Source organism: Eikenella corrodens, from assembly GCF_003990355.1.
Lineage (GTDB): Bacteria > Pseudomonadota > Gammaproteobacteria > Burkholderiales > Neisseriaceae > Eikenella > Eikenella corrodens_B.
The window spans coordinates 746,479-804,149 of sequence record NZ_CP034670.1 but is presented as its reverse complement, the minus strand read 5'-3'; the positions used below and the strand labels follow the sequence as shown (position 1 = coordinate 804,149).

The 57,671-nt window shown below is 55.6% G+C and carries 50 protein-coding genes, 2 tRNA genes, 3 rRNA genes, 1 other RNA gene and 2 pseudogenes (2 of these 58 only partly in view); 25 read left to right on the top strand and 33 right to left on the bottom strand.

Annotated features, from left to right (window positions below; all coding sequences use genetic code 11):
- From ELB75_RS04105 to pta, 4 genes are all read left to right on the top strand, one after another.
- Positions 1 to 827, top strand: partial view of an ABC transporter permease gene (locus tag ELB75_RS04105; protein WP_126982829.1) — the 3' portion only. The gene continues 295 nt to the left of window position 1, outside the view; 827 of the gene's 1,122 nt are visible here — the last part of the coding sequence; its start codon lies off the left edge, out of view; it ends in the stop codon at positions 825 to 827.
- A 142-nt stretch (positions 828 to 969) separates the two neighbouring features.
- Positions 970 to 2,418, top strand: a complete 1,449-nt coding sequence (locus ELB75_RS04100; protein WP_126982828.1) for an efflux transporter outer membrane subunit — start codon at positions 970 to 972, stop codon at positions 2,416 to 2,418.
- A gap of 144 nt (positions 2,419 to 2,562) precedes the next feature.
- Positions 2,563 to 3,099, top strand: coding sequence for an ankyrin repeat domain-containing protein (locus ELB75_RS04095; RefSeq protein WP_126982827.1), 537 nt, complete (start codon positions 2,563 to 2,565; stop codon positions 3,097 to 3,099).
- Between the two features lie 215 nt (positions 3,100 to 3,314).
- Entirely contained in the window at positions 3,315 to 5,393 is a 2,079-nt protein-coding gene (gene pta / locus ELB75_RS04090) for a phosphate acetyltransferase (RefSeq protein ID WP_126982826.1), read from the top strand.
- Between the two features lie 360 nt (positions 5,394 to 5,753).
- Here pta and ELB75_RS04080 read toward each other — a convergent pair whose 3' ends face one another.
- The 13 genes from ELB75_RS04080 to pseG form a co-directional block, all read right to left on the bottom strand.
- Complete coding sequence (locus ELB75_RS04080; RefSeq protein ID WP_126982825.1) at positions 5,754 to 6,557, bottom strand: autotransporter domain-containing protein; 804 nt, start codon at positions 6,555 to 6,557, stop codon at positions 5,754 to 5,756.
- A 300-nt stretch (positions 6,558 to 6,857) separates the two neighbouring features.
- Positions 6,858 to 7,898: a UDP-glucose 4-epimerase GalE gene (galE, locus tag ELB75_RS04075; protein ID WP_126982824.1), complete on the bottom strand. Its 1,041-nt coding sequence runs from the start codon at positions 7,896 to 7,898 to the stop codon at positions 6,858 to 6,860.
- A gap of 35 nt (positions 7,899 to 7,933) precedes the next feature.
- Positions 7,934 to 9,235 carry a DUF4910 domain-containing protein gene (locus ELB75_RS04070; RefSeq protein WP_206501489.1) on the bottom strand — a complete coding sequence of 434 codons (1,302 nt, stop codon included), beginning with the start codon at positions 9,233 to 9,235 and terminating at the stop codon, positions 7,934 to 7,936.
- A complete protein-coding gene (locus ELB75_RS04065; RefSeq protein WP_126982823.1) occupies positions 9,232 to 10,029 on the bottom strand; it encodes an AAC(3) family N-acetyltransferase in 798 nt (265 codons plus the stop codon). Before ELB75_RS04065 ends, ELB75_RS04070 begins: the two co-directional genes overlap by 4 nt.
- 39 nt (positions 10,030 to 10,068) lie before the next feature.
- Positions 10,069 to 11,307, bottom strand: a complete 1,239-nt coding sequence (locus ELB75_RS04060; protein WP_126982822.1) for a sugar transferase — start codon at positions 11,305 to 11,307, stop codon at positions 10,069 to 10,071.
- 10 nt (positions 11,308 to 11,317) lie between these two features.
- Positions 11,318 to 12,121, bottom strand: coding sequence for an FkbM family methyltransferase (locus ELB75_RS04055; protein WP_164726796.1), 804 nt, complete (start codon positions 12,119 to 12,121; stop codon positions 11,318 to 11,320).
- Between the two features lie 2 nt (positions 12,122 to 12,123).
- Complete coding sequence (locus ELB75_RS04050; RefSeq protein ID WP_126982820.1) at positions 12,124 to 12,987, bottom strand: glycosyltransferase family 2 protein; 864 nt, start codon at positions 12,985 to 12,987, stop codon at positions 12,124 to 12,126.
- A complete protein-coding gene (locus ELB75_RS04045) occupies positions 12,984 to 13,808 on the bottom strand; it encodes a beta-1,6-N-acetylglucosaminyltransferase (protein ID WP_126982819.1) in 825 nt (274 codons plus the stop codon). Before ELB75_RS04045 ends, ELB75_RS04050 begins: the two co-directional genes overlap by 4 nt.
- Before the next feature lie 24 nt (positions 13,809 to 13,832).
- Positions 13,833 to 14,768: a glycosyltransferase family 52 gene (locus ELB75_RS04040; protein ID WP_241236124.1), complete on the bottom strand. Its 936-nt coding sequence runs from the start codon at positions 14,766 to 14,768 to the stop codon at positions 13,833 to 13,835.
- 181 nt (positions 14,769 to 14,949) lie between these two features.
- Positions 14,950 to 16,149 (bottom strand): oligosaccharide flippase family protein, encoded by a 1,200-nt coding sequence (locus ELB75_RS04035; RefSeq protein ID WP_126982817.1) that lies wholly within the window; start codon positions 16,147 to 16,149, stop codon positions 14,950 to 14,952.
- A 55-nt stretch (positions 16,150 to 16,204) separates the two neighbouring features.
- Positions 16,205 to 17,257: a pseudaminic acid synthase gene (pseI, locus tag ELB75_RS04030; protein ID WP_126982816.1), complete on the bottom strand. Its 1,053-nt coding sequence runs from the start codon at positions 17,255 to 17,257 to the stop codon at positions 16,205 to 16,207.
- Between the two features lie 61 nt (positions 17,258 to 17,318).
- Entirely contained in the window at positions 17,319 to 17,978 is a 660-nt protein-coding gene (locus ELB75_RS04025; RefSeq protein ID WP_126982815.1) for a UDP-glucuronic acid dehydrogenase, read from the bottom strand.
- A gap of 11 nt (positions 17,979 to 17,989) precedes the next feature.
- Positions 17,990 to 19,180, bottom strand: coding sequence for a UDP-2,4-diacetamido-2,4,6-trideoxy-beta-L-altropyranose hydrolase (gene pseG / locus ELB75_RS04020; RefSeq protein WP_241236103.1), 1,191 nt, complete (start codon positions 19,178 to 19,180; stop codon positions 17,990 to 17,992).
- Positions 19,181 to 19,251: 71 nt separating this feature from the next.
- On the opposite strand from pseG, the gene ELB75_RS04015 reads away from it, so the two are divergent.
- Positions 19,252 to 19,524 (top strand): GNAT family N-acetyltransferase, encoded by a 273-nt coding sequence (locus ELB75_RS04015; protein WP_126982814.1) that lies wholly within the window; start codon positions 19,252 to 19,254, stop codon positions 19,522 to 19,524.
- Positions 19,525 to 19,592: 68 nt separating this feature from the next.
- Here the strand turns inward: ELB75_RS04015 and ELB75_RS04010 are convergent, their stop codons facing one another.
- The 4 genes from ELB75_RS04010 to ELB75_RS03995 form a co-directional block, all read right to left on the bottom strand.
- Positions 19,593 to 20,360 (bottom strand): pseudaminic acid cytidylyltransferase, encoded by a 768-nt coding sequence (locus ELB75_RS04010; protein WP_126982813.1) that lies wholly within the window; start codon positions 20,358 to 20,360, stop codon positions 19,593 to 19,595.
- Between the two features lie 236 nt (positions 20,361 to 20,596).
- On the bottom strand, positions 20,597 to 21,322 hold the full coding sequence (locus tag ELB75_RS04005) for a nitroreductase family protein (protein ID WP_126982812.1): 726 nt from the start codon (positions 21,320 to 21,322) through the stop codon (positions 20,597 to 20,599).
- 92 nt (positions 21,323 to 21,414) lie between these two features.
- Positions 21,415 to 22,140, bottom strand: a complete 726-nt coding sequence (locus ELB75_RS04000) for a leucine-rich repeat domain-containing protein (RefSeq protein ID WP_126982811.1) — start codon at positions 22,138 to 22,140, stop codon at positions 21,415 to 21,417.
- Positions 22,141 to 22,216: 76 nt separating this feature from the next.
- Complete coding sequence (locus tag ELB75_RS03995; RefSeq protein ID WP_126982810.1) at positions 22,217 to 22,642, bottom strand: YqaA family protein; 426 nt, start codon at positions 22,640 to 22,642, stop codon at positions 22,217 to 22,219.
- Between the two features lie 146 nt (positions 22,643 to 22,788).
- Between ELB75_RS03995 and ELB75_RS03990 the strand changes: the two genes are divergently transcribed.
- Positions 22,789 to 23,013, top strand: coding sequence for a DUF1653 domain-containing protein (locus tag ELB75_RS03990; protein ID WP_126982809.1), 225 nt, complete (start codon positions 22,789 to 22,791; stop codon positions 23,011 to 23,013).
- A 329-nt stretch (positions 23,014 to 23,342) separates the two neighbouring features.
- On the opposite strand, the gene dxs is transcribed toward ELB75_RS03990, so the two are convergent.
- Positions 23,343 to 25,223, bottom strand: coding sequence for a 1-deoxy-D-xylulose-5-phosphate synthase (gene dxs / locus ELB75_RS03985; RefSeq protein WP_126982808.1), 1,881 nt, complete (start codon positions 25,221 to 25,223; stop codon positions 23,343 to 23,345).
- A gap of 131 nt (positions 25,224 to 25,354) precedes the next feature.
- Here dxs and rsgA point away from each other — a divergent pair, with 131 nt between their 5' ends.
- Positions 25,355 to 26,230, top strand: a complete 876-nt coding sequence (gene rsgA / locus ELB75_RS03980; protein ID WP_126984193.1) for a ribosome small subunit-dependent GTPase A — start codon at positions 25,355 to 25,357, stop codon at positions 26,228 to 26,230.
- Between the two features lie 448 nt (positions 26,231 to 26,678).
- On the opposite strand, the gene ffs is transcribed toward rsgA, so the two are convergent.
- Positions 26,679 to 26,776: signal recognition particle sRNA small type (ffs, locus tag ELB75_RS03975), an RNA gene on the bottom strand.
- A gap of 35 nt (positions 26,777 to 26,811) precedes the next feature.
- On the opposite strand from ffs, the gene ELB75_RS13010 reads away from it, so the two are divergent.
- Entirely contained in the window at positions 26,812 to 26,943 is a 132-nt protein-coding gene (locus tag ELB75_RS13010) for a hypothetical protein (protein WP_277600829.1), read from the top strand.
- Positions 26,944 to 27,005: 62 nt separating this feature from the next.
- Here the strand turns inward: ELB75_RS13010 and ELB75_RS03970 are convergent, their stop codons facing one another.
- From ELB75_RS03970 to metX, 3 genes are all read right to left on the bottom strand, one after another.
- Positions 27,006 to 27,284, bottom strand: a complete 279-nt coding sequence (locus tag ELB75_RS03970; RefSeq protein WP_126982807.1) for a hypothetical protein — start codon at positions 27,282 to 27,284, stop codon at positions 27,006 to 27,008.
- A 195-nt stretch (positions 27,285 to 27,479) separates the two neighbouring features.
- Positions 27,480 to 28,061, bottom strand: coding sequence for a methionine biosynthesis protein MetW (gene metW, locus ELB75_RS03965; RefSeq protein ID WP_126982806.1), 582 nt, complete (start codon positions 28,059 to 28,061; stop codon positions 27,480 to 27,482).
- The gene (gene metX, locus ELB75_RS03960; protein WP_126982805.1) at positions 28,048 to 29,196 is read right to left on the bottom strand and encodes a homoserine O-succinyltransferase MetX; all 1,149 of its coding nucleotides are present in this window, start codon (positions 29,194 to 29,196) and stop codon (positions 28,048 to 28,050) included. Before metX ends, metW begins: the two co-directional genes overlap by 14 nt.
- A gap of 25 nt (positions 29,197 to 29,221) precedes the next feature.
- Between metX and ELB75_RS13005 the strand changes: the two genes are divergently transcribed.
- Positions 29,222 to 29,350 (top strand): hypothetical protein, encoded by a 129-nt coding sequence (locus tag ELB75_RS13005; RefSeq protein WP_277600828.1) that lies wholly within the window; start codon positions 29,222 to 29,224, stop codon positions 29,348 to 29,350.
- 112 nt (positions 29,351 to 29,462) lie between these two features.
- Here ELB75_RS13005 and fba read toward each other — a convergent pair whose 3' ends face one another.
- Entirely contained in the window at positions 29,463 to 30,530 is a 1,068-nt protein-coding gene (gene fba, locus ELB75_RS03955; RefSeq protein WP_126982804.1) for a class II fructose-bisphosphate aldolase, read from the bottom strand.
- 203 nt (positions 30,531 to 30,733) lie between these two features.
- On the opposite strand from fba, the gene ELB75_RS03950 reads away from it, so the two are divergent.
- The 3 genes from ELB75_RS03950 to ELB75_RS03940 all read left to right on the top strand — a co-directional run bounded on the left by ELB75_RS03950 (position 30,734) and on the right by ELB75_RS03940 (position 34,019).
- Positions 30,734 to 31,384 carry a pyrimidine 5'-nucleotidase gene (locus ELB75_RS03950; protein ID WP_126982803.1) on the top strand — a complete coding sequence of 217 codons (651 nt, stop codon included), beginning with the start codon at positions 30,734 to 30,736 and terminating at the stop codon, positions 31,382 to 31,384.
- A gap of 112 nt (positions 31,385 to 31,496) precedes the next feature.
- On the top strand, positions 31,497 to 32,927 hold the full coding sequence (locus tag ELB75_RS03945) for an MFS transporter (RefSeq protein WP_126982802.1): 1,431 nt from the start codon (positions 31,497 to 31,499) through the stop codon (positions 32,925 to 32,927).
- Between the two features lie 296 nt (positions 32,928 to 33,223).
- A protein-coding gene (locus tag ELB75_RS03940; RefSeq protein WP_126982325.1) for an IS5 family transposase occupies positions 33,224 to 34,019 on the top strand; the annotation gives its coding sequence in 2 pieces (ribosomal slippage) (positions 33,224 to 33,589 and positions 33,591 to 34,019; 795 coding nt in all).
- Between the two features lie 17 nt (positions 34,020 to 34,036).
- Here ELB75_RS03940 and ELB75_RS03935 read toward each other — a convergent pair.
- The 4 genes from ELB75_RS03935 to ELB75_RS03920 all read right to left on the bottom strand — a co-directional run bounded on the left by ELB75_RS03935 (position 34,037) and on the right by ELB75_RS03920 (position 37,908).
- Positions 34,037 to 34,225 carry a zf-HC2 domain-containing protein gene (locus ELB75_RS03935; protein WP_126982801.1) on the bottom strand — a complete coding sequence of 63 codons (189 nt, stop codon included), beginning with the start codon at positions 34,223 to 34,225 and terminating at the stop codon, positions 34,037 to 34,039.
- A gap of 13 nt (positions 34,226 to 34,238) precedes the next feature.
- A complete protein-coding gene (locus tag ELB75_RS03930; RefSeq protein WP_126982800.1) occupies positions 34,239 to 34,841 on the bottom strand; it encodes a sigma-70 family RNA polymerase sigma factor in 603 nt (200 codons plus the stop codon).
- A 339-nt stretch (positions 34,842 to 35,180) separates the two neighbouring features.
- On the bottom strand, positions 35,181 to 35,600 hold the full coding sequence (locus ELB75_RS03925; protein WP_126982799.1) for an HIT domain-containing protein: 420 nt from the start codon (positions 35,598 to 35,600) through the stop codon (positions 35,181 to 35,183).
- Positions 35,601 to 35,706: 106 nt separating this feature from the next.
- Positions 35,707 to 37,908: a UvrD-helicase domain-containing protein gene (locus tag ELB75_RS03920; RefSeq protein ID WP_126982798.1), complete on the bottom strand. Its 2,202-nt coding sequence runs from the start codon at positions 37,906 to 37,908 to the stop codon at positions 35,707 to 35,709.
- Positions 37,909 to 38,050: 142 nt separating this feature from the next.
- Between ELB75_RS03920 and ELB75_RS03915 the strand changes: the two are divergent.
- Positions 38,051 to 38,449: pseudogene (locus ELB75_RS03915) on the top strand (transposase); the annotation flags it as partial.
- A gap of 120 nt (positions 38,450 to 38,569) precedes the next feature.
- Here ELB75_RS03915 and rrf read toward each other — a convergent pair.
- From rrf to ruvC, 6 genes are all read right to left on the bottom strand, one after another.
- Positions 38,570 to 38,683: ribosomal RNA gene (gene rrf, locus ELB75_RS03910) — 5S ribosomal RNA — on the bottom strand.
- 171 nt (positions 38,684 to 38,854) lie between these two features.
- A 23S ribosomal RNA gene (locus ELB75_RS03905) occupies positions 38,855 to 41,827 on the bottom strand.
- A gap of 335 nt (positions 41,828 to 42,162) precedes the next feature.
- A tRNA-Ala gene (locus ELB75_RS03900) sits at positions 42,163 to 42,238 on the bottom strand.
- 35 nt (positions 42,239 to 42,273) lie between these two features.
- A tRNA-Ile gene (locus ELB75_RS03895) sits at positions 42,274 to 42,350 on the bottom strand.
- A 69-nt stretch (positions 42,351 to 42,419) separates the two neighbouring features.
- A 16S ribosomal RNA gene (locus ELB75_RS03890) occupies positions 42,420 to 43,961 on the bottom strand.
- Together the 16S, 23S and 5S rRNA genes with 2 tRNA genes alongside form the textbook arrangement of a ribosomal RNA operon.
- Before the next feature lie 353 nt (positions 43,962 to 44,314).
- The gene (ruvC, locus tag ELB75_RS03885) at positions 44,315 to 44,851 is read right to left on the bottom strand and encodes a crossover junction endodeoxyribonuclease RuvC (RefSeq protein WP_126982797.1); all 537 of its coding nucleotides are present in this window, start codon (positions 44,849 to 44,851) and stop codon (positions 44,315 to 44,317) included.
- Between the two features lie 205 nt (positions 44,852 to 45,056).
- On the opposite strand from ruvC, the gene minC reads away from it, so the two are divergent.
- The 12 genes and pseudogenes from minC to glyS all read left to right on the top strand — a co-directional run.
- Positions 45,057 to 45,776, top strand: coding sequence for a septum site-determining protein MinC (gene minC / locus ELB75_RS03880; protein ID WP_126982796.1), 720 nt, complete (start codon positions 45,057 to 45,059; stop codon positions 45,774 to 45,776).
- A gap of 138 nt (positions 45,777 to 45,914) precedes the next feature.
- Positions 45,915 to 46,724 (top strand): septum site-determining protein MinD, encoded by an 810-nt coding sequence (minD, locus tag ELB75_RS03875; RefSeq protein WP_126982795.1) that lies wholly within the window; start codon positions 45,915 to 45,917, stop codon positions 46,722 to 46,724.
- Positions 46,725 to 46,727: 3 nt separating this feature from the next.
- The gene (minE, locus tag ELB75_RS03870; RefSeq protein ID WP_126982794.1) at positions 46,728 to 47,000 is read left to right on the top strand and encodes a cell division topological specificity factor MinE; all 273 of its coding nucleotides are present in this window, start codon (positions 46,728 to 46,730) and stop codon (positions 46,998 to 47,000) included.
- A gap of 3 nt (positions 47,001 to 47,003) precedes the next feature.
- Positions 47,004 to 47,924 (top strand): hydrogen peroxide-inducible genes activator, encoded by a 921-nt coding sequence (locus tag ELB75_RS03865; protein ID WP_126982793.1) that lies wholly within the window; start codon positions 47,004 to 47,006, stop codon positions 47,922 to 47,924.
- Between the two features lie 239 nt (positions 47,925 to 48,163).
- On the top strand, positions 48,164 to 49,060 hold the full coding sequence (glyQ, locus tag ELB75_RS03860) for a glycine--tRNA ligase subunit alpha (protein WP_126982792.1): 897 nt from the start codon (positions 48,164 to 48,166) through the stop codon (positions 49,058 to 49,060).
- A gap of 55 nt (positions 49,061 to 49,115) precedes the next feature.
- A pseudogene (locus ELB75_RS12835) lies at positions 49,116 to 50,333 on the top strand (DUF3375 domain-containing protein).
- A gap of 84 nt (positions 50,334 to 50,417) precedes the next feature.
- A complete protein-coding gene (locus ELB75_RS03845; RefSeq protein ID WP_126982789.1) occupies positions 50,418 to 50,615 on the top strand; it encodes a hypothetical protein in 198 nt (65 codons plus the stop codon).
- Positions 50,616 to 50,617: 2 nt separating this feature from the next.
- On the top strand, positions 50,618 to 51,298 hold the full coding sequence (locus tag ELB75_RS03840) for a DUF4194 domain-containing protein (RefSeq protein ID WP_126982788.1): 681 nt from the start codon (positions 50,618 to 50,620) through the stop codon (positions 51,296 to 51,298).
- A complete protein-coding gene (locus ELB75_RS03835) occupies positions 51,295 to 53,646 on the top strand; it encodes an ATP-binding protein (protein ID WP_126982787.1) in 2,352 nt (783 codons plus the stop codon). The genes ELB75_RS03840 and ELB75_RS03835 overlap by 4 nt, the downstream gene beginning before the upstream one ends.
- Positions 53,647 to 53,691: 45 nt before the next feature.
- Positions 53,692 to 54,645, top strand: coding sequence for an SbcC/MukB-like Walker B domain-containing protein (locus ELB75_RS03830; protein ID WP_126982786.1), 954 nt, complete (start codon positions 53,692 to 53,694; stop codon positions 54,643 to 54,645).
- Positions 54,642 to 55,844, top strand: coding sequence for a Wadjet anti-phage system protein JetD domain-containing protein (locus tag ELB75_RS03825; RefSeq protein ID WP_126982785.1), 1,203 nt, complete (start codon positions 54,642 to 54,644; stop codon positions 55,842 to 55,844). Before ELB75_RS03830 ends, ELB75_RS03825 begins: the two co-directional genes overlap by 4 nt.
- A gap of 142 nt (positions 55,845 to 55,986) precedes the next feature.
- Positions 55,987 to 57,671, top strand: the 5' portion of a protein-coding gene (gene glyS, locus ELB75_RS03820; RefSeq protein ID WP_126982784.1) for a glycine--tRNA ligase subunit beta. Its footprint extends 379 nt past the window's final position; the window shows 1,685 of its 2,064 coding nt (coding positions 1–1,685); its start codon is at positions 55,987 to 55,989; its stop codon lies off the right edge, out of view.

Genomic DNA, 57,671 nt, shown 5'->3' with positions numbered 1-57,671 from the left:
TGCTGGTTATCCCGCCCGACTACACCGCCGACCTTCTGGCCGGCAAACGCCCCGAGCTGCAATTATTGGTGGACGCCACCGCCATGTCGCAGGCCGGCGTGGGCTCGGTGTACATCGGCCAAATCGTGAACCGCGAAACGGCGGCCTACCTGGGGCGGCACGGCAACGCCGCGCCCTTCGAGCCGGTGGTGAACGTGCTGTTCAACGAAAACCTGCGCAGCGAATGGTTTATGCCGCTCAACCAACTGGTGGGCAACGCCACCCTGCTCACCATCCTGCTGGTGGGCGCGGCCGTGATCCGCGAGCGCGAACACGGCACGATTGAGCATTTGTTGGTGATGCCGGTGGACGCGAACGAAATCGTGATGGCCAAAATTCTGGCCAACGGCCTGATTATCCTGGTTTCCTCCCTGCTCTCGCTGCTGTTGGTGGTGCACCATGCCGTGGGCGTGCCGATTAACGGCTCGCTGGCGCTCTTCGTGTTCTGCGAGGCCGTGTATCTGTTTGCCATGGCCGGGCTCGGCGTGCTGCTCGCCACCCAGGCGCCCACCATGCCGCAGTTCAGCCTGCTGTGCATCATCGTGTATATCGCCGTATTCCTGCTCTCCGGCAGCACCTCGCCCATCGAAAACCTGCCGCCCTGGCTGCGCAGCCTTTCCGAGCTCTCGCCCATGACCCAATTCACCGCCCTCTCCAAAGACATCATCTTCCGGGGCGCCGGCTGGAGCGTAATCCGACACCGCGTAGCCATCACCGCCGTGTCCGGCATCCTCTTCACCGCCCTTGCCGTGATCCGCTTCCGCCGGATGCTGGCGCAGCAGAATTAAAAAAGGCTACCTGAAAAAAGAAGACGGGTTTTCAGGTAGCCAACGGCAGACTGCCCAAGAATCATGCCCGCCACCTAACCGAAAGGCTACCTGAAAACGGCACCTACCTTTTCAGGTAGCCCCACACCAAGGAAACCCCACCATGCCCACCTCCAAACTCCTCCCCATCGCCCTCGCCCTCCTCCTCACTGCCTGCTCCGCCACCCAAATCGACCGCCAATCCAGCATCACGCTACCTGAAAACTTCCAACACACCGGCCAGGCCGATTCCGCCCCCGATTTAACCCGCTGGTGGCAGCAATGGCCCGACCCCCAGCTTGGCCGCCTCATCGAACAAGGCCTGCAGCACAACTACAGCATCGCCATTGCCCGCAGCCGGCTCGAAGAAGCCCGCGCCACCGCCCGCCTGGCCGAAGCCGACCTCCTGCCCAGCGCCGGCCTCGCCGCCGATGCCAAAGGCTACCGCAACCACCGCCGCGACCCCTACCTCGGCAACGGCGGCAACCTCACCTCCGCCAGCTTCCGTGCCGCCTGGGAGCCCGACGTCTTCGGCCAGAAACGCAGCGACGCCGATGCCGCCCGCGCCGCCGCCCTCGGCAGCCAAGAGCAGCTCCACGGCAGCCGACTGCTCGTTTCCGCCCAAATCGCCGAACACTACCTGCGCGCCGCCCACATCCGGCAGCAGCAAGCCCTCGTTTCCCAACAGCTCTCCACCCTGCACGAACTGGCGCGCTATACCGCCGGCCGCTTCAACGCCGGCCACGCCACCGCCCACGACACCACCGCCATTGCCGCCCAAATCCAAGCCCTGCAAGCCCGCCAAAGCACCCTCCAAGCCCAGTTCGACGCCCAACAGCGCAGCATCGCCGTGCTCATCGGCCAAACCCCGCAAAGCTTCCGCCTCGATAGCGACGCCATGCGACAAGCCGCCCTGCTGCAACACCTGCCCAGCCCGCCGCAAGGCATCCGGCCCGGCAGCCTTCTCAACCAACGCCCCGACCTGCGCGCCCGCGCCGCCGAAATCCAAGCCCGCAGCGCCCAGCTCGCCAGCGCCAAAGCCGACCTCCTCCCCCGCTTCGACATCCAATTCCTCTGGCAAACCGGCCGCATCGAGCTCAACAGCGACCTCGCCCCCTTCAACCGCGCCCGCAGCGGCAACGGCGGCCTCTTCAGCATCGGCGTACAGCTCCCCCTCTTCACCGCCGGCCGCATCCGCGCCAACATCCAAGCCGCCGACGCCCGCCTGCAAACCGCCCTGCTGCAATACGACCAAACCCTGCTGCAAGCCCTCGCCGACGTAGACAACGCCTACCAGGCCCAACACGCCCTCAACACCCAGCAGCAAGAATTGCAGCAGGCCGAACGCACCGCGCAGCAGCAAGTGCGCAACGACCGCCAGCTATTCCGCTACGGCCGCAAAACCCTCGACACCGCCCTACAATCCCAACTCAGCGCCCACGGCTTCAGCCAAAATCTGCTCGACAACCAACTCGCCGCCGGCCTCAATCTGCTCAACCTCTACAAAGCCATCGGCAGCGGCTGGCAGGAAGAAGGCACCCAGTCCGAGCCAACTGAAGCGGCAGCTAAATAGTAAAATAGGCTACCTGAAGATTTTAGTTTCGCAGGAACTTCTGCTGCGCTGCGTTTTCAGGTAGCCATCATGGAATATAAATAATAGAAATAACTGCGTTGTATAATTTAAGGCAAGATGAGACCTTTTTGAGAGCAGGAAAAAATGATGACAGATCCGTATGAAAACGATATTGGGATGCAGATAGCCCGTGCGAACTCAGAAGGCGATATAGCTTTTTTGAAAGAGATGAGCGACACGGGGAAATTTGATCCCTGCTGTACTACCGATTCAGCAAAATGGAATTATTTACATATGGCTAATATGAACTCGTATAGCCCTGCTCCGTTATCCACTATGCATTTTTATTTAGACAAAGGGGTAGAGGTAAACGCCCAAGACTGCTACGGCATGACCCCGCTGCATTACGCCATGCAGGCTAAAAACGGCGATGCCGCCCTAGCCCTATTGGAAGCAGGCGCCAACCCCAATATACCCAATCGGGACAATGTGATTCCCTTAGGCATGATGGGCGCTATGCCGCATCGGCTGGACGTATTGAAAAAGATGTTGGAAAACGGCGGGGATGTGCACTACCCCAATGCCAATAGCGGGATGGAGCTATTGGCTTTTACCAAGCACTATCGTTCCGAACGAGAAGACTTTAAAGAAATTATAGAACTGATGGAACAATATGCTTGAATTTCCGTGATAGCCAATTGATCCCAAAATGAAGGCTGCCTGAAACTTTTCAGGTAGCCTTTCTCCCAACACCCCCACTCTGCCGCTTGCCGCTCCCGGTTAATAGTGCAACAATGCGGCCTGCAAAAAACAGCACAGGCAAACGTCTGTCGGCCGCCTTGTCGATTCGGCCGTTTTACGCTGATTGATTAACCCCTTACCAAGAAAGAAGCCCTATGCCGAACTTCCTCCTCGTGCCCATCGGCACCAAAACCGGCCTCACCAGCATCTCGCTCGGCCTGCTGCGCGCCCTGCAACGCAGCGGCCGCCGTCCGGTGTACTACAAACCGGTATCGCACAAACCCACTCCCGCCGGCGACACCGAAGCCGCCATCGTGTTTGCCAACAAACTGTTCCACCTCAACCCGCCGCGCCCGCAGCCGCTCTCCAAAGTAGAAGAGCTGGTGGGCGCCGGGCGTGATGACGATTTGATCGAGCTGATGGTGTCCGACTTCGACCAGGTTACCGCCGCCGAACACGACGTGGCCATCATCGAAGGCGTGGTGCCCGACAGCGAACGCGGCTTCCTCGCCAACAAAAACGCGCAAATCGCCGCCGCGCTCAACGCCAACGTAATCCTGGTGGCCGCCGCCGGCAACCATAGCGCCGAACAGGTGGCCGACCAAATCAACCTGGCCGCGCAGGAATATGCCAACAGCCACACCGATGTGGCCGGCTTCATCATCAACCGCTACCACGGCAACGACAGCAAAGCCTTCGCCGCCGAAGTGGCCGACAAAGTGCGCGGCGGCATCCCCTGCATGGGCGTGCTGCCTTTCGCGCCGGAGAAATCGCTGCGCCGCGTGGCCGACATTGCGGGCTACCTGAACGCCCAAGTGATTGCCGGGAAAGAGCATTTGGGCAACCGCACCAAAGAAATCGTGGTGGCCGCGCAAAACGCCGCCCACATGCACCACCGCATCACTTCCGGCGCACTGGTCATCACCCCCGGCGACCGTGAAGACATCCTGATGGCCGCCTCGCTGAAAATCCTCAGCGGCGTGCCGGTGGCCGGCCTGCTGCTCACCTGTGGCACCGCGCCTTCGCCTGCCGTACAGGGCATCATCAGCCCGGCGCTGAGCCAAAACGTGCCGGTGCTGCTCACCGAACACGACACTTTCGCCACCGCCTACGCGCTGGCGCACCAAGACCAAACCATCCCCGCCGACGACACCGACCGCATGGAAACCATGGTGGAATTCGTGGCCGAACACATTGATGCGGAAGAACTCTGCCGCCACATCGGCCGGCCGCGCCAGCTGCTGATGTCGCCGCCCGCCTTCCGTTTCCGCATGATGGAACAGGCGCGCGCCGCCAACCGCCGCATCGTCCTGCCGGAAGGCGATGAACCGCGCACCGTGGAAGCCGCCGCCATCTGCCAAAGCAAAGGCATCGCCCGCTGCGTGCTCCTGGCCAAACCGGAAGCCGTGCGCGAAGTGGCCGCCAACCGCGGCATCACCCTGCCCGAAGGCTTGGAAATCATCGACCCCGACACCATCCGCGAGCAATACGTCGCCCCGATGGTGGAACTGCGCAAAAACAAAGGCCTCACCCCCGGCTTGGCGCGTCAGGCGCTGGAAGACAGTGTCGTACTCGGCACCATGATGCTGCAGCAAGACGACGTGGACGGCTTGGTATCCGGCGCGGTACACACCACCGCCAATACCATCCGCCCTGCCCTGCAGCTGATTAAAACCGCCCCCGGCGCCAGCCTGGTGTCCAGCGTGTTCTTCATGCTGATGCCCGAGCAGGTGTTCGTGTATGGCGACTGCGCCGTGAACCCCGAGCCCACCGCCGAAGAACTGGCCGACATCGCCATCCAATCGGCCGAATCCGCCAAAGCCTTCGGCATCGATCCCAAAGTGGCCATGATTTCCTACTCCACCGGCACCTCCGGCAGCGGCGCCGATGTGGAAAAAGTGAAAGAAGCCACCCGCCTGGCGCAGGAAAAACGCCCCGACCTGCTCATCGACGGCCCGCTGCAATACGACGCCGCCAGCGTACCCAGCGTAGGCCGCCAGAAAGCGCCCGACAGCAAAGTGGCCGGCCAAGCCAACGTGTTCATCTTCCCCGATCTGAACACCGGCAACACCACCTACAAAGCCGTACAGCGCAGCGCCAACGTATTGAGCATCGGCCCCATGCTGCAAGGCCTGCGCAAACCGGTAAACGACCTCTCGCGCGGCGCATTGGTGGACGACATCGTCTACACCATCGCCCTCACCGCCATCCAGGCCGTGCAGATGGGCAAATAAGCGCCCTGCCCTGTGGGCTTGAGGTATCAAGCAAAAGGCTACCTGAAATTTTCAGGTAGCCTTTTTCGGATAAACCGGCAGATGCCTGTTGCCCAGCCTGCAAAAACCGATATTCCACAGATCGCTATTGCTGCGTTTGCGTATAGCCGCTAGTCTGGCTGCAGCCCAAACTGAAATATATCGGATTATAGTGAATTAAATTTAAACCAGTACAGCGTTGCCTCGCCTTGCCGTACTATCTGTACTGTCTGCGGCTCGCCGCCTTGTCCTGATTTTTGTTAATTCACTATATTCTTTATTTTCCAAAAAAGGCTACCTGAAACTTCAGGTAGCCTTTTGCCTTGTAACCCAATACAACCATTAGAACCGAACGCCGCCCCGGACACCGAAGCTGTGGCGGTTGGTTTTCGGCACGTCAACATTTGCACCTTCGTGGGTAAAGCTGGTGCTTTTATCATGCGTATAGCGGTAGTAGGAGCCGAAGCTGAGGCTGGTATCGGCGCCCACCTGCTTGTTCACATCCATGCCCAGGCCGAGGTTGTAGCTGTTTTGCCTGTATTTGCCGTCGCTGGCATACTCGATCTGAGTATATTGTTCTTTCACGCGGCGGTACAGGCTGACTTGGGCATCCGTCCACGGGGTGATGCTCCAGCCGCTGCCCAACGGCTGTTCGTATTCCACCTGGGCTTTCATATACAGGTTGTCGGCGCGGGCATCCACGGCATCGCCGTCCGGATCGGTTTGGTGGCCGTGTACATTGCTTTTGCCGTGGCTGTAGCCCAGGCCGCCGCCCACGCGCAGGCCGCCGTTTTTGAAGCCTGAGGGGGAGAACATATAGCCGCCATACACATCCACGTTATGGTTTCTGGCGCCGTTAATGATTTTTTCGCCGTCGGCTTTCACGTCGGAATCGAGATATTGGTAGCCCACCTCGCCACGGATGGCGTGCTGCTGTGCCGGCGGAATATCGGCACGGCCACGCAGGGCAACGCCGTCGCCGGAAGATTTGAGTTGGTCGGTTTTGCCGCTTTCGTGCACATAGTCGGTGGTTATGGTGTAGCGGGCGTCATTGATGGGGTGCAACGGCACGCCCTCTTCTGCGGGGGCGGCCAAGGAGGCGGAAGACAAGGCCAATACGGCCAAGGCAATCAGGGTTTTCTGCATGATTCTCTCCGTTTTAAATGGAAAGATGCCGTGGCGGCAGTTTGCTGCGCCACCGGCGGAATACTGCGGACGAAATCGATTTAATGCTTTGAGAAACCGATATTTCTGTAAGCATGATAAATCCTGTGCCCTTGGGCTTCAACTTTGAATAGACAAAAAGTCCGCCCTGCCCATTGCGCCTGCCAACGGCCGATATAGCAATTTAGCACCTTAAAACTTAACAAAATTAAAGCACTATCCTTATCGGGCTGCCTGTGTTGGATAAAGGCTACCTGAAAGTTTCAGGCAGCCTTTCCGCCATTAATCTCCATACCCGTTCGGGTTGCCGCTTTGCCAGCGCCAAGAGTCGCGCATCATGTCGGCCAGGCTGCGCTCGGCATGCCAGCCCAGCTCGGCGGCGGCGCGGGCGGGGTCGGCGTAGCATTCGGCAATGTCGCCCGTGCGGCGGGGTTTGACGGCATAGGGGATTTTTTTGCCCGAGGCCGTTTCGAAGGCACGGATGATTTCCAGCACGGACGAGCCTTTGCCAGTGCCGAGGTTGTAGATGTGCACGCCTGCTTCGCGGCTTTTTTTATTGAGGGCGGCCACGTGGCCGAGCGCCAGATCGACAACGTGGATGTAGTCGCGCACGCCGGTGCCGTCGGGGGTGGGGTAGTCGCTGCCGAATACGGAAAGCTCGGCCAGTTTGCCTGCGGCCACTTGGCAAACGTAGGGCAACAAATTATTCGGAATGCCGTTGGGCTGCTCACCGATACGGCCGCCGGGGTGCGCGCCAATGGGGTTGAAATAGCGCAGCAAAATCACGCTCCATTCGGGGTCGGCCGTGTGGAGGTCGGCCATCATGCGCTCCATCATCTGTTTCGATGCGCCATAGGGATTGGTGGCTTCGCCGAGAGGGGCGGTTTCGGTAATCGGCACGGTGTCCGGGTCGCCGTACACAGTGGCAGAGGAGCTGAACACGATGCTTTTCACGCCCGCGCGCTGCATTTCTTCCAGCAGGATGAGGCTGCCTGAAACGTTGTTGCTGTAATACTCAAGCGGTTTTTTCACGCTCTCGCCCACGGCTTTGAGGGCGGCGAAGTGGATGACGGATTGGATGGGGTGTTCGGCAAAAATGCGGCGCAATAATTCGCGGTCGCGGATGTCGCCCTGATAAAAGGCGGGGGTGTGGCCGGTGATTTCGGCGATGCGGCCGATAACTTGGGGCGAGGCGTTGCAGAGGTTGTCGATAATCACGGGGCTGTACCCGGCTTGGATGAGCTCGACCACGGTGTGCGAGCCGATAAAACCGACGCCGCCGGTAACGAGGATGGTGGGGGAGGGGCTTATTAAATCAATCATCTGATCTCTTTTAGGAAAGGTGCATAAGCAGAAAATTAATCTATATTTCTAATTTCTAGTAAATTATTTTGATTAAGTTTATTAATTACTTCATCGACTATTGCAAATGGCAAATCTAATTTCTCTGCGATCTCCAAAGTAGATATATTGCCATCACAATAAGAAATAATATTCATCATATTTCGTACATCACCAGAAGCAGATCCCTTTTGACTTATAGTTGGATATAAGCCGCGTTTCCCTAATTGCGGCTCTCCAAGAATAATCATTTTAGGATAGCAATTTTTTTCCAAAATATTAAAGGCTGTTTGTAAAGCAGTGAATCCACCTTCTAATCCGCCGGGGCTAATCAAAGAGAGGTTATCCAGAGATGTATGGTATTCCGGATATTCTCCATATTTGCTACGCATAATGGTGGCAATAGGTAAATCTATACCAGGTGCGCAATATTGCCTTTCATCACTCCCCCTATCCAACCAACTATATTTTTTATAATTTTTATCAATATGTTGTAATACATGTTTTCCAATCCTGTCAGAAATAGTATTTCCATTTCTTGATGGTAAGAATGAGTAGCATCTATCATCTCCCACACATGTTACATTAAATCCAGCAATAACTTTTTTCTTTAATGTATCTAAATTCATACTTAGATATACTATAGAACCGATAGTCTCTGGGATAAATACAATTCTATAAGAATATCTTAAATTACCCTTACTCTGTAACCATCTAGCTAGAGCAGTAACAACAACTGGTCCAGATAGCTCATTGTTTGCCATTGATGGATGACATATATAAGTAGAAATAAGAACTTCCTTATCACTATGGCCTGGGATAATTAATTCTGCATAATTAAGTTTCCCCCTTCTTAGATCGGAGCGAATTACTACATGATACATTCCTTGTTTTAGATTGTCCTTCTGATTTTGTGAAATACAAAATCCCCATCGCCTTTTATAATATGATGTGACATATGGAATAGCATCTGGTTGATCTGGCTGTGTATATAAATGCTCTTTCAACTCATCAAGGGTTATAACTTTATCTATTGGTTCAGAGTACCCTAAAACATGTAGATTATTTTTCTTAAAATCTACAATTTTTTCCCCTGTAGCTACTTCTATAATATAAGCTTCATCAATAAACCATTCATCTGGAACTACCCAGTCTAATACTGGTGTTCCGCTAGATATAGAATGAATATCTAAGTTCGGTATTAATCCTTTTAAGTAATATAATGTCTCCCTTACACCGGGACCTGTAATGCTTCTGGTAATTGGCCATAATTCTTCAGCCCATTTATACATTATTTTACCAATTTTATCTTTAATCATTTTAATTCCAGATTGATTTTATATAGGGTGTCTTGTGCTTTACCTGAACGAATGACATGAGCTACGGCATTAAAAACCTTTTCTGCATCAGCCACTCTTAATCCATTCCCCTCTAGCGGTTTATTACCTGTATATAACCCCTGATCCCAAAGTATCTCTCCCATTGGATTAACATACGTTAACACACCTTGTTCTATGTTTCTAACATAGATGGCAAACTCTCTAATTTCTTCTTTCCTGCTAACCCCTTTGTATCGGCCAGTAAACTTTTTTAGGAATCTATAACTTACCTGAAGTGACTCCTCTACATAATGATAAAAAGTCATGCTATGTTGGTCTGGCAAGTCCAATACGGCAATTTTCCCTCTATTCCTATGTAAAATAGCGAAAGGGGAATCTTTCCCATATCCACTATAATTTTCTACTCCATTGAATATATTAGCATTTCTACCAATAACTGCAAAAGAATATACAGGATGGCCGGTTCGAATGGCTCCTTCAAGCTTTCTTGCTGCTTCTGTAATCGCTCCCATATGGCTTGGCGTTACATCAATATCAAAAGGTACTCCGTTATTGAATTCAAAATTAAAAGTTGGAAAAAGCACGGTGCCTGTCTTGCCGACAGCCTGTACAAAGCTTTCCACAATATCTTTAGGGTCGATATCAACACCTGACTTCTTTAGGGCTCTTAATATTCTTGATGCCCGACTGTGGACCAACACCATATCACCGGTTTTTATCCCAGATTTCCTCCACTCTTTAGCCAATTGCAAGATTGCCTCTGCTTTTTTCATAATAGCCTATTCCTTTCATAAAAATCAGAATAAAGATTTTTATCTAGCCCCAAAACCAGTTAATATCGTTTTCAGCGTTTTAAACAGGATCAACACATCTAGTGCAAATGATAAATGCTTGATGTAGTAGAAATCGTGCTCGATTTTCACTTGGGTTTCGTCTGTGTTGCCCGCGTAGCCCTGCATCACCTGCGCCCAGCCGGAAAGGCCGGGGCGCACGATGTGGCGGTAGCCGTAGAACGGGATGCTTTGCTCAAACTGCCGCACAAAGGCTTTCTGCTCGGGGCGCGGGCCGATGAGCGCCATGTCGCCTTTAATAATGTTCCAAAACTGCGGCAGCTCGTCCAGCCGGGTTTTGCGGATGAAGCGGCCGATGCGGGTAATTCGCGCGTCGCCTTCCTGCGCCAGCTGCGCGCCGTGTTTTTCCGAATCGCACACCATGCTGCGGAATTTATAAATTTTAAACTCGCGCCCGCCTCGGCCCACGCGGTTTTGCACAAACAGCACCGGACCCGGGCTTTCCAGCCCGACGGCCAGCGCGGTGGCCAGCATCAGCGGCAGGGTGAGCGGCAGGCTGGCCACCACCATCAAGGCTTCCAGCGCCTGCTTAATCGCCATATAGGCCGGGCTGGGCAGCAGCGAGCCCAAATCGTTTTCATACATATGCCGGATTTTCACGCGGCCGGTGAGCGACTCCTCCACCTGGCGGATGTTGTAAACCGCAATGCCGCGCAAGGTACAATCGGCCAGGAAACGCTGCCAATCCGCCCCCAAATCGGGCGCATGCAGATTGGTTACCACCGTATTTACGCGGCCGGTTTCAGGTAGCCTCGGCTCGGCAAGCTCGTGCCAGCGGATGTTGGATAGTTGCGGCAAATCGCGCATGCCTTCCACATCAATATAGTACAGATGGCGGATGTGCCGCTTTTCCAACCAGGTTTCGGCAAACAGATACAGCACCGTGAGCGCAAACCCAGCGGCCAGGTAATACACCGAATACGGCAGGCGCAACATGGCGGCAAACACCAGCGGCAGCCCCAGCCCGATCGCCGACACCGGAATCACCGACAGCTTGGAACGCTCGCCGGGAAAACGCGTCAGGTTGCGGCTCAAAGCGTAGGAGAGCAGCAGGCCGGCCAAGAGCAGGCTGTAGCTGGAAAGATTGGTGGCTGTGGGATGAGTCCACTCGCGCGGCGGCCAAAACCACCACGCCGGCGCAATCAGAATCACCAAGGCCGCGGTGACAAAGCGCAGAATACGGGCTGAGTTTCTTATCATAACTATGGTTTCATCCAATATGCTTACGTCGAGCAATTATCATTCCGCCACCGGTATGTGTATTTTCCAGTATTACATCAAAATCATCTACCAATCGATCTGTTAGTGCTGAAACATTTCGATGTTTTGATGAGAAATGGTATTCTGTAAACAGAATATCCACATGACGACAGATAAATTCTGCATCGGCTCTAAACACATCAAATTCACTACCCTCTATATCCATTTTTAACAAACGGATATGCTCAATATTCTTCTGCCTGCAGAAAGCAGAAAGTGTAATGGTTTCCACCTCCATTGTTTCTTTCCCCGTAGTGGCATCATTCAAACGCATAGCATCGAATTGTCCGGAAATATCAAACTGTGCAGTACCGCTGCTGCCTGATATCGCCTGTCGATGTATACAATAATGGCGTAAGCCATTAAGTTTGAAATTTTCTTCTGTTAGTGCCGCATTATCAGGAAAAGGTTCGAAAGCATGTAATACGAAGTCAGTATGCCGGTTCAGATGATTGAGATAGATACCGAAAGTCCCAATATTTGCGCCTATATCCAATACTACAGAATGCGCAGGCAGTTTACATAATTCTTGCGGGTACTCAATACCGGATAATACGACTACCGCCTCATTGATATCTGTACTTCTACTTCGGCAAATAACTTGTAGTCCATTACGGAAGCGGTACAGCAATTTTTTCCTGCTACCTAAAAACTTATCGACAACTAATAGAGGCCAGTTTTTTACTTCGCGTATTACTGTTTGCAGTTTGTCCAAATTAGTTTTCGGTTTGCTTGGTCGTATTCCAATGTTCATCTTCATTTCCTAAGTAAAAAAGTGTACACCCACTGCCGCGCCCCGTTCGGCAGCAGCCGCACCGGCAATCGCAGCAGCACGTTTTTTGCCCACTGCGCCGCGCTCAAAAAGCCCGCGCGGTAGAAACGCCGCTGCATGGCCAGCTCGTTTTTCGCATACGCCCAGCCGCCGCGCCGCCGGTACATTTCATCGCCCGCGCGCGCATACACCAGCACTTCGGGCAGGTTGGCAAAACGGCAGCCGTTCAGCAGCATGCGCACCCACAAATCATAATCCTCATACAGTGGCGCGTGCTGATAATTGCCCGCTGCCAGCACTGCCGATTTGCGGTAGCACACCGTCATGTGGTTGATGGGATTGCGGCTTTTGGCAAAGCGGGCAATTTCCTCGTGTTCGCAGGGCACGCGGCGGCTGTGCGCGGCATCAGCCGGTGTGTGTTCAAACTCGTCAATCTGGCTGCCGCACACGTCAAGCTCTGAGTGCGCTGCCACAAAAGCCAGCTGCCGCGCGAAACGCTCGGGGTGGCAGATATCGTCGGTGTCCATGCGGCACACCCATTCGTGCTCACAGGCCTGCAAACCGGCATTCAGTGCCCGCCCCAGCCCCACGTTTTGCGGCAGCCGCACAATCTTCAGCGGCAGGCTGGCTGAAAAGCCTGCCACAACAGATTCCAGGCTTTCAGGTAGCCCGCCGTCATACACCAGCACGATTTCGTTCGGCGGCAGGGTTTGTGCGGCCAAACTGGCCAAACATTGGCGCAGATATTCCGGCTGCTCGCGCGCATACAGCGACATCAACACGGAAAACGGCGGCGTACTTTCCACCAAAAGGCTACCTGAAAGCCGGTTTTGCGCTTGCGCGGTCATGCCGCTTCCCCTTCTATCTCGTCTAAAAAACGCAGCGCGGTATCGTCGTCCACTTTGCGTGCCAGCCAATTCGGGCTGCTTTGCAGGGATTGCAGCTCGGCCCAAGCCAGCGTATCGGGGTGGTTGCTGCCCGGAGCGAAACGGATGTGGCGGCGGTTGCTGGGCCACAGCGTGATGCCTGCCGTTTCAGGTAGCCTTTTTGCCAGATATTGGAAGAAATGCTCGTCCGGGCAAAGCTTCTTGCGGAAGAAGGCGCAGGCTTGTTCATCTGCCGCGTTCAGCAGGGTTGCCAAGGCCGCACGGTCGGCAGAAAACCATTGGCTGCCGGCATAGGCCGTTTGCGCGGCGGGCAGGATTTTATCGGCTGCCTGAAATGCTTTGGTGAGCAGCTTGCCGGGCAGGCGGCGCTGCCAAGCGGTATCGGCGTGCGGCGTGTTGAAACGCACGCGATAGCGCAGGCGCGGCTCGGCATGGCATTCCAGCAACAGGCTGCCGCGTGGCAGTGCGGCAAATTCGCGCTCGATTTGCGCAGGGTTGTTCAGCAACACGCAGTTGCCGCTCACGAGGTGCACAAAGCGGATGCCCGCATCGGCCAGCGCGGCACGCATCAGGTGCAGCGTGGCTTCCACCATGCTGAAACCCGCCCAGCGGATGTTGACACGCTGCGGAATCAGGCTCACATTCGGCGGCAGGGGCGGCAACGCGCCGATATCCGCCTTGGCATCGTAGTGCAGCAGCAGGCGGATTTCGGGGTGGCGCTCGGCCAGCCGCAGCCAATACAGCGGCACTCGGTGGCACAAAATTAAAAAGGCGCTGCTCATAACGCTAAACAGTTATCGTGAAACTCACTCAATATCGATAATCGGGATGCCCAACTGCGCCATCACTTCATAAATCCGCGCCACGCCGGGCGTGTGAAAAGCGGCTTCTGCGGGGCGCACGGCATACACGGCAGTGCGCGGGAAAGCGTGCACATTCAGCGCGGCGGTGCTGACGAGGTGATACACCTCGAAGCGGGTATCAGGCTCGCGGCGCAGGCTTTCCAGCAAATAGTCTTCAAAAATCAGCGGGCTGGCAATGTATTCGGCGCCCGATACGCGGTAGGTTTCGCGCGGATGCGGGAAATATTCGCCAATCTCAAAACGGCGCAGCAGGCTTTCGGCCAGCGCGGCGTTGTCGGCCGCGTTGGGCAGCAATGGCTGACCGAGCAGGATGCGGCGGGTGCGGACGGGCGCTGGATTTGCGGCAGCCACGGCGGCCGTATTTTTTTCAGGTAGCCTTTCGTTTAAGCCACACTCATCCACTGCCCCATTTTCGCTTCTCAGCACCTCTCTGCCTTCGCTTTGGCGAAGCCCACCCTGCCCGCTTTCAGGTAGCCCTTGTTCGGCGGCAGCCCATAAATCCAGCGGCACGGCGGGCGCGACAATATTGGGCTGGCCGGGATAGAGCGTGTGGTGCCGTTGCGAGAGGCGGCGCAGGTCTTCGGTTGTATAGCATATTCTACGCAGTTTGTTTAGAATCAATCGTTGCCAACCAATCTTATGATGATAAAGCTCGCTCGAAGGAACTAAATTCCCACTCCCATCATCAAAAGTCTCTAGCTTATCGAAGTGAATCCTACTTAGTAAATACTGAACCTCATGGCTATTGATATTTGCAGCAAATATGGTTCTATAAGTCATTCTGACTCTCTTTAATAGCTTCGGTGTTGAAAAGAGTCGGATCCACTTCTTCCTAGGTAAAAGGACAATCTCAGATTGATGGCACAACCTCGCTACCATTTTGAAGTAATAATTGATCTTTTCACTATTCTCCCCATTGAAATAGAACATTAATAAGTCAAACGAGTTACCATCAACACTATATTTTTGAATTAAAGACCGGGCAATCAATGCTTGTAACGGAGTCGTACAAATAATAAGATTGACAGCATCATTTGATGCGGTATCTGCTCGTACACGATCAGCCATAAGGTTTCACCTGCCGGAACAATATCGGGAAAATCAGCGCATTGCCGGCAATCATAGCCAGCGGCACCCATTGGATGCCCAAGCGCGCGGTGAGCAGCAACACCAGCAAATAACCGCCTGCCGAGAGCAGTGAAGTGAGCGCGATGCGCTGGTTTTGCGCGTGGTAAAACAAATAATTCACCTGCAAATAATAGGGCACGGTTAAACCGAAGCCCAGCAAAAACAGGCAGATATAGTAATGCACCCCCACATACTGCGCTCCGAGCAGCCACAAAAACAGCCGCTCCGGCATCAGCCAGGCCACCAATGCAGGCAAAGGTGCGGCCAAGAGCGAGAGCAGCGCCCAGCGGCGCACCGTGGCCGCCGTGATTTTGCCGCTGCGCAAGGCCTGGTAGTAATACGGCACGGTGGCTTTGTTCAGCGCCATCAGCAGCACGCCCAGCACGCTGGCGGTTTGGTAGCCCGCCGAATACACGCCCAGCGTGGCGGCGGAATAGCCCTGATAAATCACCACGCGGTCGAACTGCCCTTTCACATAATTGCCCGCATGGTGAATAACCAACGGCAGGCCGAACGCGAAAATATAGCGCAAAGCCTGCCGTACCCGCCACCGGTTGAAGCCCAGCCGCTGCCCGGCGCTGCGCCGATAGAGCAGATAGGCCGCCAGCGACACCAGCGCATTGCCGGCAAACAGCGCCAAGAAACGCCGCTCCACCGGATAATCCGCGCTCTTTTCCAGCAGCCACATCGTGAGCACGGTGGTGAACAGGCTGCTGCCGAACTGGATGGCCGTATAGGCCAAGGCCTGTTTGCGGCATTGGCGCAGGCTCAGTTGCGTGGCCAGCATCGTTTGCGCCGCCGCCGCACACACCACCGAGGCCAACGCCAGCGAATGCAGCTGCCATGCCGCCAACAGGCCGATAAACGCGGCAAAAGCGGTATACAGCGCGCCGGCATACACCACGCTGTGCAAGTTGCGCTGGCCGTATACATAGTAATACCGCGTAACCGCGCCATCCTGGCTCATGCCGAAGCCGATAAGCAGCAGCGAAAATGCCGCCTGATAATACGACAGCTCGCCAAACCCCGCCGTGCCCAGCTTGCGCGTGAGATAGGGCAGCAGCAGGAAAGGCATGGCCTTGGCCAGCATTTCGCCGACTAGGTAGATGAGGCTGTCTTTTAGAATTTTCATATCGGGACTTTTCAGGTAGCCTCTAACACCGCCGGAAGGCTACCTGAAACTTTTTCTACTCTTCCACGCAATCCCAACCGGTGGCCGTATTGGCCGCCACATCGCGGCGCAGGCGTTTGCCGATGAGCGCATCGTAATGCTTGGGCGCCAGCCCGTAGCCGGGGCGCACGCTGCGGATGCAGTCGGCGCCGATGGTATCGCCCGCTTTCATATCCTTCACAAAATACAGCGAACGGCGGAACTGGATATTGCCCTGCTCGCTCGATTTCAAACCGTAATCGGCCTGTCCCAGCGCCTGCCAGGCGGTATGGCTGCTGCGGCACAGTTCGGCCAAATCCTGCGGTTCTAAAGAAAAACTGTCGTCCGGGCCGCCGCCGTTTCTGTCTAGCGTGAAATGTTTTTCAATCACGCACGCACCGAGCGCCACGGCGGCGATGGCGGTGGTGTTGTCCAGCGTGTGGTCGGACAAACCCACCGGCACGCCGAAACGCTGTGCCATATCGGGCAGCGTGCGCAGGTTGTAATCCGCCGCCGGTGCGGGGTAGCCGCTCACGCAGTGCAGCAGCACCAATTCCTTGCAGCCGCCTTCGCGCGCGGCGGCCACGGCTTCGGCGATTTCTTCGGCATCGGCCATTCCGGTGGACACAATCATCGGCTTGCCGGTTTGCGCCACATAACGGATCAGCGGCAAATCCACCGCTTCAAACGAGGCGATTTTGTAAGCCGGGGCATCGAGGCTTTCCAGCAAATCCACCGCCGTGAAGTCAAACGGCGAGCTGAAAATGGTGATGCCCTGCTCGCGGGCAAAATCAAACAGCGGCTTGTGCCATTCCCAAGGCAGATGCGCTTTTTGATACAGCTCGTGCAGCGTTTGCCCGTCCCACAGGCCGCCTTTGATTTGGAACTCGGGCGCGTTGCTGCGCAGCGTGATGGTGTCGGCGGTGTAGGTTTGGATTTTGACGGCATCGGCACCGGCGGCCTTGGCCTGTTCTATGATGTTGAAGGCGGTTTGCAGGCTGCCGTTATGGTTGGCCGACATCTCGGCAATGATATAGGGCGGGTACTCTTGCCCGATGAAACAGTTATTGATGTTGACGGCTTGGGTCATGGCGTTCTCTGATTTGTTAATGAAAACGTAAATTGGGAATGCGCACAGCTGCACAATGCCTCTAACAGGATAGTTCAGTATTATCTTCTGCTTTACTGAGGGTTAAGGTAAATTTTTGCCCATCTAGATAGAAGAAGGCTGGATAACGGTGCGGATCGGCTACCCTGATTTGATTAAACAGGGATTCCAAGCTTTGACTTATATCTAACTGGCTGTCTTTGGGTGTGCGCTTTTGATAATAGGTGGGGGTGATAGAAGCATCTTGCGGTTGCGGTATGATATTGTCACAGTTATCAATGGCGTAATTCATTAGTTCTATTTCGGTTTGGAACAAAATACGATTGATTTCGTCAAATAATGCGATTCTCGGTATGCGGCAAATCTGTTTGTGCCATATTCTGCCTGAATCTACTTTATCGGCAGCTTCTAGTAGGCTGACACAAATATCTGTGCTGCCTGCCAATAACTGCCAAACATGTGGACTCCAACCGCGCCCAAGCGGCAAATCGCTGGCATGAGTAACCAAAACATATTGGTAAAGCGATAGGGTTTCCTGTTTTGCTATGGTATTGCAGGAAATTAAAAACAAGATATCCCCACCAGGCAGTTGGTCTATCCGGTTGTAAATGTGTACATCGTGGTCGCTTCTATCTGCCTGCCATCGGATCAGGTAAGGGAGAATGGGGTGGTTTGGGGAGTCGCACAAAACGGAAATGTTCATTATTTGCTCTCTTAAGATAAATGGGAAACAACGCGAGCGGCGCCCTTGCCGTCACATAATGCTGCTGCCTTTGCAAACATTGCGGCAAGATTCTCCGACCGACTGAAGTAACTTATGACTGGCACAAACTTCGATACAGCAATTTCGGCTGTTTTCAGCGATAGAGCCGCACCTGCGGCTTGTAGCGCAACAGCGATGCCGCGCTGGTTTTCCGCCAACACCAGCATCATGGTGGGCAAGCCCAGGCAACAACGCTCCCACGAAGTGCTGCCCGCCGCGCCGATGGCCAAATCGGCTTCGGCCATCAGTTCGGCCATATTGTTTGCTCCCACCAGCACGCGGCAGGGATACGGCGCGCTATCGGCAAAAGCCTGCACGGCGGCGGTGTGCGGCGCGGTTTTGCCCATCACCACAGTAACGCGGCAATCGGCAGGCAGGCTACCTGAAAGCGCCTGCAGCACCGCCAAAGTATGGTTGTCCTTATCCACGCCGCCCAAGTTCACCAAAATATGCTTCAGGCAGCCTGTTTCGGCTTGTGCGGCACGGCGTTGCAGGCTCGCCGCGCGCCAGGCTGCAAATTCTTCGCGCAATAGGGCGTAGCGCGTGCCGGTGAGCAGGCGGCAGGCGGGCGGCACCAGGCCGGCGTAATCGGCGGGGGTGTGGCCGAGGTTTTGATCCAGCAGCAAATCGGCGGCGTGGGGGCGGTCGGCCAAGTCGTCGATCGCCATCAGGCGGCTGCCCGCGGCAGCCTTGGCGGCCAGCTCCCACTCGGCGGATAAGGCGTAGTGGTCGCAGATGATCCAATCCGGCGCAAAAGCGCGGATAGGCGGCACGCAGTCGACGGCATCCTGCGCCTGCGATACCGGCAGCCAATGGGCATGGGCTGGCTGAAAGTGCGTTGCTGTCTTCGCTTCGTTTTGGCAAAGCTCACTGCGTTCATTTTTGCTACGCAGAAGCTCGCAGCGTCCGCTTTCAGGTAGCCTTACGGCCTGCGGCGGCACGGGCAGCAGCACCAAACCGAAGCCTGCGCGTTCGATGGTTTCGCCCAAATGGCCGGGCAGCGCACGGCAAATAAAACGCACCGTATGGCCGCGCCGCGAAAGCTCATGCGCCAGCGTGAGGCAGCGCATGATGTGGCCGCTGCCGATTTGAAGGGATGCGTCTGCACGGATTAAAATCTTCATCGTTTGGTCTTTAATCAAGGGCTTCCTGAAAGCAAACGCAGCCTTCTGCGTAGCAAAAACACAGGCTACCTGAAAACAGGAAAACCATTATGCGCACCATCACCCACAACCCAGCCGCGCAACGCTTCGAATACACCGAACACGGCGCAAGCTATTATGTGTCCTACCGCGCCGAAGGCGGCATCTGGCAGCTGTTGCACACCGAAGCACCGGCCAGCCCCTACGGGCGCGGCATCGCTGCCGACATCGTCCGCACCGCGCTGGAAGAAGCGCGGCGGCAGGGCGTGAAAATCCGCAGCGACTGCCCGTTCGTGATCGGCTATCTTGCCTTTCATCCGGAATTTGCCGATTTGGAAGCCTAAAGGCTACCTGAAAGCGAATGTCGTGCGCTTCTGCGCGGCAAAAGGCGCAGCAGGGTTTGCTAATCCGGCTAACCACCCATCTCCTGCAACACGCGCCACATCATTTCCGCCCGCGCCCAATCTTCCGGCGTATCAATATCCTGCACACGATAGCGCGGCAACTTCACGGCGGCGGCTCGACTGTTGAAAATCGGTTTTTCTGCCAGCCAAGCCTCGGCACTGCCCCAATAAAACTGCCCCGCATCGTGCCAAGCGTGCTCCAAATCCTGCGAGCGCACGGCAAAATTTTCCGGCTGAAACATCGACACGCCGCCCTGCCCGTCCAGCCGCAGGGCACGCTGGATAGGAAAGGGGAAATCGGTTACCGAAAAGGCATAATCGCCACCGCTTCGGCGCAGCGTATCCAGCCCGCGTTGCAGGTCGGCAGGGCGCACGAATGGGGCGGTGGCATACAGGCAGCAGACTTCGGGCAAAACTGGCTTGGGGCTAGCTGAACAATCCGGCTGCCCACTTTCGCCGTGCAACAACCCGCCGTGCTCACTTTCAGACAACCGCTCCGCCAGCAGCGTGGCAACAGCATGGCGCATCACGGCACCGGTGGTGGCGAAATCATCCGCCAGCTCGGGTGGGCGCACAAACGGGGTTTCCGCGCCATATTGCCGCGCCACGGCGGCGATTTCTTCATCATCGGTCGACACCGCCACACGCGTAAAGCAGCCGCTCTCCAATGCTGCCTCGATGGAATAGGCAATCATCGGTTTGCCGTTGAACGGCTTGATGTTTTTGCGCGGAATGCGTTTGCTGCCGCCGCGCGCGGGAATGATGCAGAGGGTCATAAGATAGGAGTTTCAGCCAACCTTTGGCCGAGCTTGGCGAATACGGTTTATTAAGGCGGGGATTATAGCTGATTTGGGTAGTGAGCCGCAGCGGTTTGCAATGTGCGCAGGCAGGGATTGCGGTGGCTGCAACAAGGGTTACGGCGGAGCCCTAGCATGGCAAATATAAAATCCGCCCGTTTATCAAAAAGGCTACCTGAAACTTTTCAGGTGGCCTCAAATTTGTGTGCAGCGCTTCAAATATGCCGATACACCTCGTCAAACGGCAGGCGGTAGCGTTCGCTCCAAATGCCGTGGCCTTCTTTTTGTATGCCGCAGGCCACAATCATATTGATTTCCGCGCCGCGCGGCAGTTTCAGAATGCGTTTCACGCGACAACTGTCCAGCCCTTCCATCGGGCAGGTGTCGTAGCCGGCTTCGGCCATGGCGAGCATAAAGGTTTGTGCCGCCAAGCCGCAGCTTTTGTGCACCACCACGCGCATATCGGCTTCAGATACATCACGCATCATCGGGCGGAATAGGCCGATGCCCCATGAGAGCGTTTTGCGGAACGCACCGAGCAGACCGAAGCAGCGGGCATAAACAAAGGGCATGAGTTTGTTGCGGTAGCCTTCTTCCGCCTGAATGCGTTTGGCCTGTTTTTCGGGCGGGCTGTTGCGTTGGATGTTGCCGCGTTCGAAATCGAGCACGGTTTGGGCGCGGCTGCGGTGCAGGTCTTGGCGGGTAACGAACACCACCATCTGCGGCGCGGTGGCGGCGGCTTTTTGCCCGAGGCAGGCTTCGGCAAGCTGCTTCAACACGGCGGCATCGGTGATGTGGTAGAACTCGTAAAGCTGCATATTGGAGCTGCTGGGGGCAAGCTGGGCAAGGCGCAGGCATTGGCGCACGATATCGGCATCGATAGGCGTATCGCCGTAGTGGCGCACGGAACGGCGGCGTTCGAGGGCTTGTTGCAGGGTCATGATGATTCCTTTCGGGAGGGATTTCAGGCAGCTTTGGGAGGCTACCTGAAATGGTGGCCTTCGCTCTAATACCACATAATAGGCCATACGGGCTAGGCGGTGGCAACCAGTTCGGCAAATTCGGCTTCGATTCGGGCAACACGTTTGGCATCGCAGCTTAGGCATAGAAATCTGCCGCGCCGACCGATGGCCAACTGCAAGGCGCCACCGCAGCGGCTGCATTCGCCCCCGAGTTGCTCAAACGCGCGGATGGGTGTTTCCAACTGTGGGTTCAGGTGTTTGGCCAAATAGGCAAACTGCTGTTTTTCAAAATTATTGGAAATACGCAGCCGGCGCAGATGGCGGCATTGCGCCAGGATGCGGATGTCGTCGTCGGCCAGCTTGGTATTAGTGAGCGAGAAATCGGTTAAAGCGGGCAACTCGGCAACAGGGGCGATGCTGTCTAGCTGCAAGGGCGGGGTGCCGTAGCCTTGGTTGCCGGAGAGGTGCAGCGTAGTGAGCTCGTTTAGGCTGCCGATGCCGTCCAGCCGGCGCAGTTTGGCAAAGTGAAAGAGAACGAGCGTCTGCAATCCTTCGATGCGGAAAACGGGCGATAAGTCGGTGATTTTGCCGCCCCATTCCAGCGAGAGGTGGCGCAAGGCGCGCAGCGGAGTGAAATCGGGCAGCTCTGGCGCGGTGATGTGGTAGAGGTGCAGGCTTTGAACCTGCGTGGCGCGCAGCACGGTCGGCCAGTTTTTGGCGGCGATATTGCGGATGTCGAGCTCGGCGGCGGTGAGGAGTTCGGTTTCGTCGATGTCTTTTTGGTTGAGCAGCAGCATGGTTTCTCAGTGTCAAAGCGGTGGGCGGCAGGGATTGGATGCGGAATGGGAGGTGTTCGCGTTTTTCAGGTAGCCTTCAGGCCGCCTGCAACAGCCAGCCCATCCCCTGCCAAATCAAAGCATAGCGGACAAACTTGCCCACTGCCAGCGCTGCGGCGCACTCCCACGCGTTCAAACGCAGCCAGCCGGCAGCCAGGGGCAAGGCATCGCCGGCCACGGGCTGCCTTGCCAAAAGCAGCAGCCATGCGCCGTACCGCTGCAGCAGGCTCACGGCACGGGGAGACAGTTTGCTTTGGCCACGTTCCGGCAGTTGGCGGCCAAGCCAATAGGAAGTGAGGCTGCCCAAGGTGTTGCCGCTGCCTGCCGCCAGCCAAGCGGCAAACGCAGCTTCGGGGCATTGCCATAAGAAGGCGGCAAACGCGGCCTCAGACGTGCCAGGCAGCAGCGTGGCGGAAGTGAAGGCGGAAAACCACAGTGCGGCGAGTAGGGAGAAATCAGTCATGAGGAATGGTGTTTCAGGCTACCTGAAAAATGAAAACGAGTTTTTGAAAGGAAGCCGAGTTGCGGCACAACTAAAACAGGAGTACCCAAACAAGCAGCCAACAGGTTTAAGCTATAATCAGAGCCTCATTTTACAAGGAAAACGCCATGCCCCACACCCTGCCCCGCGGCCTTTACCGCCACTACAAAGGCAATCTCTACGAACTGCTGCACACGGCACGGCACAGCGAAACGGAAGAGCCGCTGGCTGTGTACCGCGCGCTTTATGGCGACTACGGCGTGTGGGTGCGCCCGCTGGCGATGTTTGCGGAGGAGGTGGAAACGGCAAACGGGCGCATGGCGCGGTTTGCGCTGGTGAAGGCGTTTGATTAGAGGCAGCTGGCAGCCCAGCCCGCAGGCAAACTCAAGAAAAGGCTACCTGAAACCGGTATTCCGGTTGTTCAGGTAAGCCAATGCGGCAGCGGAAGTGAAGTTAATTTGCTATAAATATAATGGATTAACAAAAATCAGGACAAGGCGGCGAGCCGCAGACAGTACACACGTTACGGCAAGGCGAGACAACGCTGTACTGGTTTTTGTTAATTCACTATAAATGAAGCACCAATACATTGTAACCACTTATGCCCAAACACAATTAAAGGCTACCTGAAAGTTTTTCAGGTAGCCTTTTCACCAATCCTCTCGAGTCACGATAATTGCACTCAGCCCGCTGATTGTACAAATGTCCCAATCCGTGCCGCCAGTTTCTCGGCGCTCAATCCCAAGTCATCCAGCAGGATGGCCGGATCGCCATGGCCGGTAACGATGTCTTCAATGCCCAACAGCAACACGGGTAAGCGGCAACCCTGCTTGGCCAGTACTTCCAACACCGCGCTGCCGACGCCGCCTTGCACGGCGTTTTCTTCGATGCACACCAGCCGCTGGTGGGTGGCGGCCAAATCGGCAATCAATTCTTCGTCCAGCGGTTTCACAAAGCGCATATCGGCCACGGTTAAATCCAGCCGTTCGGCTGCCTGCAACGCAGGCTGCACCATGCTGCCGAAAGCCAATACGGCGGTTTCATTGCCCCGCCGCCGCACCACGCCTTTGCCTACCGGCACGGTATCCAAGCCGCTGCCGATTGCCGTGCTGCCGCTGGCGCCGCGCGGGTAGCGTACGGCAGTGGGGCAATCCAACGCGTAGCAGGTGGAAAGCAGCAGGCGGCATTCTTCGCCGCTGCTGGGCGCAGCCAGCACCATATTCGGGATGCAGCGCAGGAAGCTCAAATCGTAGGCACCGGCATGAGTAGGGCCGTCGGCACCAACGATACCGGCGCGGTCGATGGCGAACAATACCGGCAGGTTTTGCAATGCCACATCGTGCACCAGCTGGTCGTAAGCGCGTTGCAGGAAAGTGGAGTAAATCGCCACCACGGGCTTGATGCCGCCACAGGCTAGGCCGGCCGCGAAGGTAACGGCGTGCTGCTCGGCAATACCGACATCGAAATAGCGTTCGGGAAAGCGTTGCTCAAACTCCACCAATCCGCTGCCTTCACGCATGGCGGGGGTAATGGCGACTAATTTGCCATCTGCGGCGGCTTGGTCGCATACCCATTGGCCGAAAATCTGGGTGTAGCTCAAAGGGGCAGCGCCGCCGCTCACCGGGCCTTGGTCGGGATTAAATTTGCCCACGGCGTGAAAACCGACCGGGTCGTTTTCAGCCAGTTTGTAACCCTGCCCTTTTTGCGTGAGCACATGCAAAAGCTGCGGACCTTTGCGCTGTTTCATCTCTTTGAGCACAGCCACCAGTTGCCGCACGTCGTGGCCGTCCACCGGGCCGGTGTAGGTGAAGCTGAAGTTGTCGAACAGGGAATCGGGGCGGATGCGCGAGCCGTCGAGCACGCTTTTCAGCCGCTGCTCCACTTTCTGCGCGATGTGCAGCGCGCCGGGCAGTTTGTCGAGCACTTTTTCAGATTTATGTTTGATGCTGCGCAGGGTGTCGCGCCAGTCTTTGCCCTGGCTGCCGGCAAGGTATTTGGGGAAAGCGCCCACGTTGGGGGAAATCGACATTTCGTTGTCGTTGAGGATAACCAGCAAATCGGTGTCCATATCGCCGGCATTGTTCAGCGCTTCAAAAGCTTGGCCGGCAGTCATCGCGCCGTCGCCGATCACGGCCACGCTGCGGTTGGGGCTACCTGAAAGTTTATCGGCCACCGCCATGCCTAATGCCGCACCGATGGAGGTGGAAGAATGACCAACGCCGAAATCGTCGTATTCCGATTCGCTGCGCTTGGGGAAACCGGCCAGGCCGCCATATTGGCGCATGGTGTGCATGCGGTTGCGGCGGCCGGTGAGCACTTTGTGCGGATAGCTTTGGTGGCCTACGTCCCAAATTAAGTGGTCGTTAGGCGTGTCGTACACATAATGCAATGCCACAGCCAGCTCCACCGCGCCCAGATTGCTGGCGAAATGGCCGCCGGTCTGGCTGATGCTCTCCAGCAGGAAGGTGCGCAGTTCGGCGGCCAGCTGCGGCAGCTGGTCTTCACGCAAACGGCGCAAATCCTGCGGATATTCGATGGTATCGAGAAGCGGCGTGGTAGTCATGGTGTGGCGGTTCCCTATTGATTGGGATAAATAAAGACGGATTATATAGCCATTCCGCCCGGCACGGCAGGCAAATTGGCATCAGCACGCCAATCCTTGCTATGATGGCACTTTCCCATCCGGCCACCGACATGACCGACACTGCCCAAATCATCACCAGCTACGGCCGCCGCTTTATCGTGCGCACTGCCGATGGCCATACCTTCGAAGCCACCACCCGAAAAAAACGGGTGGACTTCGCCTGTGGCGACCAAGTACACATTACGCCGCTGAATGCCGAGCAGGCGGTGATTGAAGATTTCCTACCGCGCCGCAGCCTGCTCTACCGCCAAGACGCCTGGAAAACCAAGCTGATTGCCGCCAATGTGAGCCAACTGCTGATTGTGCTGGCCGCCGTGCCCACGCCGAGCGAGCCGCTGCTGCAACGCGCCCTGCTGGCGGTGGAAGCGGCCGGTATCGGCGCGGTGATTGTGTTAAACAAAACCGATTTGCCGGAAACGGAACAATGGCGCGGCAAACTGGCATTTTACGAAAACCTGGGCTACCCCGTGCTGCCCGTGAGCGCGGTGCGCAACGCCGATGCCCTGCTGCCGGTGTTGAATGGGCACACCAGCATCCTGTTGGGCCAAAGCGGCATGGGCAAATCCACCCTGATTAACGCCCTGCTCGGCCAAAGCATCGCCCGCACCAACGAAATCTCCAGCGCCCTCGACTCCGGCAAACACACCACCACCCACGCCCAGCTCTACGACCTAAACAAAACCTCCTGCATCATCGATTCCCCCGGTTTGCAGGAATTCGGCCTGTACCATCTTCAGGTAGCCTCCCTGCCCCACTACTTCCCCGATATGCGCGGCTTCATCGGCCAATGCCGATTCCACAACTGCAGCCACCGCCAAGAGCCCGGCTGCGCCATCAAAGCCGCCGCCGAAGCCGGCCATATCCGTGCCGACCGCCTGCAGCTTCTGCAACAGCTGACCGATGAACTATCCACGAAGAAATGGTAGCCCTCTAAGGCCGTTTACCGACATTGCCGTATTTACACAGCCCTGCATATCTTTACCCGCCCAAACCTTGCACAAGCAGAATAGATAATTTACCTTTTTTCAAAGCAATCTATCAGATAGCAAATGATTTATCTGCCCGTACTAAAAAATAACAACTTTGAAGAGAGTAAATTATGACCAAAAAACCACCAACTACGTTGTAACCATTGCTAATGCCATCAACAGCAACCAAAACCGCTAGGTTTTGTTGCAACTGCCGCACGAAGAAATACGCTATCTGAACCAGGCCGAATTTAAAAAATTCGTGGCCGACAAATGCCAAGTAAGCGCATTTAAAATTCACTCTATCAAGCGTTTTTACAAATAAACTCTTACTCAAAAGGCTTCAGCTATTCGGCCATATATAGCAAAACCGCTCCGGCTTAATACCGGAGCGGTTTTTATATGAGGTGGCGAGCCGGAGCCCCGGCACTGCCGAATTCAGGGTGGGCTGCTTGCTTCCGCACCTGACCCCTTGTCCCAAACCTGCATGCGGGGAGACCCGCCATAAGAAGCGCAGATTATACGGAGCAGAATACGTTTTGCCAAGACGGCACTATTTTCAGGTAGCCTCAACTGGCATAGCTGACGAGGACAAACTCAGCTGCCACAGTGTTTCAGGTAGCCTGTGCTATCACGAAGATAAAACCCACCTGCTTACCCAACACTCCTAAAAAGGCTACCTGAAAGCCTAATCCAGCTTTCAGGTAGCCTTTTATATAAACCAACAGCCCAATTACTGGCGGAAACCTTCCAACACCTTAACACGGAATATCGGAAACTCATCCAGCTCGTCCAACACGAACAGCTGGGCATCATGTTCCTTCTCAAACCCTTTTTCAAATTTTTCCAACAGCGTGACGCGGGCATTGCTAACATCATATTTTTTAGTGATTTTCAAGCGTGCTGCCCATTGGCGGCGTGCCGAATCTTCGATAATCATCATCAGGCAGTGCAGCTCAAAATCGCCCTTATCGTCGTTGCCGGAAAACTTGTCTGAAAAATTGCGCAACATACTGCTCTTTCCCTTTTAACATTAAAAAATATATAAAAAACTTAACCTGATTATACGTTTTGCCTGCAGGCAGTGCCATTGTTTGCCTGTGTGATATTTTTGATTTAAATCAAATAAAGGACGAATTGGATATAATTTAAATAATTTTTCGAGAAAGACAGACAAAAAACTGAATTATCAGGCCAAATCTATTATTCAACCCACGCGATAAAATGCCAGGCTGCCCAGCAGGTTCGGCAGGCAGGATACGCGCCGGCCGCCGGCCATCACCGCGCGTTCCAGCACGCGGATGCGGTTTTTCGCACACAGGCGGTCGAAATCGCTGAGGGTGCACCAATGAATATTCGGCGTGTCGTACCAATCGTAGGGCATGCGCTCGCTCACCGGCATATGCCCGCCGAAGGCTACCTGAAAACGGTTGCGCCAATAGCCGAAATTGGGGAAGGTAACAATCGCTTCCTTGGCCACGCGGGTGAGGTCGCGCAGGATGGTTTCCACGTTTTGCATGGCTTGGATGGTTTGGCTGAGCACAATCACATCGAAGCTGCCGTCGCCGAACGCCTGCAAGCCCTGCTCCAAATCGGCCTGAATCACGTTAACGCCGCGGGCGATGGCGGCAATTACGCTGCCGGTGTCGATTTCCACGCCGTAGCCCTTGCAATTTTTGTATTTCACCAGGGCATGCAGCAATTCGCCGTCGCCGCAGCCCAAATCCAGCACGCGGCTGCCGGCGGGAATCCAGTCGTAAATCAGTTGCAGGTCATCACGCAGATTCATGCGCCAACTCCTTGTGGATATTATCGATATAGGCTTTCACGGCTTTCAAATACGGCTCGTCTTCCATCAGGAAAGCATCGTGGCCGTGGGAAGATTCGATTTCGATGTATTGCACATCTTTTTCCGCGCTAATCAGGGCTTTCACCAATTCGTGCGAACGTTCCGGCGCAAAACGCCAGTCGCTGCTGAAGCTGGCCACGAAGAATTTGGCCTGCACGCCCAAGAGCGCGGTGTGCAGGTTGTGGCCGAAATCGGCGGCGGGGTCGAAATAATCCAGCGCCTTGGTCATGAGCAGGTAGGTGTTGGCATCGAAGCGGTCGGCAAATTTGTCGCCCTGGTAGCGCAGATAGCTTTCCACTTCGAATTCAATGCCGTAGCCGTATTGATAATTGCCGTTGCGCATTTGGCGGCCGAACTTTTTGCCCAACCCGTCTTCAGCCAGATAAGTGATGTGCCCCATCATGCGGGCAATTTTCAGGCCGCGCCGGGGCAGGGTTTGGCGGCTGGCGTAGTGGCCTTCGTGGAAGTCGGGATCGGTGAGGATGGCTTGGCGGGCCACGTCGTTAAACGCGATGTTTTGGGTGGACAATTTGGGTGCGGACGCAATCACCAACGCGTGGCGAACGCGCTCGGGGAAGTCGATTGCCCATTGTAAGGCCTGCATACCGCCGAGGCTGCCGCCCATCACGGCTGCCCATTGCTTGATGCCGAAATGGTCGGCCAGCAGGGCTTGCGAGCGCACCCAATCTTTTACGGTTACCATCGGGAAATCCGAGCCGTATGGCTTGCCGGTGGCCGGATTGGTGCTCAAGGGGCCGCTGCTGCCGGCGCAGCCGCCCAGGTTGTTGAGCCCGACCACGAAAAAGCGGTTGGTATCCACCGGCTTATTGGGGCCGACCATGTTGTCCCACCAGCCGGGGTGCTTGTCGTCCGGATGGTGGCGGCCAGCCACATGGTGCGTGCCGGACAAGGCGTGGCAAATCAGGATGGCGTTGGATTTATCGGCGTTGAGTGTGCCGTAGGTTTCGGTAATCAAATCAAAACGGGGCAGCGTGTCGCCGTTTTGTAGGGAGAAGGGCTGTTCGAAGGCAATGGTTTGCGGGGTAACGATGCCCACGGAAGCGGGTGGGTTCATAGATAGAAATTGATGTGATTAATTTATGCGGATTATAGCGGATGAGGCGGGGAAATTCATGGTGGGCAACGGAGAAGGCTACCTGAAACCGCATTGGGGCTGCCTTTCGGCTTTTTCAGGTAGCCTCTTGCCCCAAACCAAACAGGCTACCTGAAGCTATTTCAGGTAGCCTGTTGCATCATTCAAATCAAGCTATAGCAGATTACATTTAAACCGATACCGCGTTGGCTCGCCGCCTGGTCTCGATTTAAATTGCATCCGCTATATTACTTCGCCACCACTTGGTTCAGCTCGCCTTTAGCATAACGGGTGGCCATTTTTTCCAACGAAATCGGTTTGATTTTATCGGCCATGCCTTCGCAGCCGAAGGCCTGATAACGAGCCAGGCAGATGCCTTTCATGGCTTCGATGGTTTTGGCCAGGTATTTGCGCGGATCGAATTCGGCAGGGTTTTCGGCTAAGAATTTGCGGATTGCCCCTGTGCTGGCCAGGCGCAGGTCGGTGTCGATATTGACTTTGCGCACGCCGTGTTTGATGCCTTCCACGATTTCTTCCACCGGCACGCCGTAGGTTTCGCCGATGCCGCCGCCGTACTCGTTAATCACTTTCAGCCATTCCTGCGGCACCGAGCTGGAGCCGTGCATCACGATATGCGTATTCGGCAGGGCGGCGTGGATTTCTTTGATACGGTCGATGCGCAGCACGTCGCCTGTGGGTGGACGGGTGAATTTGTATGCGCCGTGGCTGGTGCCCACGGCAATCGCCAATGCGTCCACACCGGTATCGTTCACGAAGCGCACGGCGTCTTCCACGCTGGTGAGCATTTGGTCGTGGCTCAATTTGCCCGCCGCGCCCACGCCGTCTTCTTCGCCCGCTTCGCCGGTTTCCAAATTGCCCAACACGCCGATTTCGCCTTCCACCGACACGCCGCAGGCATGGGAGAAGTTCACCACGGTGCGGGTAACGTCTACGTTGTATTCGTAGGAAGACGGGGTTTTGCCGTCGGCCAGGAGCGAGCCGTCCATCATCACGGAGGAGAAACCCAGCTGGATGGAGCGCTGGCACACGTCGGGCGAAGCGCCGTGGTCTTGGTGCATCACCACGGGAATGTGCGGGAACTCTTCCACCGCCGCCAAAATCAGGTGGCGCAAGAAGGGGGCGCCGGCATATTTGCGCGCGCCGGCGGAAGCCTGCACGATAACGGGCGCGTTCACTTGGTCGGCCGCTTCCATGATGGCGCGCATCTGCTCCAAGTTGTTCACATTAAAAGCGGGCAGGCCGTAGCCGTGTTCGGCGGCGTGGTCTAAAAGCTGGCGCATGGATACCAGAGCCATAGCAATCTCCTGAATGATAATTGGTTGTGAAAATCAGCGAAATTATAGCAGCAAACCGCCCCGATGGCGGGAGTGTGAGTTCCACCAATTCAAATTGGGCATGGCAGCAGGCCGTAGCGGCAAGCATGGCCAAGCGGGCAAAGCAGTAGAATACTCATTTGCAGCAGCTATATAATTCGGTTTTTTATTTTTCAGGTAGCCTCATGCCGCCCTCCCAGCCCGTTTGGCTGTTCGACCTAGACGACACCCTGCACCGCGCCGATGCGGGCATTTTCCGCCTCATCAACCGCCGCATGACCGAATTCATGGCACGCAAACTGAACCTGAGTCTGCCCGAAGCCTCCGATTTGCGCGAACACTATTGGCGGCACTACGGCGCCACGCTCGGCGGTTTGCAGCAGCACCATCCGCAGGTCTGCCCCGCCGAATTCCTGTGCCAAAGCCACCACCTGCCCGAACTCATCGCTGCCTTGCAGCCGATGCCGCACACCGATACCGCGCTCGCCGCCCTACCCGGCCGCAAAGCCGTGTTTTCCAACGGCCCAGCGTTTTATGTGCGCGCCCTGATCGAAGCCATGCGGCTGGGCAGCCGTTTTGAAGCCCTGTTCGGCGTGGACGACCTTGCCCTGCACTACAAGCCGCAGCCGCAGGCCTTCCATATGGTGTGCGCCGCGCTGGCCGTGCCGCCGCAGCAATGCGTGTTGGTGGACGACAGCCCGGCCAATCTGCAAGCGGCCAAAGCTTTGGGCATGCGCACGGTGTGGTTCGGCAGCCGCGCCCGGCCGCAGCCCTTTGCCGACCATATCGTCCGCGATATGCGCGAGCTGCAGGTTCTGGCTGGCGAAATCAGGTAAAATCTGTCCCTTACACTCTAATATTGGGTTTCAGGTAGCCTATTTAGCCAGCTGAAACTCACGCTTTCAGGTAGCCCCTTGGCCATAATCAAACAACAAGAAAGAACGCCCTATGCAACACACCGATTCCGCCGACACCCAACACGAATACTTCGCCGACCGCCCCGGCTTCCCCGCCAAAACCATCGTGGCCACGCTCTTTATCGGCGCCTTCTTCGGCTACCTGAACGACACCCTGCTCAACGTGGCGCTCACGCCCATCATGCGCGATTTCCACATCGACAAAACCACCGCCCAATGGCTCACCACCGGCTTTCTCCTGGTGATGGGCGCATTCACGCCGATTACCGCCGGCGTTATCCAATGGTTCGAAACCCGCAAAATGGTGCTCATCACCCAAGCCACCTTCCTCGCCGGTTCGTTGATTTGCGCCCTCGCGCCCAATTTTGGCGTGCTGCTGGTCGGGCGCATGGTGCAGGCCATATCCGCCGCCTTCTTCGTGCCGTTGCTGTTTAACGGCATCCTCAATATCTTCCCGCCCAACCGGCGCGGCACAGCCATGGGCGTAATCACCATGATGTTTACCGCCGCCCCCGCGCTTGGCCCCACCCTCTCCGGCATCATCATCGACCATACCCACTGGCGTGTGATCTTCGCCGCCACCGCGCCGTTTATGCTCGTGGCCATGTTTCTCGTGGGCAAATATCTCAGCGTCAACCTCAGCCCCACCATCCGCCCCAAAATCGACATCCCCTCCGCCCTGCTCTCCATCGGTGGCTTCGGCGGCCTGGTGTATGCCTGCAGCAACTTCGCCAGCCTGCCCCCGGCCGAATTCGTGCTGCTGTTGGCCGGCTCGGTGGTGCTCATCGGCTGGTTTGTGCGCCGCCAGTTCCATATCGCCACGCCGCTTCTAAACCTGCGTGCCCTGCAATACCGCCAATTCAGCCTCTGCCTCGCCATCCTCGCCTGCGCCGGTTTCCTCTTCCTCGGCCTCGAACTGATGATCCCCATCTACACCCAGCAAGTGCTGCTGCTCTCCGGCACCGCCACCGGCCTCATCCTTATGCCCGCCAGCATCGCCCAGGCCTTGGCCGCCCCGCTGTTTGGCAAACTGCTGGATAAAAAAGGCGGCCGCTTCGTGGTGCTGCCCGCCACCATTATGCTCACCGCCGCCCTGGCCGTATTGTGGGGCTACCTGAAAATCGACACCCAAACCACCGCCCTCTCCGCCATGTTTGCCCTGATGGCCGTGTCCGTATCCGCCTGCATCACCGGCGAAACCCACGGCCTCAACGCCCTGCCCAAACACCTCAACCCGCACGGCGCCGCCATCATCACCACCATCAACCCCATCGCCGGCGCCATCGGCGCAGCCTTCTTTGTGGGCACCACCAACATCGGCGAGCGCCTCTCCAGCGGCAGCAGCCCGCAGCAGGCCATGCTCAACGGCATCCACCTGAGTATGAGCCTCGCCCTGGCAGTAGGCATCCTCACCATCATCTGCGCCTACCGGCTCAAACCAGCTAAGGTGATAAGCGATTAGGTAACTAACCAGCAAAACCCACAAGGTCAATATCCGTCATGTGCAATAATCCTAAATATATTTCGCAAACAAAATGTTACTTAAAAACAGGGAATAGATAGCCTGTCTACCCCTAATATCTCATTAATTAAAAAAGGAGTGAGCGATGAAGTCATATGCCTTATTACTGGCAGCCGGGTTGGCCGTCTGCACCACGTCGGCAGCGGCGCATAATGCGCCGGGACGGACTACTTGGAAACAGATGCCGGAAATAACAGACCTCTTGCGAAAGTATCCTGAAAATTTACCATTCCCAAATGAAATACGAAAACCTCATCCAAAGAAGCGATAGCGAATTCAAACGGCTCACAGGTGTAACGCCCGTCCTTTTTCACGAAATGCTGCAAGTCACCACAGAAGCAGAAAGCCGGAAGGTCAAGTCGGGCAGGCCGCATACGCTCGGTTTGGCAGACCAACTGCTGCTTACCCTAAGCTATCTGCGCCATTACCATACCCAACTCGAATTGGCCGCCATCTACGGCCTTTCCGAAAGCAATGTCTGCCGCACCATCCGTAAAACCGAGGACGCCCTCATCCGTTGCAAACGCTTCTCCCTGCCAAAGCACAAGAATCCGGGCGACCAAACGGTCATCATTGACGTTACCGAAAGCCCGATTGAACGTCCCAAAAAAACAGCGGCAGTATTACAGCGGCAAGAAAAGGCGGCACACGGTTAAAATCCGGGTCATATACGGCAGGGAAACGGAAAAAATCATCAGCATCCGGACGGGGATGGGTGCCCGGCATGACATGCGTTTAGCCAAGAGGCACCTTGCAGAGCTTTATCCCTACAAAATAGTCATCGCGGATAAGGGTTATCAAGGATTGGCCAAAACCGGATTACAGACCCCGAAAAAGAAATCCAAACGTCATCCGCCGGACAAACAGGATAAAGAGGCGAACAGGCGGTTAGGCAAACTCAGAACCGTCATCGAGCACATCAACAGGAAACTGAAGATATTCAAAATATTGTCGCTGCCTTACCGCAACAGGCGGAAACGGTTCGGGTTAAGGGCAAATCTGATTGCAGGACTGGTTAATGCGATGGGATGAATATTTTCGCAAGAGGTCTATTTATCTTCAGCCTGTTTCTGCCGCACATGGCGCATTGCCAAACTGATGGTGTCCAGCTGTTTCTGATAGCGTTGGCAGGGTGAACAAACTAGGAGGTGCAGTCGCAGCTGCCAACGCTCCCAAAGGCTCAAGGGGCGGTCATGTTGCAGCGAAATCAGTTCTGCGGCTCGTTGGCATTTCAGCATAGTCGTTCCCTCATTATCCATTTAACCAGTTGCTTTGCAGGCAGCGACGCAGGCCGTTGCGGGCTCGGTAGAGAATGGTATAGCAGTTGTCGGCGCTGATACCGGTTTGCTGGCAGATTTCAGCCACTTCCAACCCCATCCACTCGCGCAGCATAAATACCCGCGCGGTATTATCCGGCAGGTGCTCAAGACAGTATTCCATGGTATGCATAAATTCCTGCTGCCGGATGGTGTCTTCCGGGGATGCCCATGTCTGAGGAGCAGCGCTGCCCGTCCAATGGCCGCTCTCGTCAAACTGCTGCTGGCGGACAGCATCAAGAAACTGCTCGTCTTCACTGCTCACGTGCCATTGCAGCTGGTTTTTGCGGCTGCGCAGGCTATCTAATAAAGTATTGCGCAAAATGGCGAATACCCACGTTTGCCATTGTGCATCCGCCTTAAACTGCTGCCGACGGGCAAAGGCTTTCAGCATGGTGTCTTGCACCACATCTTCTGCCCATTGGGCATCGTGTAGCTGCAGGGTGGCAAAGCGTAAAAGTTTACGCCTCAGTTCGGCGGTATCCGTTTGCTGCCAAACCTGTTCATGATTGTTGGATTCTGCTTGTTCGGATTTCATCTTGCTATGGAAGGCTACCTGAAATTTTCAGGTAGCCTCATACCGTGAGAGGTACCTTGTGGTTAGACGATTGGGCTACTGTGATTCTGACATTGCTGCTGCATCTATAGTGAATTAACAAAAACCAGTACAGCGTTGGTTCGCCTTGCCGTAACGTGTGTACTGTCTGCGGCTCGCCGCCTTGTCCTGATTTTTGTTAATCCACTATATCTGCTTTACTGGATGCTTTCAAAAGGCTACCTGAAACTTTTTCAGGTAGCCTTTTAGCATTACCGCAGGCATGGTGTTACGTGCAACTGATTTAATGACGCTGCTTCGATATACTGCCACGGAGCACGGCTACGCTATGGCCTCACGCAGTTTGGCAGCCAGCGCGGCCAATTCGGCGTGGTCGGCCATTTTATCTTCATGTTCCTCCAGATCGTGCAGATGCCCGGGGATCAGGTGCATATGATAATGGAACACGCTCTGCCCGGCTTCTTGGCCGTTGAGCTGCATTTGCACGATGCCGTGCCGCTGCAAAACTTTGCGCTGGGCGGCAATGATTTTCTTGGCAGCGGCAAACACGGCTTGTGCATATTCTAATGGCAGATCGCTCAGCTCCACGGCCTGCGTTTTCGGCACAACCAACACATGGCCACGCGCCTGCGGCATCACGTCGAGGAAGGCGAGGACTTTTTCGTCTTCATATACCGTATGATTGGGGATTTCGCCGCGCAGGATTTTGGCGAAGATGTTGTTACTGTCGTATGCGGACATGGCGTTCTCCTTAATAATCAATGGAATTTTTTAGCTGCGTTGAAGCTGATGTTTTTCAGGTAGCCTATTGAGCAATTGGCTTCAAGCCTTAAGGCTACCTGAAAACTCACACGGCTTCCAGTTTGGCAAATTTGGTGTCCAGCACCTTGATGCCCTGCTTGCCGAAGTTTATGGTAAGGCGGGCGCTGTCGGCTTTGTGTTCTCCTTCAATGATCACACCGGTACCGAATTTGGCGTGCCGCACATTTTGGCCGATGCTGAAGCCGTCATAGTCCTGTTTTGCCACCGGTACAGCCCACTCTGCCCTACTCTGTTGGGGCCGGCCTTCGGGCACGGGGAAGCGTGGTTTCAGCACGGGGGTAAGCAAGTACAGCAAATCAGATGGGATTTCCTCCACAAAGCGCGATACAGTGCCGAAATGGGTTTGGCCGTGCAACATCCGCTGTTGCGCCATGCTGATGTAGAGCCGCTGCCGTGCGCGCGTGATGGCCACATACATCAGCCGCCGCTCCTCTTCCAGCCCACCATGTTCGGCCAGGCTCAATTCGCTGGGGAAACGGCCTTCTTCCATGCCGGTGAGAAATACTGCATCGAATTCCAGCCCTTTAGCGGCATGCACGGTCATTAGCTGTACGGCAGACTCATCGGCGGCAGCCTGGTTTTCACCGGATTCAAGCGCAGCATTGCTCAAAAAGGCAAGCACGGGGAAGGCCGGGCTCTCTGCGGCATCAGCGGGCAGGGTTTCAAACGTGCTGTCTTCAGGGCGGAATTCTTCAGCCGCTCGGATGAGTTCGTCCAAGTTGTCTAAGCGGTCTTGATGATCGACTTTTTGGTTTTGGTAATACTCATACAGGCCGCTGCTGCGTACGGCCTCGGCCACAATTTCAGGTAGCCCTATTGAGCCAATGCTGCCGCGCAGGCTTTCAATCAAGCGCACAAAGGCGGCTACTTTGCCATTTTTCACAGCCACGCGGCAGGCTGCCTGCCACAGCGGTATGCCTTCCTGCGAAGCAGCGGCTTGAATGTTTTCCACCGTACGGCTGCCAATACCGCGTGCGGGCACGTTGATGACGCGCAATAGGGCGTTATCGTCGTCGGGGTTAACCGCCAGCCGCAAATAAGCAAGTGCGTGTTTAATCTCCTGCCGCTCATAAAAGCGCAGGCCGCCATAGATTTTATAGGGCAGGCCGGCACGGAACAGGGCTTGCTCGAGAACGCGCGACTGGGCGTTACTGCGATAGAGCACGGCAGTTTGTGCCAAATCCATGCCGTCGCGGTGCAGGGCTTTGATTTCTTCTACCACAAACTCGGCTTCTTCACTGTCGGTAAAAGCGGAAAGGAAGCGGATTTTTTCGCCATGCTCGGCTTCAGTGCGCAGGTTCTTGCCCAAGCGGCCGTCGTTATGGGCAATCACGGCATTGGCCGCAGCAAGGATATTGCCCACCGAACGGTAGTTCTGCTCCAGCTTAATGGGAGAGGCTACCTGAAATTCGCGCATGAAATCGGCCATATTGCCCACGCGCGCGCCACGGAAACGGTAGATGCTTTGATCGTCGTCGCCCACAGCAAATACGGCAGTATGTTGCCCGGCCAGGAGTTTGAGCCAGTCGTATTGCAGTTTGTTGGTATCTTGGAATTCGTCGACCAAGATGTGGTTGAAGCGGTTTTGGTAGTGAGTACGCAGGATCTCATTGCTTTGCAGCACTTCATAGCTGCGCAACATGAGTTCGGCAAAATCTGCTACCCCTTCCTGCCGACACAGACGATCGTATTCGGCATAGCATTCAATCAGGCGCTGTTCAAACGGGTTGCTGGCATGCAGTACGGCTGCACGCAAACCTGCTTCTTTTTGCGCGTTGATAAAGCCTTGCAAGGCACGCGGGGCGATGATTTCTTCAGAAATGTTGAGAGCTTTGAGCAGGCGTTTGGCTAGAGCGAGCTGGTCACTGCTGTCTAAAATCTGGAAGGCAGCTGGCAGACCAGCTTCTTTGTGATGCAAACGCAGGAATCGGTGGCACAGGCCATGAAACGTGCCCAGCCACATGGCACGGATATTCAGCGGCAACATGGCTTCGAGCCGAGCACGCATTTCTTTAGCCGCCTTATTAGTGAACGTAACCGCCATCACCGAATGCAAGCCGGCCTGACCGGTATGCAGCAGCCAGGCAATCCGTGTGGTAAGCACCTTAGTTTTACCGCTACCAGCACCAGCCAGCACCAAAGCAGATTGTGCCGGCCAGGTTACCGCAGAGAGTTGCTCATTGTTCAGGCCGGAAAGTAGGGAGTTTTGTGAAGCTGATGTAAGCACGATCCGAAGTATTGGAATAACAGAAGAAGCGTAGATTATATAACCAAAATCCCTGGCGGATTCGGATTTGAAATGCAACTTTCCATAACAGAAAAAGGCCGGTATGCGGTAGCATACGGCCTTTCCTGCAAGAAAGATTGCCATGGGCTACACACAACCGACCCAAGACGAACGATATCATATCCAATACCTGTCACGCCACTGCACCATAACCGAAATCGCCAAACAGCTTAACCGCCACAAAAGCACCATCAGCCGCGAAATCAGGCGGCACCGCACACAAGGGCAGCAATACAGCGCCGAACAAGCCCAACGGCAAAGTCGGCTGACCAAACAGCGTAAGCGAAAACCCTATAAGCTCCACTCGCAGCTAATCCAATACATCCACACCCTTATCCGCCGCAAACTCAGTCCCGAACAAGTATGCGCCTACCTGCGCAAACACCACCAAATCACGCTCCATCACAGCACCGTTTACCAACACCTTCGCCAAGACAAAAGCAACGGCGGCACTTTGTGGCAACACCTCAGAATATGCAGTACCCTTATTCCTATCCCGGTTTGTTTCCATTTTGTCTTTGCTTTTGTCTTCGCCGTATTTTCTTTTCGTTGTTTTCCATAAAACACAACACCCGCCATCAGGCGGGTGTCATCAATAGGTGTTTGGCAGTGTCCTACTTTCACACGGGTAATCCGTACTATCATCGGCGCTGGTTCGTTTCACGGTCCTGTTCGGGATGGGAAGGCGTGGGACCAAACCGCTATGGCCGCCAAACTTAAACTGTACAAATCGTCAAGCCACCGCAGTATCCACTGCGGCCAATCAAATCAAACTGTTCTGTCCGGCTACAAACCAAACATCGGGTAATGTGTATCGATTCCAGTAAGCTTTATTCTATTGAGTACTCTTCCCGGTGTCTCCACACCGCAAAGCACTTCAAATGATAGAGTCAAGCCTCACGAGCAATTAGTATGGGTTAGCTGCACGCGTTGCCGCGCTTCCACACCCCACCTATCAACGTCCTGGTCTAGAACGACTCTTCAGGAGGGCTTAACCCTCAGGGAAGTCTCATCTCCAGGCAGGTTTCGCGCTTAGATGCTTTCAGCGCTTATCCTTCCCGAACTTAGCTACCCGGCGATGCCACTGGCGTGACAACCGGTACACCAGAGGTTCGTCCACTCCGGTCCTCTCGTACTAGGAGCAGCCCCTGTCAAACTTCCAACGCCCACTGCAGATAGGGACCAAACTGTCTCACGACGTTTTAAACCCAGCTCACGTACCACTTTAAATGGCGAACAGCCATACCCTTGGGACCGACTACAGCCCCAGGATGTGATGAGCCGACATCGAGGTGCCAAACTCCGCCGTCGATATGAACTCTTGGGCGGAATCAGCCTGTTATCCCCGGAGTACCTTTTATCCGTTGAGCGATGGCCCTTCCATTCAGAACCACCGGATCACTATGTCCTGCTTTCGCACCTGCTCGACTTGTCGGTCTCGCAGTTAAGCTACCTTTTGCCATTGCACTATCAGTCCGATTTCCGACCGGACCTAGGTAACCTTCGAACTCCTCCGTTACTCTTTGGGAGGAGACCGCCCCAGTCAAACTGCCTACCATGCACGGTCCCCGATCCGGTTCACGGACCTGGGTTAGAACCTCAAAGTCACCAGGGTGGTATTTCAAGGACGGCTCCACAGAAACTGGCGTCTCTGCTTCTAAGCCTCCCACCTATCCTACACAAGTGACTTCAAAGTCCAATGCAAAGCTACAGTAAAGGTTCACGGGGTCTTTCCGTCTAGCAGCGGGTAGATTGCATCTTCACAACCACTTCAACTTCGCTGAGTCTCGGGAGGAGACAGTGTGGCCATCGTTACGCCATTCGTGCGGGTCGGAACTTACCCGACAAGGAATTTCGCTACCTTAGGACCGTTATAGTTACGGCCGCCGTTTACTGGGGCTTCGATCCGATGCTCTCACATCTTCAATTAACCTTCCAGCACCGGGCAGGCGTCACACCCTATACGTCCACTTTCGTGTTTGCAGAGTGCTGTGTTTTTAATAAACAGTCGCAGCCACCGATTCTCTGCGACCCTCCAAAGCTTACGGAGTAAATCCTTTACCTCAGAGGGCATACCTTCTCCCGAAGTTACGGTATCAATTTGCCGAGTTCCTTCTCCCGAGTTCTCTCAAGCGCCTTAGAATTCTCATCCTGCCCACCTGTGTCGGTTTGCGGTACGGTTCGATTTAAGCTGGAGCTTAGTGGCTTTTCCTGGAAGCGTGGTATCAGTCACTTCGTATCCGTAGATACTCGTTATCGCTTCTCGGTGTTATGAAGAACCGGATTTGCCTAATCCTTCCACCTACCGGCTTGAACAAACTATTCCAACAGTTTGCTGACCTAACCTTCTCCGTCCCCACATCGCACTTAAATCAAGTACGGGAATATTAACCCGTTTCCCATCGACTACGCATCTCTGCCTCGCCTTAGGGGCCGACTCACCCTGCGCCGATGAACGTTGCGCAGGAAACCTTGGGCTTTCGGCGAGCGGGCTTTTCACCCGCTTTATCGCTACTCATGTCAACATTCGCACTTCTGATACCTCCAGCATTCCTTACGAAACACCTTCTCAGGCCTACAGAACGCTCCCCTACCATGCACGCTTCATTAAAACAGCTATCCCCACCTATTCATGCTCGACTTTGATGGGCGCTTTCCGTCGCTTCGCTCCGGCAAGCTGTTTTAAGGAAGCGTGCATCCGCAGCTTCGGTTATAGATTTGAGCCCCGTTACATCTTCCGCGCAGGATGACTCGACCAGTGAGCTATTACGCTTTCTTTAAATGATGGCTGCTTCTAAGCCAACATCCTGGCTGTCTAAGCCTTCCCACTTCGTTTACCACTTAATCTATCATTTGGGACCTTAGCTGGCGGTCTGGGTTGTTTCCCTTTCGACAACGGACGTTAGCACCCGCTGTCTGTCTCCCATGATTGCACTTTCCGGTATTCTGAGTTTGCCATGGGTTGGTAAGTCGCAATGACCCCCTAGCCATAACAGTGCTTTACCCCCGGAAGTGATACATGAGGCACTACCTAAATAGTTTTCGGGGAGAACCAGCTATCTCCGAGTTTGTTTAGCCTTTCACCCCTATCCACAGCTCATCCCCGCATTTTGCAACATGCGTGGGTTCGGTCCTCCAGTACCTGTTACGGCACCTTCAACCTGGCCATGGATAGATCACTCGGTTTCGGGTCTACACCCAGCAACTATGTCGCCCTATTAAGACTCGGTTTCCCTACGCCTCCCCTATCCGGTTAAGCTTGCTACTGAATGTAAGTCGTTGACCCATTATACAAAAGGTACGCAGTCACACCGCAAGGGTGCTCCCACTGTTTGTATGCATCAGGTTTCAGGTTCTATTTCACTCCCCTCCCGGGGTTCTTTTCGCCTTTCCCTCACGGTACTGGTTCACTATCGGTCGATGATGAGTATTTAGCCTTGGAGGATGGTCCCCCCATCTTCAGACAGGATTTCTCGTGCCCCGCCCTACTTGTCGTATGCTTAGTACCACTGCCGGAATTTCGGATACGGGGCTATCACCCACTATGGCGGAAGTTTCCAATTCCTTCTCCTATCCCGACGGCTATCACATACAGGCTGCTCCGCGTTCGCTCGCCACTACTTGCGGAATCTCGGTTGATTTCTTTTCCTCCGGGTACTTAGATGGTTCAGTTCTCCGGGTTCGCTTCTCTAAGCTTATGTATTGGGCTTAGGATACACATTGCTGTGTGGGTTTCCCCATTCGGACATCACCGGATCAAAGCTCTATTGCCAGCTCCCCGATGCTTTTCGCAGGCTTACACGTCCTTCGTCGCCTATCATCGCCAAGGCATCCACCTGATGCACTTATTCACTTGACTCTATCATTTGAAGTGCCTTTTTGACTTCGCCTGCGCTGCGTTGACGACAACTGGGGCTTAAGGCCTCTACTCTGATAAAGCTTACTGCTTGTTGTGTCCGAATCCTGCCTTTTGTGTTTCAGGATTCGGTCGATACAATCATCACCCAAATTCTGTATGACTTATCTCTGGGATAAGCCCTACTTCGTTTGTTTGTTGATTTCGGCTTGCCAATTTGTTAAAGATCGATGCGTTTTAACTTCGCAAATAAAAATAAACTACAAACTACCGCGTAAACTGCAAGCTGCAGCAGCTTACTCGCATATTTAGCATACTTTTATTTGGAAAGTATTGTGTGGTGGAGGCAAACGGGATCGAACCGATGACCCCCTGCTTGCAAAGCAGGTGCTCTACCAACTGAGCTATGCCCCCAGTACCTGGGCGGATCTGCTCCGCTCTACGACTACTGGTGGGTCTGGGAGGACTTGAACCTCCGACCCCACGCTTATCAAGCGTGTGCTCTAACCAGCTGAGCTACAAACCCAACATTCTCTTCGCATCTGTATCCGATTACCGATAGGTGTGGATGCTCTACCCCTGCTTCTTTCTCTAGAAAGGAGGTGATCCAGCCGCAGGTTCCCCTACGGCTACCTTGTTACGACTTCACCCCAGTCATGAAGCATACCGTGGTAAGCGGGCTCCTTGCGGTTACCCTACCTACTTCTGGTATCCCCCACTCCCATGGTGTGACGGGCGGTGTGTACAAGACCCGGGAACGTATTCACCGCAGTATGCTGACCTGCGATTACTAGCGATTCCGACTTCATGCACTCGAGTTGCAGAGTGCAATCCGGACTACGATCGGTTTTCTGGGATTGGCTCCGCCTCGCGGCTTGGCTACCCTCTGTACCGACCATTGTATGACGTGTGAAGCCCTGGTCATAAGGGCCATGAGGACTTGACGTCATCCCCACCTTCCTCCGGTTTGTCACCGGCAGTCTCATTAGAGTGCCCAACTAAATGATGGCAACTAATGACAAGGGTTGCGCTCGTTGCGGGACTTAACCCAACATCTCACGACACGAGCTGACGACAGCCATGCAGCACCTGTGTTACGGCTCCCGAAGGCACCCTTCCGTCTCTGGAAGGTTCCGTACATGTCAAGACCAGGTAAGGTTCTTCGCGTTGCATCGAATTAATCCACATCATCCACCGCTTGTGCGGGTCCCCGTCAATTCCTTTGAGTTTTAATCTTGCGACCGTACTCCCCAGGCGGTCGATTTCACGCGTTAGCTACGCTACTAAGCAATCAAGTTGCCCAACAGCTAATCGACATCGTTTAGGGCGTGGACTACCAGGGTATCTAATCCTGTTTGCTACCCACGCTTTCGAGCATGAACGTCAGTATTATCCCAGGGGGCTGCCTTCGCCATCGGTATTCCTCCACATCTCTACGCATTTCACTGCTACACGTGGAATTCTACCCCCCTCTGACATACTCTAGCTACCCAGTTCAGAACGCAGTTCCCAGGTTAAGCCCGGGGATTTCACATCCTGCTTAAGTAACCGTCTGCGCTCGCTTTACGCCCAGTAATTCCGATTAACGCTCGCACCCTACGTATTACCGCGGCTGCTGGCACGTAGTTAGCCGGTGCTTATTCTTTAGGTACCGTCAGCAAAAAGTGGTATTAGCACTTCCCTTTTCTTCCCTAACAAAAGTACTTTACAACCCGAAGGCCTTCTTCATACACGCGGCATGGCTGGATCAGGGTTGCCCCCATTGTCCAAAATTCCCCACTGCTGCCTCCCGTAGGAGTCTGGGCCGTGTCTCAGTCCCAGTGTGGCGGATCGTCCTCTCAGACCCGCTACTGATCGTCGCCTTGGTAGGCCTTTACCCCACCAACTAGCTAATCAGTTATCGGCCGCTCGAATAACGCGAGGTCTTGCGATCCCCCGCTTTCTCCCTCAGGACGTATGCGGTATTAGCCAATCTTTCGATTGGTTATCCCCCATTACTCGGTACGTTCCGATATCTTACTCACCCGTTCGCCACTCGCCGGACAGTAGTGCAAGCACTACCCCGCTGCCGTTCGACTTGCATGTGTAAAGCATGCCGCCAGCGTTCAATCTGAGCCAGGATCAAACTCTTATGTTCAATCTCTAACTTAATAACTTCTGGTCTGCTTCAAAGAAACCGACAGGACAATGTCAAACATCGTCTTGTCTTCTTCTCAACAGTGCAGGTGTAAAACACCCACACTTATCGGTAATCTGATTGTTAAAGAGCTGCCGAACCAAACTGACGCATAATCACAACTGCAAACAGTAAATAATCAAACCGCAAACAGCAAATTGTGCCGTAAGGAACAGCGAAGATGCGAACTATACGCCGCCAAAAAAACTTTGTCAAATACCTAAAAATAAAATATCGAACAAAAATGACTAAGCCTCTAAGGAAAAATGAAATTTAACCGGCACAAATACAACCAACCACTGACCACCTGAAAACTAAACCTGAAACCGGCCGCCTTTAATCTGTGAAGCGTTGTGTAATTTTGCTGCCAAACTATGGTTACGCAATGCATGGGTGAGTGCCACAGCCAACCCATCGGCCGCATCAGCTTGCGGCTTTCCTGACAACTTCAGCATCTGCACCACCATATGCTGCACCTGCTCCTTCGCCGCTTTACCCTGCCCCACCACCGCCTGCTTCACCTGCAAAGCCGTGTATTCATATACAGGCAGCCCACGCAGCACCAGTGCCGCCACCGCCGCGCCGCGAGCCTGCCCCAGCATCAGCGTGGCAGCGGGATTAACATTCACAAACACCTGCTCCACCGCCGCCTGATTCGGCCGATAAGTATCAATAATCTCACCGATGTGCTGCACGATAATGCCGATGCGCCCGGCCAGCTCGTCGTCCGGGATGGTTTTGATGCAACCGGATGCCACATAGCGATGACTCTGCCCCAGCACATCAATTACACCAAAACCCGTTACCCGGCTGCCCGGGTCGATGCCCAAAATCCGTATCGGCTTCTGCATAGTTTTTCCATTTAAATTGCTCAAACTGGTTTTCAGGTAGCCTCTAAATTACCAAACAGGCTACCTGAAAGCGATTCGCCGCATTATAAGCCAAGTTTTCAGGTAGCCTGATAATAAGCCGACCATCGCACAAATTTGAAGTAGCCTACATAAAACGGTAAACTGCGAGCCGTTTCAATTCTTAAATTACGACTCCATCGCACCGATGAAGCCAGCATTCGACATCAAATCCGCCCGCCTTGACGCGCTCGCCATCCAGCTCAACACCACTGAGCTGGCGGCCATCCGGCAAACCCTTACCGAGCGCGCCGCACAATACCGCGAACTCAGCGATATGCCGCTGCTGCTCGACGTGCAGGCATTCGACTCGCCGGACAATCTGGATTTAGACAGCCTGCTCGGCCTGTTTGCCGAGCACAGCCTGCCTATCGGCACCCTGCGCCATCACGACGAACAATGGCAGGCCGCCGCCCGCGCCCATCACTTAGCCTTTTGCAGCGATAACGCCAATGGTGAAGAACAAAAAAGGCTACCTGAAAATACGCAACACGAAACGCCCAGCACCCCGCCAGCTCCTGCCGTGCGACAAACCCTTGTGGTGGAGAAACCGATCCGTACCGGCCAGCAGGTATACGCCGAAAACGCCGACCTGATCGTACTGGGTTTAGTGAACGAAGGAGCCGAAGTGATTGCCGACGGCCATATCCACGTTTACGCCCCCTTGCGCGGCCGCGCCTTGGCAGGCGCCAGTGGCGATCAAAACGCCCGCATTTTCGCCCAATCGATGCAGGCCGAGCTGGTATCCATCGCCGGCATCTACCGCACTTTCGACCAACAGCTGCCCCCGCACCTCCACCGCCAGGCCGTGCAGGTCTATTTGCAAAAAGAGCGGCTGGCCATCGCCGCCCTCAGTGAGATTATTTGAAAGCAACCCACATTTAATCGGCTACACACAAAATACAAACGGCGGCAAACCATTTTCAGGTAGCCTTTTCAGGCAACCCGCCAAACGTAACAACCCATTTCAACAAAACAGATTCACATAAGGGAAAGGACCATAACCGTGGCAAAAATCATAGTAGTAACCTCCGGCAAAGGCGGCGTGGGCAAAACCACCACCAGCGCCAGCATCGCCAGCGGCCTGGCTTTGAAAGGACACAAAACCGCCGTCATCGACTTCGACGTCGGCCTGCGCAACCTCGACCTCATCATGGGCTGCGAACGCCGCGTGGTGTACGACTTAATCAACGTCATCCAAAACGAAGCCACGCTCAACCAGGCTCTGATTAAAGACAAACACTGCGACAACCTGTTCGTGCTGCCCGCCTCGCAAACCCGCGATAAAGACGCACTTACCCGCGAAGGCGTGGAACGCGTGCTCTCCGAGCTCACCGAAAAAATGGACTTTGAATTCGTGATTTGCGACTCACCCGCCGGCATCGAAACCGGTGCGCTGATGGCGCTGTATTTTGCCGACGAAGCCATCGTCACCACCAATCCCGAAGTGTCCAGCGTGCGCGACTCCGACCGCATCTTGGGCATCCTGCAGAGCAAGAGCCGCCATGCCGAAAAAGGCGAACAGGTGAAAGAACACCTGCTGATTACCCGCTACAACCCCGAGCGCGTGGAAAGCGGCGAAATGCTTTCCGTGAAAGACATTGAGGACGTGCTGCGCATTCCCCTCTTGGGCGTGATCCCCGAATCGCAAAGCGTGCTGCAGGCCTCCAACGTCGGCCTGCCCGTCATCCACCAGGAAGGCGCGGCCGCCGAAGCCTATAAAGACGTGGTGGCCCGCCTTTTGGGCGAAAACCGGCCGATGCGTTTCCTGGAAGCGGAGAAAAAAGGCTTCCTGCAACGCCTGTTCGGAGGATAGGCCATGTCATTGATTGACGTCTTGTTCGGCAAGAAAAACAAATCCGCCAGCATCGCCCGCGACCGCCTGCAGATCATCATTGCGCAGGAGCGCGTGAAATCCCAAGCGCCGGACTACCTGCCCACCCTGCAGAAAGAGCTGCTGGAAGTGCTGTCAAAATATGTACACGTGTCGCCGGACGACATCCGTATCTCGCAGGAAACGCAAAACGGTGTGGACGTGCTGGAACTCAACATCGTTTTGCCCGACCTGCAACGCAAAAACGAAGAAAGCTAAACCATGACTCTGACCGAACTGCGCTATATTGTGGCCGTTGCACAAGAACGCCACTTCGGCCGTGCCGCCCAACGCTGCTTTGTCAGCCAGCCCACTCTCTCCATCGCGATTAAAAAGCTGGAGGAAGAGCTTTCGGTTTCGCTGTTCGACCGCAGCAGCAACGAAGTCAAGCCCACCGAAACCGGCGAGCGCATCATTACTCAGGCGCACCGCGTGCTGGAAGAGGCCGACCGCATCAAACACCTGGCCGCCTCCGAACAAAACGAGCTGGCCGGCGTGTTCAAGCTGGGGCTGATTTTCACCGTAGCACCTTATTTGCTGCCGCGCTTGATTTTGTCGCTGCGCAAGCTGGCGCCCGATATGCCGCTGATACTGGAAGAGCACTACACCGCCAACCTCACCGATTCCCTCAAAAAAGGCGAGTTGGATGCCATCGTGGTGGCCGAACCCTTCCAAGAGCCCGGCATCATCACCGAGCCGCTGTATGACGAGCCGTTTTTTGTCATCGTGCCGAAGGGGCACGAGTTTGAAGAGCTCGACGCCGTATCCGTGCAGCAGCTGACAGAACAGCAGGTGCTGCTGCTCAGCGAAGGCAACTGCATGCGCGACCAAGTTTTAGAAAGCTGCAGCAAACTGGCCTCCCGCCAGCGCATCCTCGGCCTGGCCAACACCCTGCAGGGCAGTTCCATCAACACCATCCGCCACATGGTGGCCAGCGGTCTGGGCATCAGCGTACTGCCCTCCAGCGCCCTCACGGACAACGACCACCTGCTGTTTTCCATCATCCCCTTCGAGCCGCCCGTACCCACCCGCCGCATCGTATTGGCCTCGCGCCGCAACTTCGTGCGACCGCAGGCATTGCAGGCATTGCGCCAAGCCATCCTGAAATCCCAGCTCACCGGCGTGCGTTTTGCCGAAGCCTAGCCGGTTTGGCGAAGGCTACCTGAAATCGTCTGATTATTTTTTCAGGTAGCCTTAAAACGGCCGGTGAACGGCAAACCATAATGCCAGCCGAAGCAAGTGCTTCAGCCATGCCTTTAAAGATGAAAAGGCTACCTGAAAATCCCAACAACCATTTTTCAGGTAGCCTTTAGCTTTGTTTTGTTTAACCGGCAAACCAAGTACAATACCGCCATTATTTTTTCCAACTTTCCCGCACAACCATGCTCACCTTCCAACAAATCATCTTCAAACTGCAAAACTACTGGGCCGCCCAAGGCTGCACCCTGCTCCAGCCGCTCGATATGGAAGTCGGCGCCGGCACATCCCACCCCGCCACCTGCCTGCGCGCACTCGGCCCCGAACCGTGGTTTGCCGCCTACGTCCAACCCAGCCGCCGCCCCAAAGACGGCCGCTACGGCGACAACCCCAACCGCCTGCAGCACTACTATCAATTTCAGGTAGCCCTCAAACCCGCCCTCGCCAATATCCAAGACCTCTATCTCGATTCCCTGCGCGAATTGGGCATCGACCCCAAAGTGCACGACATCCGCTTCGTCGAAGACGACTGGGAAAACCCCACCCTCGGTGCATGGGGTTTGGGCTGGGAAGTTTGGCTCAACGGCATGGAAGTCACCCAATTCACCTACTTCCAACAAGTCGGCGGCATCGACTGCACCCCCGTGCTCGGCGAAATCACCTACGGCATCGAACGCCTGGCGATGTACCTGCAAGGCGTGGAAAACGTCTATGACCTCGTTTGGGCAAAAACACTGGACGGCAACACCATAACTTACGGCGACGTGTACCACCAAAACGAAGTCGAACAATCCACCTACAACTTCGAATACAGCGATGCCGACTGGCTGCTGCGCCAGTTCAACGACTACGAAGCGCAAGCCAAACGCCTGCTGGCCGTGGAAGACACCAGCCTCGCCCTGCCCGCCTACGAGCTCGTCCTCAAAGCCGGCCACACCTTCAACCTCCTAGACGCACGCGGCGCCATTTCCGTAACCGAGCGCGCCACCTACATCGGCCGCATCCGCGCCCTAAGCCGCGCCGTGGCGCAGAAATACGTCGAAAGCCGCGAGAAGCTGGGTTTTCCACTGATGAAAAAATAGGGCGACGAGCCGACTGGATTTTTCAGGTAGCCCCGGCTGACATAAGGACAGCCCCGTGAACTTCACCGTCGAACAAAACCGTTTCCGGCAGATTGCCAAAGGTCATCCCGCCTGGAAACTACTGCGTGCGCGGCATGCTCCCACAGTGCTGGCCTTTATTGCGGCGGCGTTTGCCGAGAAAAACGAGCTCCCCTACGGCCAAGCCCGCCTGCTGCTGGAAGACGGCATTACGCGCAACCGCGAAACCGGCTTCTGGGACGAAGGCGAGACCCCTGCCGCCACTTATCTGAACGAATGGATTAAAGAAGGCTGGCTGCGCGAAATGGACGATGTCCTGATGCCCACCGATGCCGCCGACCAAGCACTGCGTTTCGTGCGAAGCCTGCAAGAGCGGCAGCGCGGCACCACGGCCTCCCGGCTGCGGCTGGTGCAGGAGGCCGTGCGCGACTTTGCCGCCGCCGTCGACGACGACACCGAACGGCGCATCGCCGTACTGCAACGCAAAAAAGCCGAAATCGAGCAGGAAATCGCCCAAATCGCCGATGGCAGCGTGCCCGAATACTCCGCCAACCGCCAAGCCGAAATGCTGGAGCAGATTTACGATTTGGCCTCCGGGCTCACCACCGACTTCCGCTTTATGGAAGACGAAATCCGCCGATTCGACCGCCTCGCCCGCATCCGCATCCTCAAAGGCGGCTACACGCGCGGGCAAGTGCTGCAAACCGTATTCGAGCGCGAAAAATGGCTCGACAACACTTCCGCCGGCGACGCTTTCAACAGCTTTTTCGAGTTGCTGTGCCATCCCTACCGCAGCGGCGAATTCCGCGAGCAACTGGAGTAAATTTTGGCCAATCCCGCCGCACAACACCTATCTCCCGTGCGCCGCCTGTTTTTAAGCCGCCTGCTGTCCGAACTCAATGGCGAGAGCAAACGCGTGTTCCGCATCCGCCGGCGTACCGAGCAGGAGTTGCGCGCCTACGTGGAAAGCGGCATGGCCAACGAAAACCAAGCCGTAGACGGCAAAATCCGCGAGCTGGAACGGCTGGCCATGCTGCTGCGCGAACAAAACTGCCGCACAGACACACCAACCGCCCTCAGCCTAAACGTGGGCAGCATCGCCATTTCCTCACCCAACAGCATGAAGCTGCGCCAAGCTTCTTCCGGTTTTCAGGTAGCCTCAATCGAAGAACATCCCAACAGCCGCCGTGCCAGCGAAGATATCCTAAAGAGCTTGGACAACGTGCAAATCCGCCCAATCGCCCTTGCTCTGTAAACCATTATCCGCCGTGCCGATGCCCCGCAAACCCTCTCTTCCCTCTCTGCCCAACGGCCGATACAGCTTGGGCTGGAAGAACTGGTGGCCTACTACCGCGTGCTGCGTGCCGTACTCCAAAGGCTGCCTGGAAACCGGCAAAACGATTTGGCTGCCCATCCAAACTGCCAAGAAGAATTCACCATCCACGACCAAAGCGGCCGCCCTCTGCGCGTACAAGTGCCATTGCTCACCGTTTCGCCCGAACAATTCCCCGATCAAATCGACGAATTAGCCATTTAGCCATGCCTGACACCACCCCCGATTCTACTGCCTCTATCCCGCCGATGAACGACGAAGCCCGCCAAGTGCTGGTGCATCTCATGAAACAGGGCGTGATTCTACAGGCCGAAAAGCCCAAATTGTTCGCCGTCCTGTGCCTGTATCAGCAAGATATACGCCGCCACCTAGGCGAGGTTTTCCTCTATCTCACGCTGGACGAACGCACCGGCGTCGCCTTTGTAGCCATCGAAAACCAGCAGCCCGAATACACCTCCTTTGGCGACGAAAACGAAGAAGACACCCGCTCCCTCATCACCCGCCGCACCCTCACTCTCTACGACACCTTGGTTTTACTCGGCTTGCGCAAACATTTCCAAGAGCGCGAAACCGCCGGCGAGCAAAAAATCATGGTTGATGAAGAACGCCTGCTGGCCAACCTCGCCCCCATGCTGCCCGAAAGTGACCGTGCCAGCCTCGACAAACGCAAACTTTCAGGCAGTCTCAAACGCTTTGCCGAACGCAAGCTTCTCACCGCCGCTCGCGGCGAAGAAGGCCGTTATCAAATCACCCCGCTAATACGCTACGTGGTCAATCCCGACTTCCTCGATCGCATGATTGCCGAATACAAACAACTGGCACAAACTGCCCCCGATCAGCCCGCAGCCCAACCAACCGAAGAACCTCCGCCCGAACCCGAACCATGAACATCCCTGCCATCTATAGCCCCGTTCGCCTAGCCGAACTCTCCGTATACAACTGGGGATCCTTCCACAATCTGCACACCGCCCACATCCATCCCGAGGGCAGCCTCATCACCGGCGGCAACGGCGCCGGCAAATCCACCTTGGCCGACGGTCTGATGGCACTGCTGCTGCCCGCCCGCCAAGCAGCCTTCAACCTCGCCGCCGCCCAGGGCGACAAAACCGACCGTTCCCTCCTCAGCTATATGCGCGGCCACTTCGGTGCCGACCACGATGGTCTCTCCACCCGCAGAAAAAGTAAGCGCGACGGTGCCGTCATCACCGGCCTGCGCGCCCTTTACCGTGCCGACGACGGCAGCGAAACCACGCTGGCCGCCTTATTCTGGACACCGCCGGGCGGTAGCAGTCTCTCTGACGTGAAACGCCTGTATCTGGTATCCCGGCACAACTTGAGCTTGTCCGAACTGCTACTGCAGTTCGGCAACGGCGACCTGCGCGCCCTCAACCGTTGGCTGAAAAGCCAGCCCGACATCAAAGACTTTGACAAATTCGAAACCTATCAGACCCACTACCGCCGCTGCCTGCATATGGAGAACGAAAATGCACCCGCCCTGCTCTCCCGCGCCCTCGGCCTAAAGAAAATCGACGACCTCACCAAACTCATCCGCGAGCTGGTGCTCGAGCCCTCCGCCATCCGCAGCGAAGCTGCCAAAATCATCGACGAATTTCAAGATTTAGCCGCCATCCACGAGCAAGCCGCCGATGCCCGCAAACAGCTCACCCATCTAGAGCCCCTGCCCGGTCTGCAGGCAAAAATCGCCCAAGCAGGCGAAGCCATCCACCAATTAAACGAACAGCGCAGCCACATTCCCGCCTACTTCGCCTGCTGCCGTACCCGATTCCTTGCACAAGAAACCGAAAAACTTTCAGGCAACCTCCACTCCATCAAGCGACAAATCGACGATACCGAGCGCACCCTCGCCGATGCACAACACGCCCAAGAGCAGCGTCACGCCGAATATCTCCATGCCGGCGGCGGTAGGCTGCAAGCCCTAGAAAACCAGCTTAAGCTGGAAGAAGCCCAGTTGCAACACACCCGCCACACCGCCGATGCCTACCAAAAAATCTGTCTCGCCCTCAACCTGCCCGACACCCTCGCCCCCGACATATTCGAGCGCAACCTGCATACCGCCGCCGGGCAGCAACCAGCCGTCGAAAATCAGTTAAAGGCACAACAAGAACGCTTCTTTCAAAGCGGCGTACAGCTCTCACAATTACAAACAAGCCTGCGCGAAATCAAAACCGAGCTGCACGAAATCGGCAAACGTCCCAACAGCAATATCCCGCCCAAACAGCAGCAATGGCGCGACAACGTAGCCCAAGATTTGGGTATTCCCCCTCAAGAGCTGATGTTTATTGGTGAAATGCTTGACATCGTCCGCGAACACGCCGATTGGACAGGCGCCATCGAGCGCGCCCTAGGCGGCCTGCGCACCACCCTGCTCGTACCACAAGAGCAATACCCCCGCATCACCCGCTGGCTCAACCAGTGCCATACCGGCCTCCACATCCGTGTGCAGGCCGTTGGCAGTGAAACCAAACCCGCCGCCTTCAAAAGCGGCGGCATCCTCGAAAAACTCCTGTGGCGCAACCATCCCTACTGTGACTGGCTCCAAGGCTACCTGAAAAAAGCCGATCTCTACTGCGCCGAAGACCTTGACAGCTTCAACCGCACTCCCTTCTCACTCACCCGCCAAGGCCTGCAACACTGGGAACACGGCCGCGCCGAGAAAAAAGACCAAACCCGCATCGACGATCCCCGCCACTGGTTTCTCGGCTTTACCAACGCCACCCATCTCGGCTACCTGAAAACCGAACAAACCTCCCTGCAAGCCAAACTGCTCAAACAAACCCGGCAAGTCGAACACGAACGCGCCGAAATGAACCGAGTCCAACAACAGCAGGTGCAATGGCAAAATCTGCAAACCTACCAATGGCACGACATCGACCTCCCCTACCGCCAGCAAAAGCTCGCCCACACCCAAGCCGACCTCGCCCGCCTCAAACAATCCGGTGGCAACCTGCAACAGGCCGAACAACGCTGGCAGCAGGCAAAACATACTGTTGCCCAAATCCAAACCGCCCTCGGGCAGCAGCAACAGCAAGAAGGCTACCTGAAAAATAAACTCGACAGCCTGCAAAGCGAATTCGACAGCCTGCAAGAACTCGCCCGGCAACCCATCCCTGAAACTGTGCTCACTGCCCTTACCGACGCCATCGAAGAAACCGTCCCGCAAGACAGTCGCCAGCAATCCCGCGTATTGCAAAGCTACGAGCAGCGCATCGAGTAGGCCCGCCAGCAGAAAACCCGCGATGAAAACAGCGCCAACGGCATCATGATCTCCTTCCGCAGCAACGAACGTTGGCAACCCTACACCTTGGATTGGCCCACTGCCGTCCACGCCGCCCTGCCCGAATACATCACCCATCTCAACTACATCCGCCACGAAGGCCTGCCCGACTTGGTAGAGCGGCAAGCCGAACGCGTCAGCAAATACTCCACCCAATCGCTCGCCACCCTGCTGGCCGCCTTCAACACCGAACGCGACACCATCCGCGAGCGTATCCAGAAAATCAACCAAGTGCTGGCCAAAACCGAATTCCGCCCCGGCAGTTACCTGCGCCTCAGGCAGCGCGACTGCACCAATCTGGCTGCCTTCGACCACGTGCGAAACTTCCACCAAAAAGCCAACGCCGCCCTCGCCCAAATCACCGGCAGCAACCACGACTTGCGCTTCCAAATGCTGGCCGGGCTCATCGAAATCCTGAAAAAACACACCGCCAGCCCGCACAATCTGGAAAGCCTGCGCCTCCTCGACCCGCGCTACCGGCTCGAATTTTTCGCCGAAGAAACCAACCTCGCCAGCGGAGAAGTGCTCGACGTGCTCGATTCCTCCGGCGGCAAATCCGGCGGCGAAAAAGAAGCCTTTGCCGGCATCATCGTAGCCGCCAGCCTTGCCTACGTACTCACTCCCGACGGCTGCGATTATCCCGTGTACCGCACCGTCTTCCTTGACGAAGCCTTCTCCAACACCGCCGAAGCCGTCAGCCGCCGAGTGCTACGCGTATTCAAAGAGCTGCACATCCACGTCAATCTGATTACACCTTATAAAAACCTCAACCTCGCCCGCGAAAGTGCCAAAAGCCTTGTGATTGCCGAGCGAAACGCTGAAAAACACGAAAGCAGCCTGTGCGAAATGACCTGGGAAGAGCTTGACCGGCAACAGCAAGAACGTTTTTCAGGTAGCCTGTTGCAAGAAGCCGAACAATTAGGAATACACCCGCTATGAACCAACCAGATTGGGGCATCCTCCCGCCTGATGCCGCCGCCATCCTGCGCCGCCGATATTGGAACAGCGCGCGCCGCAAGCAACTTTTGTCCGACAGCAGTGCCTTCCCCCTCGAGCTTGGTCTGAAACCGCCCAGCGGCAAGCAAGCCCTGCAACACGCCGGACACTTTCAGCATTTCATCCAAGCTTGGCGCGGCATAGAAAACACCATCTGCACCAGCCGCAAGCTCCAGCACTTCGGCGAACAAACCATCCCGCCGAAATTACACTTTCCCGATGTAGAATCACTCGCCCGCTTTATTGGCAGCAACGAGTACCGACAACACCGCCACTGGCAAACCCGTTATACGCGCCTGATGCGCGCCTGCTCGCCAAATAACTGGCAGCAAGAAGCCCTTTCTATTGCCCTTATCGGCAGCATGCATGATCTCGAGGCCATGACCGATACCGACTTTGCCTTGCTGTGCCAAACTATCCCCCAGCTATACCCCACTATCGGCCAAGGCCGCTACCTGCGCGCCCTTCCCCTGCACGGCATCCACACCAAATTCATCGAACAGCACGCCGCCCTCGTCCAGACCCTGCTCGAAGCCCTGCACGGCAATGTTGCCGCCCAAGGACTCTACGCTTGGCTCGGCTACCAAACCCCGCCCAAAGACTGGCTACTCGTCCGCCCCCTGTGCGCCCGCACCCGCCAAGCCCTGTCCGGCCTGCCCCTCCTGCGCCTGCCCACCCAAGTTTTGCTCGACTACGAATTACCCTCCCGCCGCATCCTCGTAATCGAAAACGAACAAACCTGCCTCGCCCTGCCCGATACCCCCGAAACCATAGCCGTCAGCGGCGGCGGTAAAAACCTCGTTTGGATGCAGGCCAGCTGGCTGGCGCACAAAACCGTTGCCTACTGGGGCGACCTCGATTCCGACGGCCTCATTATGCTCGCCCAAGCCCGCCGCCACTGCCCACAGCCCACCACCCTACTCACCAAGCCCGCCACTGCCGAACGCTATGCACACCGCATGAGCAATGAACCCGAAGCCAGCCACAAACAGCCCATGCCCGACAATCTTACCGCAGAAGAAGCCCTTTTGTGGCATAATCTGCACCATCAGTCCTACCCTAACACCCGTTTGGAGCAAGAACACATCGATGCCGACCATATCGCCGAAGTTCTGCAACACTGGCTGACCAACACCGAATAATCTTCAGGTAGCCCCAAAGGCTACCTGAAAATGATAGAATCCCTCTCCAAACTAACCCAGCCTGCCACACGCTATCCCGAACAAAATACCAAACCAATCAACATGCAGCAGGCTACCTGAAAACATTAAACGACACTCGCTAATGAACACCCAAACCCTTCTAATCGAACTTTTAACCGAAGAGCTTCCCCCCAAAGCCCTGAATAATCTAGGCAACCACTTCGCCGCTTCTGTTGCCGAGGGCTTGGAAAAAGCGCAACTGATTGACGGATCAGCCGAATATACCGCCTATGCATCGCCGCGCCGTTTGGCTGTTCAAATCAAAAACGTCAAAGCCGTTCAGGCCGATCAAAAAATCGTGAAAAAAGGCCCTGCCGTGGCGAATGCCATGAAAGACGGCGCACCGACCAAGGCTTTGGAAGGTTTTGCACGCGGTGCTGGGGCGAAAATCGAAGACTTGACCATCGTCCACGACGGCAAACAGGATGTGTACGCCTACGAATACGTCCAAACCGGCAAACCGTTGGGCGAACTTTTGGAAGACATTATCAATCAAGCGGTTAAGAAACTGCCGATTCCAAAAGTAATGCGTTGGGGCAGCAGCACGTTTACCTTCGTGCGCCCCGTTCACGGGCTGATTGTGCTGCACGGCGGCGACATCGTAAACGTCAGCGTTTTGGGCCTGCAAAGCGGCAATCAAACCTTGGGACACCGCTTCCTGTCCAACGGCGAAATCACCATTGAAAACGCCGACAGCTACGCCGCACAAATGCGCGAGCAAGGCAAAGTCGTCGCTTCGTTTGCCGAGCGCAAGACCGCTATTCAGACGGCCTTGAACGAGCAGGCAGGCCGTCTGAAAGCCACCGTTGCGGCCGATGAAGCCCTGTTGGACGAAGTGACCGCGCTGGTCGAATACCCCGTTGTTTTGGAAGCCGGTTTTGAAGAACATTTCCTCGCCGTGCCGCAGGAATGCCTGATTCTGACCATGCAGCAAAACCAAAAATACTTCCCGCTGCTCGACCAAAACGGCAAGCTGATGAACCGCTTCCTGCTGGTCTCCAACCTGCAAACCGAAGACCCTTCGCACATCATTCAAGGCAACGAACGCGTCTTGCGCGCGCGCCTGTCTGATGCCGAGTTCTTCTACAAGCAAGACCAAAAAGCGACTTTGGAAAGCCGTCTGCCCAAATTGGCGAACGTGGTTTATCACAACAAAATCGGCTCGCAAGCCGAACGTATCGAACGCCTGCAAAGCATCGCCGCCCACATCGCTAAAGCTTTAGGCGCGGACGCTACCGCAGCCGAACGCGCCGCGCGTTTGGCAAAAGCCGACTTGGTGACCGAAATGGTCGGCGAGTTCCCTGAACTGCAAGGTACGATGGGCAAATACTATGCCCGTTTGGACGGCGAAACCGAAGAAATCGCCGAAGCCGTCGAGCAGCACTACCAGCCGCGCTTTGCCGGTGATAGGCTACCTGAAAGTAAAACCGCCACCGCCGTTGCACTGGCTGACAAACTGGAAACCTTGGTCGGCATTTGGGGCATCGGTCTGATTCCGACCGGCGACAAAGACCCCTACGCCCTGCGCCGCGCTGCCTTGGGTATCCTGCGGATGCTGATGCAGTATGGTTTGGACGTGAACGAGCTGATTCAGACGACCTTCGACAGCTTCCCCAAAGGTTTGCTTAACGAAAAAACGCCGTCTGAAACCGCCGACTTCATGCAGGCGCGCCTTGCCGTATTGCTACAAAATGACTATCCGCAAGACATCGTTGCCGCCGTACTCGCCAAACAGCCGCGCCGTTTGGACGATTTAACCGCCAAACT

Bases quoted from the DNA above. Each gene is read 5' to 3' on its own strand.
- ELB75_RS04010 (WP_126982813.1), bottom strand. From the start codon at position 20,360: ATGACCCTCTGCATCATTCCCGCGCGCGGCGGCAGCAAACGCATTCCG.
- glyQ (WP_126982792.1), top strand. From the start codon at position 48,164: ATGCTCACCTTCCAACAAATCATCTTCAAACTGCAAAACTACTGGGCC.
- ELB75_RS04100 (WP_126982828.1), top strand. From the start codon at position 970: ATGCCCACCTCCAAACTCCTCCCCATCGCCCTCGCCCTCCTCCTCACT.
- ELB75_RS04035 (WP_126982817.1), bottom strand. From the start codon at position 16,149: ATGAAAATTCTAAAAGACAGCCTCATCTACCTAGTCGGCGAAATGCTG.
- ELB75_RS03840 (WP_126982788.1), top strand. From the start codon at position 50,618: ATGCCTGACACCACCCCCGATTCTACTGCCTCTATCCCGCCGATGAAC.
- ELB75_RS04095 (WP_126982827.1), top strand. From the start codon at position 2,563: ATGATGACAGATCCGTATGAAAACGATATTGGGATGCAGATAGCCCGT.
- ELB75_RS03995 (WP_126982810.1), bottom strand. From the start codon at position 22,642: ATGACTGATTTCTCCCTACTCGCCGCACTGTGGTTTTCCGCCTTCACT.
- ELB75_RS03950 (WP_126982803.1), top strand. From the start codon at position 30,734: ATGCCGCCCTCCCAGCCCGTTTGGCTGTTCGACCTAGACGACACCCTG.
- ELB75_RS04050 (WP_126982820.1), bottom strand. From the start codon at position 12,987: ATGACCGCGCAAGCGCAAAACCGGCTTTCAGGTAGCCTTTTGGTGGAA.
- metW (WP_126982806.1), bottom strand. From the start codon at position 28,061: ATGAATCTGCGTGATGACCTGCAACTGATTTACGACTGGATTCCCGCC.
- galE (WP_126982824.1), bottom strand. From the start codon at position 7,898: ATGATTGATTTAATAAGCCCCTCCCCCACCATCCTCGTTACCGGCGGC.
- ELB75_RS04040 (WP_241236124.1), bottom strand. From the start codon at position 14,768: ATGGTAGCGAGGTTGTGCCATCAATCTGAGATTGTCCTTTTACCTAGG.
- ELB75_RS04070 (WP_206501489.1), bottom strand. From the start codon at position 9,235: ATGATTAAAGATAAAATTGGTAAAATAATGTATAAATGGGCTGAAGAA.
- ELB75_RS04080 (WP_126982825.1), bottom strand. From the start codon at position 6,557: ATGCAGAAAACCCTGATTGCCTTGGCCGTATTGGCCTTGTCTTCCGCC.
- ELB75_RS03990 (WP_126982809.1), top strand. From the start codon at position 22,789: ATGCCCCACACCCTGCCCCGCGGCCTTTACCGCCACTACAAAGGCAAT.
- ELB75_RS03945 (WP_126982802.1), top strand. From the start codon at position 31,497: ATGCAACACACCGATTCCGCCGACACCCAACACGAATACTTCGCCGAC.
- ELB75_RS04060 (WP_126982822.1), bottom strand. From the start codon at position 11,307: ATGATAAGAAACTCAGCCCGTATTCTGCGCTTTGTCACCGCGGCCTTG.
- ELB75_RS04025 (WP_126982815.1), bottom strand. From the start codon at position 17,978: ATGAACATTTCCGTTTTGTGCGACTCCCCAAACCACCCCATTCTCCCT.
- pta (WP_126982826.1), top strand. From the start codon at position 3,315: ATGCCGAACTTCCTCCTCGTGCCCATCGGCACCAAAACCGGCCTCACC.
- pseI (WP_126982816.1), bottom strand. From the start codon at position 17,257: ATGACCCAAGCCGTCAACATCAATAACTGTTTCATCGGGCAAGAGTAC.
- ELB75_RS03865 (WP_126982793.1), top strand. From the start codon at position 47,004: ATGACTCTGACCGAACTGCGCTATATTGTGGCCGTTGCACAAGAACGC.
- ELB75_RS04000 (WP_126982811.1), bottom strand. From the start codon at position 22,140: ATGCTGCTGCTCAACCAAAAAGACATCGACGAAACCGAACTCCTCACC.
- minC (WP_126982796.1), top strand. From the start codon at position 45,057: ATGAAGCCAGCATTCGACATCAAATCCGCCCGCCTTGACGCGCTCGCC.
- rsgA (WP_126984193.1), top strand. From the start codon at position 25,355: ATGACCGACACTGCCCAAATCATCACCAGCTACGGCCGCCGCTTTATC.
- ELB75_RS13005 (WP_277600828.1), top strand. From the start codon at position 29,222: ATGCGGATTATAGCGGATGAGGCGGGGAAATTCATGGTGGGCAACGGA.
- ELB75_RS03935 (WP_126982801.1), bottom strand. From the start codon at position 34,225: ATGCTGAAATGCCAACGAGCCGCAGAACTGATTTCGCTGCAACATGAC.
- dxs (WP_126982808.1), bottom strand. From the start codon at position 25,223: ATGACTACCACGCCGCTTCTCGATACCATCGAATATCCGCAGGATTTG.
- ELB75_RS04015 (WP_126982814.1), top strand. From the start codon at position 19,252: ATGCGCACCATCACCCACAACCCAGCCGCGCAACGCTTCGAATACACC.
- ELB75_RS04055 (WP_164726796.1), bottom strand. From the start codon at position 12,121: ATGAACATTGGAATACGACCAAGCAAACCGAAAACTAATTTGGACAAA.
- ELB75_RS03970 (WP_126982807.1), bottom strand. From the start codon at position 27,284: ATGTTGCGCAATTTTTCAGACAAGTTTTCCGGCAACGACGATAAGGGC.
- metX (WP_126982805.1), bottom strand. From the start codon at position 29,196: ATGAACCCACCCGCTTCCGTGGGCATCGTTACCCCGCAAACCATTGCC.
- ELB75_RS04045 (WP_126982819.1), bottom strand. From the start codon at position 13,808: ATGAGCAGCGCCTTTTTAATTTTGTGCCACCGAGTGCCGCTGTATTGG.
- ELB75_RS03925 (WP_126982799.1), bottom strand. From the start codon at position 35,600: ATGTCCGCATACGACAGTAACAACATCTTCGCCAAAATCCTGCGCGGC.
- ELB75_RS03835 (WP_126982787.1), top strand. From the start codon at position 51,295: ATGAACATCCCTGCCATCTATAGCCCCGTTCGCCTAGCCGAACTCTCC.
- minE (WP_126982794.1), top strand. From the start codon at position 46,728: ATGTCATTGATTGACGTCTTGTTCGGCAAGAAAAACAAATCCGCCAGC.
- ruvC (WP_126982797.1), bottom strand. From the start codon at position 44,851: ATGCAGAAGCCGATACGGATTTTGGGCATCGACCCGGGCAGCCGGGTA.
- fba (WP_126982804.1), bottom strand. From the start codon at position 30,530: ATGGCTCTGGTATCCATGCGCCAGCTTTTAGACCACGCCGCCGAACAC.
- ELB75_RS04065 (WP_126982823.1), bottom strand. From the start codon at position 10,029: ATGAAAAAAGCAGAGGCAATCTTGCAATTGGCTAAAGAGTGGAGGAAA.
- ELB75_RS03930 (WP_126982800.1), bottom strand. From the start codon at position 34,841: ATGAAATCCGAACAAGCAGAATCCAACAATCATGAACAGGTTTGGCAG.
- ELB75_RS03830 (WP_126982786.1), top strand. From the start codon at position 53,692: ATGATCTCCTTCCGCAGCAACGAACGTTGGCAACCCTACACCTTGGAT.
- ELB75_RS04005 (WP_126982812.1), bottom strand. From the start codon at position 21,322: ATGACCCTGCAACAAGCCCTCGAACGCCGCCGTTCCGTGCGCCACTAC.
- ELB75_RS03825 (WP_126982785.1), top strand. From the start codon at position 54,642: ATGAACCAACCAGATTGGGGCATCCTCCCGCCTGATGCCGCCGCCATC.